This window comes from Nocardioides euryhalodurans (assembly GCF_004564375.1).
In the GTDB taxonomy this organism is placed as follows: Bacteria; Actinomycetota; Actinomycetes; order Propionibacteriales; family Nocardioidaceae; genus Nocardioides; species Nocardioides euryhalodurans.
This window is the reverse complement of sequence record NZ_CP038267.1, coordinates 1,387,075-1,442,782: the sequence shown is the minus strand read 5'-3', so window position 1 is coordinate 1,442,782 and position 55,708 is coordinate 1,387,075. Positions and strand designations below refer to the sequence as shown.

58 protein-coding genes (2 of these 58 running past the window's edge) are annotated in these 55,708 nt (G+C 72.5%); 40 read left to right on the top strand and 18 right to left on the bottom strand.

The window, feature by feature from the left end:
* From EXE57_RS06775 to EXE57_RS06765, 3 genes are all read left to right on the top strand, one after another.
* On the top strand, positions 1 to 596 hold the 3' portion of the coding sequence (locus EXE57_RS06775) for an MBL fold metallo-hydrolase (RefSeq protein WP_135075441.1). It extends 163 nt beyond the left edge of the window; only the last 596 of its 759 coding nucleotides appear in the window; its start codon lies beyond the left edge, outside the window; the stop codon is at positions 594 to 596.
* A 94-nt stretch (positions 597 to 690) separates the two neighbouring features.
* On the top strand, positions 691 to 1,104 hold the full coding sequence (locus EXE57_RS06770) for a YciI family protein (RefSeq protein WP_135075438.1): 414 nt from the start codon (positions 691 to 693) through the stop codon (positions 1,102 to 1,104).
* Positions 1,101 to 2,240 carry an RNA polymerase sigma factor gene (locus EXE57_RS06765; RefSeq protein WP_135075435.1) on the top strand — a complete coding sequence of 380 codons (1,140 nt, stop codon included), beginning with the start codon at positions 1,101 to 1,103 and terminating at the stop codon, positions 2,238 to 2,240. Before EXE57_RS06770 ends, EXE57_RS06765 begins: the two co-directional genes overlap by 4 nt.
* Before the next feature lie 4 nt (positions 2,241 to 2,244).
* Here the strand turns inward: EXE57_RS06765 and EXE57_RS06760 are convergent, their stop codons facing one another.
* From EXE57_RS06760 to EXE57_RS06750, 3 genes are all read right to left on the bottom strand, one after another.
* The gene (locus EXE57_RS06760) at positions 2,245 to 3,255 is read right to left on the bottom strand and encodes a P1 family peptidase (RefSeq protein WP_208542991.1); all 1,011 of its coding nucleotides are present in this window, start codon (positions 3,253 to 3,255) and stop codon (positions 2,245 to 2,247) included.
* A gap of 80 nt (positions 3,256 to 3,335) precedes the next feature.
* Positions 3,336 to 3,554 carry an acyl-CoA carboxylase subunit epsilon gene (locus EXE57_RS06755; protein WP_135075429.1) on the bottom strand — a complete coding sequence of 73 codons (219 nt, stop codon included), beginning with the start codon at positions 3,552 to 3,554 and terminating at the stop codon, positions 3,336 to 3,338.
* A gap of 91 nt (positions 3,555 to 3,645) precedes the next feature.
* Positions 3,646 to 5,271: an acyl-CoA carboxylase subunit beta gene (locus tag EXE57_RS06750; protein ID WP_167305843.1), complete on the bottom strand. Its 1,626-nt coding sequence runs from the start codon at positions 5,269 to 5,271 to the stop codon at positions 3,646 to 3,648.
* A 19-nt stretch (positions 5,272 to 5,290) separates the two neighbouring features.
* Between EXE57_RS06750 and EXE57_RS06745 the strand changes: the two genes are divergently transcribed.
* From EXE57_RS06745 to EXE57_RS19680, 9 genes are all read left to right on the top strand, one after another.
* Positions 5,291 to 6,061, top strand: coding sequence for a biotin--[acetyl-CoA-carboxylase] ligase (locus EXE57_RS06745; protein ID WP_244247033.1), 771 nt, complete (start codon positions 5,291 to 5,293; stop codon positions 6,059 to 6,061).
* Between the two features lie 12 nt (positions 6,062 to 6,073).
* Complete coding sequence (locus tag EXE57_RS06740) at positions 6,074 to 6,583, top strand: PH domain-containing protein (protein ID WP_135075426.1); 510 nt, start codon at positions 6,074 to 6,076, stop codon at positions 6,581 to 6,583.
* Complete coding sequence (locus EXE57_RS06735) at positions 6,573 to 7,562, top strand: adenylate/guanylate cyclase domain-containing protein (RefSeq protein WP_135075423.1); 990 nt, start codon at positions 6,573 to 6,575, stop codon at positions 7,560 to 7,562. Before EXE57_RS06740 ends, EXE57_RS06735 begins: the two co-directional genes overlap by 11 nt.
* A 72-nt stretch (positions 7,563 to 7,634) precedes the next feature.
* Entirely contained in the window at positions 7,635 to 7,934 is a 300-nt protein-coding gene (locus tag EXE57_RS06730) for a winged helix-turn-helix domain-containing protein (protein ID WP_135075421.1), read from the top strand.
* Positions 7,935 to 8,030: 96 nt separating this feature from the next.
* Positions 8,031 to 9,146, top strand: a complete 1,116-nt coding sequence (locus EXE57_RS06725; protein ID WP_244247076.1) for a 5-(carboxyamino)imidazole ribonucleotide synthase — start codon at positions 8,031 to 8,033, stop codon at positions 9,144 to 9,146.
* Positions 9,147 to 9,151: 5 nt separating this feature from the next.
* Complete coding sequence (gene purE, locus EXE57_RS06720) at positions 9,152 to 9,676, top strand: 5-(carboxyamino)imidazole ribonucleotide mutase (protein WP_135080682.1); 525 nt, start codon at positions 9,152 to 9,154, stop codon at positions 9,674 to 9,676.
* Between the two features lie 3 nt (positions 9,677 to 9,679).
* Positions 9,680 to 10,816 (top strand): heparan-alpha-glucosaminide N-acetyltransferase domain-containing protein, encoded by a 1,137-nt coding sequence (locus tag EXE57_RS06715; protein WP_135075415.1) that lies wholly within the window; start codon positions 9,680 to 9,682, stop codon positions 10,814 to 10,816.
* The gene (locus EXE57_RS06710; RefSeq protein ID WP_135075412.1) at positions 10,813 to 11,322 is read left to right on the top strand and encodes an META domain-containing protein; all 510 of its coding nucleotides are present in this window, start codon (positions 10,813 to 10,815) and stop codon (positions 11,320 to 11,322) included. The genes EXE57_RS06715 and EXE57_RS06710 overlap by 4 nt, the downstream gene beginning before the upstream one ends.
* A complete protein-coding gene (locus EXE57_RS19680; RefSeq protein ID WP_167305842.1) occupies positions 11,223 to 11,603 on the top strand; it encodes an META domain-containing protein in 381 nt (126 codons plus the stop codon). Before EXE57_RS06710 ends, EXE57_RS19680 begins: the two co-directional genes overlap by 100 nt.
* A 129-nt stretch (positions 11,604 to 11,732) precedes the next feature.
* On the opposite strand, the gene arfB is transcribed toward EXE57_RS19680, so the two are convergent.
* Positions 11,733 to 12,146, bottom strand: a complete 414-nt coding sequence (gene arfB, locus EXE57_RS06700; RefSeq protein ID WP_135075406.1) for an alternative ribosome rescue aminoacyl-tRNA hydrolase ArfB — start codon at positions 12,144 to 12,146, stop codon at positions 11,733 to 11,735.
* Positions 12,143 to 12,556, bottom strand: a complete 414-nt coding sequence (locus EXE57_RS06695) for a CoA-binding protein (RefSeq protein WP_135075403.1) — start codon at positions 12,554 to 12,556, stop codon at positions 12,143 to 12,145. Before EXE57_RS06695 ends, arfB begins: the two co-directional genes overlap by 4 nt.
* A 79-nt stretch (positions 12,557 to 12,635) precedes the next feature.
* On the opposite strand from EXE57_RS06695, the gene EXE57_RS06690 reads away from it, so the two are divergent.
* Positions 12,636 to 13,160, top strand: coding sequence for a type 1 glutamine amidotransferase domain-containing protein (locus EXE57_RS06690; protein ID WP_135075400.1), 525 nt, complete (start codon positions 12,636 to 12,638; stop codon positions 13,158 to 13,160).
* 54 nt (positions 13,161 to 13,214) lie between these two features.
* Positions 13,215 to 14,399 (top strand): acyl-CoA dehydrogenase family protein, encoded by a 1,185-nt coding sequence (locus tag EXE57_RS06685; protein ID WP_135075398.1) that lies wholly within the window; start codon positions 13,215 to 13,217, stop codon positions 14,397 to 14,399.
* A gap of 216 nt (positions 14,400 to 14,615) precedes the next feature.
* Here EXE57_RS06685 and EXE57_RS06680 read toward each other — a convergent pair whose 3' ends face one another.
* The 6 genes from EXE57_RS06680 to EXE57_RS06655 all read right to left on the bottom strand — a co-directional run bounded on the left by EXE57_RS06680 (position 14,616) and on the right by EXE57_RS06655 (position 21,469).
* Entirely contained in the window at positions 14,616 to 16,868 is a 2,253-nt protein-coding gene (locus EXE57_RS06680; protein ID WP_135075395.1) for an exonuclease/endonuclease/phosphatase family protein, read from the bottom strand.
* Entirely contained in the window at positions 16,865 to 17,701 is an 837-nt protein-coding gene (locus EXE57_RS06675) for an NHL repeat-containing protein (protein WP_135075392.1), read from the bottom strand. The genes EXE57_RS06680 and EXE57_RS06675 overlap by 4 nt, the downstream gene beginning before the upstream one ends.
* Before the next feature lie 31 nt (positions 17,702 to 17,732).
* Positions 17,733 to 18,221, bottom strand: coding sequence for a HEAT repeat domain-containing protein (locus EXE57_RS06670; protein WP_135075389.1), 489 nt, complete (start codon positions 18,219 to 18,221; stop codon positions 17,733 to 17,735).
* 17 nt (positions 18,222 to 18,238) lie between these two features.
* Positions 18,239 to 20,011 carry a hypothetical protein gene (locus EXE57_RS06665; RefSeq protein WP_135075386.1) on the bottom strand — a complete coding sequence of 591 codons (1,773 nt, stop codon included), beginning with the start codon at positions 20,009 to 20,011 and terminating at the stop codon, positions 18,239 to 18,241.
* 208 nt (positions 20,012 to 20,219) lie between these two features.
* The gene (gene wrbA / locus EXE57_RS06660) at positions 20,220 to 20,840 is read right to left on the bottom strand and encodes an NAD(P)H:quinone oxidoreductase type IV (RefSeq protein ID WP_135075383.1); all 621 of its coding nucleotides are present in this window, start codon (positions 20,838 to 20,840) and stop codon (positions 20,220 to 20,222) included.
* Between the two features lie 74 nt (positions 20,841 to 20,914).
* The gene (locus tag EXE57_RS06655; protein WP_135075380.1) at positions 20,915 to 21,469 is read right to left on the bottom strand and encodes a hypothetical protein; all 555 of its coding nucleotides are present in this window, start codon (positions 21,467 to 21,469) and stop codon (positions 20,915 to 20,917) included.
* A gap of 162 nt (positions 21,470 to 21,631) precedes the next feature.
* Here EXE57_RS06655 and EXE57_RS06650 point away from each other — a divergent pair, with 162 nt between their 5' ends.
* From EXE57_RS06650 to paaK, 4 genes are read left to right on the top strand one after another with little or no spacing between them, the layout of a single operon-like run.
* Entirely contained in the window at positions 21,632 to 22,411 is a 780-nt protein-coding gene (locus tag EXE57_RS06650) for a sigma-70 family RNA polymerase sigma factor (RefSeq protein WP_244247031.1), read from the top strand.
* Between the two features lie 31 nt (positions 22,412 to 22,442).
* Positions 22,443 to 22,769, top strand: a complete 327-nt coding sequence (locus EXE57_RS06645) for a plasmid stabilization protein (protein ID WP_135075374.1) — start codon at positions 22,443 to 22,445, stop codon at positions 22,767 to 22,769.
* A gap of 19 nt (positions 22,770 to 22,788) precedes the next feature.
* Entirely contained in the window at positions 22,789 to 23,229 is a 441-nt protein-coding gene (gene paaI, locus EXE57_RS06640; protein ID WP_244247030.1) for a hydroxyphenylacetyl-CoA thioesterase PaaI, read from the top strand.
* Positions 23,226 to 24,485, top strand: coding sequence for a phenylacetate--CoA ligase PaaK (gene paaK / locus EXE57_RS06635; protein ID WP_135075371.1), 1,260 nt, complete (start codon positions 23,226 to 23,228; stop codon positions 24,483 to 24,485). The genes paaI and paaK overlap by 4 nt, the downstream gene beginning before the upstream one ends.
* Before the next feature lie 123 nt (positions 24,486 to 24,608).
* On the opposite strand, the gene EXE57_RS06630 is transcribed toward paaK, so the two are convergent.
* Positions 24,609 to 25,814 (bottom strand): LCP family protein, encoded by a 1,206-nt coding sequence (locus EXE57_RS06630; RefSeq protein WP_135075368.1) that lies wholly within the window; start codon positions 25,812 to 25,814, stop codon positions 24,609 to 24,611.
* Positions 25,815 to 25,837: 23 nt separating this feature from the next.
* On the opposite strand from EXE57_RS06630, the gene EXE57_RS06625 reads away from it, so the two are divergent.
* The 10 genes from EXE57_RS06625 to EXE57_RS06580 all read left to right on the top strand — a co-directional run bounded on the left by EXE57_RS06625 (position 25,838) and on the right by EXE57_RS06580 (position 38,221).
* Positions 25,838 to 26,347: an acyl-CoA thioesterase gene (locus EXE57_RS06625; RefSeq protein WP_135075365.1), complete on the top strand. Its 510-nt coding sequence runs from the start codon at positions 25,838 to 25,840 to the stop codon at positions 26,345 to 26,347.
* Positions 26,344 to 26,904, top strand: coding sequence for a GNAT family N-acetyltransferase (locus EXE57_RS06620; RefSeq protein ID WP_135075362.1), 561 nt, complete (start codon positions 26,344 to 26,346; stop codon positions 26,902 to 26,904). Before EXE57_RS06625 ends, EXE57_RS06620 begins: the two co-directional genes overlap by 4 nt.
* A 96-nt stretch (positions 26,905 to 27,000) precedes the next feature.
* A complete protein-coding gene (locus EXE57_RS06615) occupies positions 27,001 to 28,449 on the top strand; it encodes an LCP family protein (protein ID WP_135075359.1) in 1,449 nt (482 codons plus the stop codon).
* Positions 28,450 to 28,480: 31 nt separating this feature from the next.
* Entirely contained in the window at positions 28,481 to 29,398 is a 918-nt protein-coding gene (locus EXE57_RS06610; protein WP_135075356.1) for a glycosyltransferase, read from the top strand.
* Positions 29,395 to 30,309, top strand: coding sequence for a glycosyltransferase family 2 protein (locus EXE57_RS06605; protein WP_135075353.1), 915 nt, complete (start codon positions 29,395 to 29,397; stop codon positions 30,307 to 30,309). The genes EXE57_RS06610 and EXE57_RS06605 overlap by 4 nt, the downstream gene beginning before the upstream one ends.
* A gap of 147 nt (positions 30,310 to 30,456) precedes the next feature.
* Entirely contained in the window at positions 30,457 to 31,638 is a 1,182-nt protein-coding gene (glf, locus tag EXE57_RS06600) for a UDP-galactopyranose mutase (RefSeq protein ID WP_135075350.1), read from the top strand.
* Positions 31,635 to 33,692 carry a glycosyltransferase gene (locus EXE57_RS06595; RefSeq protein ID WP_135075347.1) on the top strand — a complete coding sequence of 686 codons (2,058 nt, stop codon included), beginning with the start codon at positions 31,635 to 31,637 and terminating at the stop codon, positions 33,690 to 33,692. The genes glf and EXE57_RS06595 overlap by 4 nt, the downstream gene beginning before the upstream one ends.
* Entirely contained in the window at positions 33,682 to 34,578 is an 897-nt protein-coding gene (locus EXE57_RS06590; RefSeq protein ID WP_135075344.1) for an ABC transporter permease, read from the top strand. The genes EXE57_RS06595 and EXE57_RS06590 overlap by 11 nt, the downstream gene beginning before the upstream one ends.
* On the top strand, positions 34,578 to 35,345 hold the full coding sequence (locus tag EXE57_RS06585) for an ABC transporter ATP-binding protein (RefSeq protein ID WP_135075341.1): 768 nt from the start codon (positions 34,578 to 34,580) through the stop codon (positions 35,343 to 35,345). The genes EXE57_RS06590 and EXE57_RS06585 overlap by 1 nt, the downstream gene beginning before the upstream one ends.
* A gap of 173 nt (positions 35,346 to 35,518) precedes the next feature.
* Complete coding sequence (locus tag EXE57_RS06580) at positions 35,519 to 38,221, top strand: FG-GAP-like repeat-containing protein (RefSeq protein ID WP_135075338.1); 2,703 nt, start codon at positions 35,519 to 35,521, stop codon at positions 38,219 to 38,221.
* A 2-nt stretch (positions 38,222 to 38,223) separates the two neighbouring features.
* On the opposite strand, the gene EXE57_RS06575 is transcribed toward EXE57_RS06580, so the two are convergent.
* Positions 38,224 to 38,937: a TIGR03089 family protein gene (locus EXE57_RS06575; protein ID WP_135075335.1), complete on the bottom strand. Its 714-nt coding sequence runs from the start codon at positions 38,935 to 38,937 to the stop codon at positions 38,224 to 38,226.
* Between the two features lie 18 nt (positions 38,938 to 38,955).
* On the opposite strand from EXE57_RS06575, the gene EXE57_RS06570 reads away from it, so the two are divergent.
* Complete coding sequence (locus EXE57_RS06570; protein WP_135075332.1) at positions 38,956 to 40,029, top strand: mannose-1-phosphate guanylyltransferase; 1,074 nt, start codon at positions 38,956 to 38,958, stop codon at positions 40,027 to 40,029.
* A 15-nt stretch (positions 40,030 to 40,044) separates the two neighbouring features.
* Here the strand turns inward: EXE57_RS06570 and EXE57_RS06565 are convergent, their stop codons facing one another.
* The 3 genes from EXE57_RS06565 to cofD are packed head-to-tail and all read right to left on the bottom strand — an operon-like array spanning position 40,045 to position 42,816.
* Entirely contained in the window at positions 40,045 to 40,812 is a 768-nt protein-coding gene (locus tag EXE57_RS06565) for a DUF3105 domain-containing protein (RefSeq protein ID WP_244247029.1), read from the bottom strand.
* A 52-nt stretch (positions 40,813 to 40,864) separates the two neighbouring features.
* Positions 40,865 to 41,809, bottom strand: a complete 945-nt coding sequence (gene cofE, locus EXE57_RS06560; protein ID WP_135075329.1) for a coenzyme F420-0:L-glutamate ligase — start codon at positions 41,807 to 41,809, stop codon at positions 40,865 to 40,867.
* A complete protein-coding gene (gene cofD / locus EXE57_RS06555; RefSeq protein ID WP_135075326.1) occupies positions 41,806 to 42,816 on the bottom strand; it encodes a 2-phospho-L-lactate transferase in 1,011 nt (336 codons plus the stop codon). Before cofD ends, cofE begins: the two co-directional genes overlap by 4 nt.
* A 244-nt stretch (positions 42,817 to 43,060) precedes the next feature.
* Between cofD and EXE57_RS06550 the strand changes: the two genes are divergently transcribed.
* The 3 genes from EXE57_RS06550 to EXE57_RS06540 all read left to right on the top strand — a co-directional run bounded on the left by EXE57_RS06550 (position 43,061) and on the right by EXE57_RS06540 (position 47,635).
* Positions 43,061 to 43,315: a WhiB family transcriptional regulator gene (locus EXE57_RS06550; RefSeq protein WP_135075323.1), complete on the top strand. Its 255-nt coding sequence runs from the start codon at positions 43,061 to 43,063 to the stop codon at positions 43,313 to 43,315.
* 106 nt (positions 43,316 to 43,421) lie between these two features.
* On the top strand, positions 43,422 to 46,238 hold the full coding sequence (locus EXE57_RS06545) for a glycosyltransferase family 2 protein (RefSeq protein WP_167305841.1): 2,817 nt from the start codon (positions 43,422 to 43,424) through the stop codon (positions 46,236 to 46,238).
* On the top strand, positions 46,235 to 47,635 hold the full coding sequence (locus EXE57_RS06540) for a DUF5719 family protein (RefSeq protein ID WP_135075317.1): 1,401 nt from the start codon (positions 46,235 to 46,237) through the stop codon (positions 47,633 to 47,635). The genes EXE57_RS06545 and EXE57_RS06540 overlap by 4 nt, the downstream gene beginning before the upstream one ends.
* Positions 47,636 to 47,642: 7 nt before the next feature.
* Here the strand turns inward: EXE57_RS06540 and EXE57_RS06535 are convergent, their stop codons facing one another.
* Positions 47,643 to 48,095 carry a metallopeptidase family protein gene (locus EXE57_RS06535; protein ID WP_244247028.1) on the bottom strand — a complete coding sequence of 151 codons (453 nt, stop codon included), beginning with the start codon at positions 48,093 to 48,095 and terminating at the stop codon, positions 47,643 to 47,645.
* Positions 48,096 to 48,145: 50 nt separating this feature from the next.
* Here EXE57_RS06535 and EXE57_RS06530 point away from each other — a divergent pair, with 50 nt between their 5' ends.
* Genes EXE57_RS06530 through EXE57_RS06515 form a run of 4 tightly spaced genes read left to right on the top strand, consistent with a single transcriptional unit; the run spans position 48,146 to position 51,105 of the window.
* Positions 48,146 to 48,508, top strand: a complete 363-nt coding sequence (locus tag EXE57_RS06530; RefSeq protein WP_135075314.1) for a DUF3499 domain-containing protein — start codon at positions 48,146 to 48,148, stop codon at positions 48,506 to 48,508.
* Between the two features lie 22 nt (positions 48,509 to 48,530).
* A complete protein-coding gene (locus tag EXE57_RS06525) occupies positions 48,531 to 49,907 on the top strand; it encodes a phosphomannomutase/phosphoglucomutase (RefSeq protein WP_135075311.1) in 1,377 nt (458 codons plus the stop codon).
* Positions 49,904 to 50,068: a Trm112 family protein gene (locus tag EXE57_RS06520; protein WP_135075308.1), complete on the top strand. Its 165-nt coding sequence runs from the start codon at positions 49,904 to 49,906 to the stop codon at positions 50,066 to 50,068. Before EXE57_RS06525 ends, EXE57_RS06520 begins: the two co-directional genes overlap by 4 nt.
* Positions 50,069 to 50,076: 8 nt before the next feature.
* Complete coding sequence (locus tag EXE57_RS06515; RefSeq protein WP_135075305.1) at positions 50,077 to 51,105, top strand: SIS domain-containing protein; 1,029 nt, start codon at positions 50,077 to 50,079, stop codon at positions 51,103 to 51,105.
* A 16-nt stretch (positions 51,106 to 51,121) separates the two neighbouring features.
* Here the strand turns inward: EXE57_RS06515 and mmuM are convergent, their stop codons facing one another.
* Complete coding sequence (gene mmuM, locus EXE57_RS06510) at positions 51,122 to 52,009, bottom strand: homocysteine S-methyltransferase (protein WP_244247027.1); 888 nt, start codon at positions 52,007 to 52,009, stop codon at positions 51,122 to 51,124.
* Positions 52,010 to 52,072: 63 nt separating this feature from the next.
* Between mmuM and EXE57_RS06505 the strand changes: the two genes are divergently transcribed.
* From EXE57_RS06505 to mtrB, 4 genes are all read left to right on the top strand, one after another.
* Positions 52,073 to 53,053: a DUF808 domain-containing protein gene (locus EXE57_RS06505; RefSeq protein ID WP_135075302.1), complete on the top strand. Its 981-nt coding sequence runs from the start codon at positions 52,073 to 52,075 to the stop codon at positions 53,051 to 53,053.
* A gap of 98 nt (positions 53,054 to 53,151) precedes the next feature.
* Positions 53,152 to 54,582 (top strand): adenosylhomocysteinase, encoded by a 1,431-nt coding sequence (gene ahcY / locus EXE57_RS06500; RefSeq protein ID WP_135075299.1) that lies wholly within the window; start codon positions 53,152 to 53,154, stop codon positions 54,580 to 54,582.
* Between the two features lie 108 nt (positions 54,583 to 54,690).
* Positions 54,691 to 55,392, top strand: a complete 702-nt coding sequence (gene mtrA, locus EXE57_RS06495; protein ID WP_135075296.1) for an MtrAB system response regulator MtrA — start codon at positions 54,691 to 54,693, stop codon at positions 55,390 to 55,392.
* A 10-nt stretch (positions 55,393 to 55,402) separates the two neighbouring features.
* Positions 55,403 to 55,708 carry the start of an MtrAB system histidine kinase MtrB gene (mtrB, locus tag EXE57_RS06490; RefSeq protein ID WP_135075293.1) on the top strand. It continues 1,326 nt past the right edge of the window, so only the first 306 of its 1,632 coding nucleotides appear in the window; the start codon lies at positions 55,403 to 55,405; its stop codon lies beyond the right edge, outside the window.

The following is a 55,708-nucleotide window of genomic DNA, read 5'->3' as shown; positions in this document are numbered from 1 at the left end:
CGCACGCCCATGCCGACCACCTGCACCGCCGGTCGCTCCGCAGGCTGGCCGCCGTCTCGCCCGAGGCGGTCGTCGTGGTGCCCCGCGGCGCAGCCCCCTTCGTGGCCGGGACCGGGCTCGAGCACGTCGTGGAGGTGGAGGCGGGGCAGGTGCTCGAGGTCGCGGGCGTACGCCTGCAGGTGACGCACGCCGAGCACTCCGCCCGTCGCAGCCGGGTCGACTCCCGCGAGGCGCCACCGGTCGGTTTCGTGGTCGAGCACGGCGGTCGGCGGCTGTGGTTCGCCGGCGACACCGACCTCTACCCGGCGATGGCGGAGATCGGGCCGGTCGACCTCACCACGCTGCCGATCTCGGGCTGGTGGCGCACCCTCGGCCCCGGGCACCTCGACGAGGCCCGCGCCGCCGAGGCGGTCTCGCTGGTCCGGGCCGCCCGCGTGCTGCCGATCCACTGGGGCACCTTCAGCCCCGAGGACCTCCGCGGCGGGACGCCGCAGTGGCACGTCGACACCGGCCGGCGGTTCGAGCAGGAGCTGTCCGACCGGGGGCTGCTCGACCGGCTGGTGCGACTGGAGCCCGGCCAGACCACGACCTGGTGAGAAAGTGTCGGCAGCGATGTCGAGAACCCGGCCTCGGCTCCGTCCCCGGGGTGTGATCGCCGAGCTCGTCGGCGACGGACCGAAGGAGAGAACCATGGCCAAGTACCTGCTGCTCAAGCACTACCGCGGCGGTCCGCAGCGGATGCCCGACGGTGACGTGCCGATGGACCGGTGGACGCCCGAGGAGATCTCGGCGCACATGGGCTTCATGGACCACGTCGCCGACACCCTCCGCGAGCGCGGGGAGTTCGTGGAGGGCCAGGCGCTGTCGCCCGACGGCACGTTCGTCCGCTTCGACGGCGAGGGAAGGCCGCCGGTCACCGACGGTCCCTTCGCGGAGACGAAGGACCTCGTCGCCGGCTGGATGGTGATCGACGTCGACTCCGAGGAGCGGGCCCACGAGGCCGCGGCGTTCCTGTCCTCGGCCCCGGGCCCCGGAGGGCGTCCGATCCGGGAGTGGATCGAGGTGCGCGCGTTCCTCGAGGCGCCTCCGACCGTCACCGAGTGAACGAGCAGTTGCGGGAGCTCGGTCCCCTGGTCCTGGGTGTCCTCGTCCGCCGCGGAGCAGACTTCGCGGCGGCCGAGGACGCCGTCCAGGAGGCGCTCCTCGAGGCCGTACGCCGGTGGTCGGACGACCCGCCCGAGGACCCGTTCGGCTGGCTGGTGACGGTGGCGTGGCGCAAGTTCCTCGACACCGTCCGCTCCGACTCCGCCCGCCGGGCCCGCGAGGAACGGGTGGTGGAGGAGCCTGCTCCAGGGCCTTCCGAGCAGGGCGACGACACCCTGCTGCTGCTGTTCCTGTGCAGCCACCCCTCGCTCACCCCGGCCTCGGCGGTCGCGCTCACGCTGCGGGCGGTCGGGGGCCTCACGACCCGCCAGGTCGCCGAGGCGTACCTCGTGCCCGAGGCGACGATGGCGCAACGGATCAGCCGGGCGAAGCGGACCGTCGGCGAGCACCGGCTCGACCGGCCGGGCGACCTGCGCGACGTGCTGAAGGTGCTCTACCTGATCTTCAACGAGGGCTACGGCGGCGAGGTCGACCTGGCTGCGGAGGCGGTCCGGCTCACCCGGCAGCTCGCGGCCTCCTCCGACGAGCCCGAGGTGTCCGGGCTGCTCGCGCTGATGCTGCTCCACCACGCGCGGCGCGCGGCACGGTGGGCCGAGGACGGCTCGCTGGTGCCGCTGGCCGAGCAGGACCGGTCGCTGTGGGACACCGCCCTGGTGGCGGAGGGAGTCGAGGTGCTGCAGGCCGCACTGGCCCGCGACCGGCTGGGCGAGTACCAGGCCCAGGCCGCCATCGCCGCCCTCCACTGCGACGCCCCCTCGACCGGGGAGACCGACTGGACCCAGGTCCTCGAGTGGTACGACGAGCTGCTCCGCCTCACCGACAGCCCCGTGGTGGCCCTCAACCGTGCGGTCGCCGTGGGGGAGGCCGACGGGCCGCTCGCCGGGCTGCGCGCCCTCGAGCTGGTCCCAGCGTCGGTGCCGCGGCGGACGGCGGTGGCGGCCTGGCTGCACGAGCGCGCCGGGGACCTGGCGGTCGCCCGGACGCTCTACGCCGAGGCCGCGGGGCAGGCGACGTCGGAGGCCGAGCGGCACCACCTGACCCGGCAGGCCGCACGGCTGGCCGCGCACGCCCCCTGACCGGTCAGCCGAGCGCGGTCGGGAACACCTCGCGGTAGCTCCGCATCCCGCCGGCCGAGGCGGCGGCGAGCACCCCGCGGGCGACCGCCCGCGTGACGCAGTCGGCCGCGGCCACGAGGAGCAGGTGGAAGGCCGCCGGATCGGGGGTCGGCCCGGCCCCGGTCGCGAGCGTGAAGACGGTGTCGCCGTCGTACATCGTGTGGACGGGGTTGATCGCCCGCGAGAGACCGTCGTGCCCGATCCCGCTGACCTTCTGGCACTGCGCCTTGGTGAGGGTGGCGTCGGTGGCGACGACGGCCAGCGTGGTGGCCAGCGGCGGCTGCGGCTCGGGCTCCTCCGCGGCCCGTTGCCGGGCAGCGTCGAGGTCCCGGACGTCGGGGCGGCGCAGTCCGTCGGGGAGGTCGCCGGGGACGCAGTGCCGGGCCGCGAGCAGCTCACCGCTCGCGAGGTCCACCGCGGAGCCGACCGCGTTGACCACGGCGAGCGCCCCGACCGTCGTACCGTCGGGGAGCCTGGTCGACGCCGACCCCACCCCTCCCTTGAGCCCGCCGACGCGGGTGCCGGTGCCGGCGCCCACGGTGCCCTCACCGACCTCGAGGTCGGCCGCCGCCAGCGCCTCGCGACCCAGCGCAGCGTCCGGGAACGTCGAGAAGTCACCCCCCCGGCCGAGGTCGAACACCACGGCGGCCGGCACGATCGGCACGACCGCCCCGGGAGCGCGCGCCACCGGGTAGCCGACTCCCTGCGCGTGGAGCGCCCGGGCCACTCCGTCCGCGGCACCGAGCCCGAGCGCGGAGCCACCGGTCAGCACGATCGCGTGCACCCGCTCGACGAGGTTGCGCGGGTCGAGCAGGTCGGTCTCGCGGGTGCCGGGCCCGCCCCCGCGCACGTCCACCCCGCCGACCGCCCCCTCGGCCGGAGGCAGCACGACCGTCACGCCGCTCAGCCAGCCGGCCCCGACGCGCTGGGCGTGGCCGACCCGGATCCCCGGAACGTCCGTGATCGCGTTGCGCATGCGCCCCAGTATCGCCGCGTGTGCCTGAGACCGGCGCATGGACCGGTCTCAGGCACACGCGGCGACGGGGTGGGAGTGGTTCAGCGGGGCAGGCCGCTCGCCCGCCAGGCGCCCGCGCCGTGGCGGTGGGTGACCCGGGTCAGGCGACCGGGGCGGTTCCACTCCGGCGTACGCCGGGGGGCGGGCGGTTCGTCCGAGCCCAGTGAGGAGAGGACCGCGACGATGGCGGCCACCTCCTCCGGGGTGGTGTCGGGCGTGACGATCTTCAGGAAGGGATCACGTTCAACATTCGTCGACACGGCGCCAGCTCACCTCCTCCACTTCGTTCCCCCGATGACCTGCCGCCGGGTCGACGTGACCCCGCTGCTCGCGGGACCCTGCGGGCCCCGCTCACAGCGGGATGTTCCCGTGCTTCTTGGCGGGCAGCACCTCGCGCTTGGAGCGGAGCAACCGCAGCGCCTTGACGACCTCGAGCCGGGTCTCGTGGGGCGTGATCACCGCGTCGACGTAGCCGCGCTCGGCGGCGATGTAGGGGTTGGCGAGCGTCTGCTCGTAGGCGTCGATCAGCTCGGCGCGCTTGGCGTCGACGTCCTCGCCGGCCTCCTGCGCCGCCGCGATCGTCTTGCGGTGCAGGATGTTGACCGCGCCCTGCGCGCCCATCACGGCGATCTGCGCGGTCGGCCACGCGACGTTGATGTCGGCCCCGAGGTGCTTGGAGCCCATCACGTCGTAGGCGCCGCCGTAGGCCTTGCGGGTGATGATCGTGACCAGCGGGACGGTGGCCTCGGCGTAGGCGTAGATCAGCTTGGCGCCGCGGCGGATGATGCCGTCCCACTCCTGGTCGGTGCCGGGCAGGAAGCCGGGCACGTCGACGAAGGTCACCACCGGGATGTTGAAGGCGTCGCAGAAGCGGACGAACCGGGCGGCCTTCTCGGAGGCGTCGATGTCGAGGGTGCCGGCGAACTGCATCGGCTGGTTGGCCACGACGCCGACGCTCTGCCCCTCGACCCGGCCGAAGCCGATGAGGATGTTGGGCGCGAACATCGACTGCACCTCGAGGAACTCCTCGTCGTCCAGCGTCGCCGTGATCACGTCGTGCATGTCGTAGGGCTGGTTCGGCGAGTCCGGGATGATGGTGTCGAGCGCGCGGTCGGCGTCGGTCACGCCCATGTCGGGGACCTCGTCGTAGGCCGGAGCCGGGTCGAGGTTGTTCTGAGGCAGGTAGGACAGCATCGCCTTGAGGTAGTCGAGCGCGTCGTCCTCGTCGGAGGCCATGTAGTGGGCGTTGCCGGACTTGGTGTTGTGGGTCCGTGCGCCGCCGAGCTCCTCCATCGTCACGTCCTCGCCGGTGACGGTCTTGATCACGTCGGGCCCGGTGATGAACATGTTGGAGCTGCCGTCGACCATGATCGTGAAGTCGGTGACCGCGGGGGAGTAGACGTGCCCGCCGGCGCAGGAGCCCATGATCAGGCTGATCTGCGGGATCACGCCGGAGGCGTGGACGTTGCGGCGGAAGATCTCGCCGTAGAGGCCGAGCGAGACCACGCCCTCCTGGATCCGCGCGCCGGCTCCCTCGTTGATCCCGACGATCGGGCAGCCGGTCTTGATGGCGAGGTCCATCACCTTGCAGATCTTCTCGCCGTAGACCTCGCCCAGCGAGCCACCCATGACGGTGAAGTCCTGCGAGAAGACACACACCATCCGGCCGTCGACGGTGCCGTAGCCGGTGATGACGCCGTCGCCGTAGGGGCGGTTCTTCTCGAGCCCGAACGCGGTCGACCGGTGGCGCGCCAGCTCGTCGAGCTCGACGAAGCTGCCCTCGTCGAAGAGCAGCTCGATCCGCTCGCGGGCCGTCTTGCGGCCCTTGGCGTGCTGCCTCTCGACCGCCTTGGCCGACCCGGCGTGGATCGCTTCGTCGAGGCGACGCTCGAGGTCCTGCAGCTTGCCGGCGGTCGTGTGGGTGTCGATGTCGGTGGGGACGTCGGTGCCCTCTCCGGGGCTCGCCTGTGCGCTCACCCGTGTCAATGTAGTGCCCGTGCCGAGCGATGCCGACCCACGCCCACCTCTCGACGCCGAGCGACTCGCCGCACTGGGGGTGGAGGTGCTGCCGGAGGCGGGATCGACCAACGCGCTCGTCGCCGACCGCGCCCGGGAGGGAGCGCCGGCCTGGCTGGCCGTCGCGACCGAGCACCAGCAGGCCGGACGCGGCCGGCTCGACCGGGTCTGGGAGACCCCGCCCCGGGCAGCCCTGACCTTCTCCACCCTGCTGCGTCCGAACGCACCGGCGGCCGAGTGGCCCTGGCTCCCGCTGCTCGCCGGGATCGCCACCGTCAGGGCGTTGGGCGACCACGGTGTCCCGTCCGGCCTGAAGTGGCCCAACGACCTGATGCTGGGGGAGCGCAAGGCCGCCGGCATCCTCGTCGAGCGCGTCGACACCCCCACCGGACCCGCCGCCGTCCTGGGCATCGGCCTCAACGTCACCACGACCGAGGCCGAGCTGCCCGTGCCGACGGCCACGTCCGTCCTGCTCGCCGCCGGCTCCGCCCCCGACCGCACCGACCTGCTGGTGAGCCTGCTCGGACACCTCCGCGAGCAGTACGCCGCCTGGTCCTCCGGTGGCGGTCGCAGCCTCCGCCCGGCGTACGTCGAGGCCTGCGTGACGCTCGGCCGGGAGGTGCGGGTCGCCCTGCCCGGTGGCGGCGACCTCACCGGCCTCGCCACCGACGTCGACGCGGGGGGCCGACTGGTGGTCGCGGGGACCCCGGTCGCTGCCGGCGACGTGCTGCACGTGCGCCCCGCCGGGTGACATGATCGGGGGGTGGCCTACCCGAGCAAGCTCCTGAACGACGGCGAGCACGTCGTCGTACACACGCGCACGCACCCCAAGGCGCTGCTGATGGCGCTCCTCGTCCTGGTCGTGACGCTCGCGCTCGCGGTCTTCGTCCAGACCCTCGGCACCGGCGGCACCGCCGACGTCCTCCACTGGGTGGCGTGGATCGTCGCCGGCCTCGTGATCGTGTGGTTCGTGGTCAAGCCGGTGGTCGCGTGGCTCACCACGACCTACACCTTCACCAACCGGCGCTTCATCAAGCGGGCGGGCCTGATCGCCAAGGAGGGCCGCACCATCCCGCTCAACCGGATCAGCGGAGTCGACTTCGAGATCGGCATCATCGACCGGCTCTTCGGCTGCGGCACCCTGGTGGTCTCAGACGCGAGCGAGCAGGGCCGGGTCGAGATCCACGACATCCCCCGTGTCGAGCAGGTGCAGCTGCAGGTCGCCGAGGAGCTGCACCGGCTCTCGACCGGCCGCCAGGACGATGGCACCTGACGAGCAGCCCCCGCGCGACCCCCACGCCCTCGAGCGGGCGGTCCTCGGCGAGGACCCGACGCTGACGGCGCAGCAGGTGGCCGAGCTGACCGACGTCACCGTCGAGCAGCTGCGGCGGCTCTGGTGGGCGCTCGGCTTCCCCGAGCACGGCACCGAGATCGCCTTCACGCCGGCCGACGTCGAGGCGGTCTCGACGCTCACCGGGCTGGTCGACGACGGAGCCATCGACTTCGACATCGCGGTGCTGCTGACCCGCGCGCTCGGCCAGACCTCGGCACGGCTGGCCGACTGGGAGGTGGCGACGCTCGCGCACCGGGTCGAGGAGCTGGAGCGCTCGGAGGCCGCCACCGGCTCCCGCACGGCCGCGGCGCTGCGGCTGATCGAGGAGCTCAACCCGCCGTTCGAGCGGCTGCTGGCCTACGCCTGGCGGCGGCACCTCGCTGCCGCGGTCGCCCGGATCGAGGCGCTCGGCGCCGAGGCCGAGGACCTGCACACCACCCAGATCAGCGTCGGGTTCGCCGACATCGTCGGCTTCACGGCGCTGTCCAACGAGCTGGGCCGCCAGCAGATCGGTGACGTCGTCGAGATCTTCGAGTCGCGCTGCGCCGACGTCGTGGCCGGTCGTCGGGGGCGGATCATCAAGAGCCTCGGCGACTCGGTGCTGTTCGTGAACGTCGAGCCGATCGCGGCGTACGACACCGCGGAGGGGATCATCCAGGTCGTCGGCCGGGACCCGAAGATGCCGGAGGTCCGGGTCGGCCTGGCGACGGGAGACGTCGTGATGCGGCTCGGCGACGTCTTCGGCCCGCCGGTCAACCTCGCCTCACGACTGACAGCGGTGGCCCGCCGCAACCGGATCATCATCGACCAGGCGACCGCCGACCTGCTCCCCGAGGACCAGTTCGAGACCCGCCGCCTGCCACCCAGACCGGTGAGGGGGTTCGGACTGGTGGAGCCGCTCACCGTCCGAAGGCACTGAACCGACTGGCCGAACGGATGATTTCTCCGCATTCCCCGGCGAGGATGCCGGGGGATTCCTACGGTGTGCCTCGTGCTCACCGTCCAGGACGTCCGCGTCGACCCCGCCACGCGCCGAGCGTGGCGTGGCGAACGAGAGATCGGCTTCTCCCGCAAGGAGTTCGACCTCGTGCACGCCCTCATGTCCCGCGCCGGGAAGGTCGTCAGCCGCGAGGAGCTGATGCGCACGGTCTGGGACACGACGTTCTGGACGTCCTCCAAGACCATCGACGTCCACCTCGGCTGGGTGCGGCGCAAGCTCGGTGACGACTCCCGCCGCCCGCGACTGATCACCACCATCCGTGGGCAGGGGCTGCGCTTCGAGGTCGAGTAGGGGTGTCTCCCGGGGAGCCACCCCTTGGATACGCTCGTCCGCGTGTCCGAACCTGCACCCACGGTCGCCATCGTCGGAGGTGGCCAGCTCGCCCGGATGATGGCCGAGCCCGCTGCCGCCCTGGGACTCCCGCTGCGACTGCTGGCCGAGGCGGAGGGCGTGTCCGCCGCGCAGGTGATCCCCGACCACCTCGTCGGTGACTACCGCGACCTCCCGACGCTGCAGAAGGTGACCGACGGCTGTGCGGTGGTCACCTTCGACCACGAGCACGTCCCGACCGACCACCTGCACGCCCTCGAGGCCGACGGGGTCGCCTGTCGGCCCGGGCCCGAGGCGCTGGTCCACGCCCAGGACAAGGCCGTGATGCGGGAACGGCTGGGCGCCCTCGGCGTCCCGTGTCCGCGAAACAGGGTCGTCACCTCGCTGCAGGACGTCGAGGCGTTCGGCTTCCCCTGCGTGCTCAAGACGACGCGCGGCGGCTACGACGGCAAGGGCGTGTGGTTCGTCGACTCGGCGGAGGAGTGCGCGGACGCCTTCGCCGCCGCCGAGGCCTCCGGGGTCGGGCTGCTCGCCGAGGAGCGGGTCGCCTTCCGCCGCGAGCTGGCCGCGCTGGTCGCGCGCTCGCCGAGCGGGCAGGCCGCGGCGTACCCGATCGTCGCCTCGACCCAGCGCGACGGGATCTGCCACGAGGTCGTCGCGCCCGCGCCGGGCCTCGACGACGACCTCGCGGGCCAGGCGCAGCGGATCGCGCTCACCATCGCCGGCGAGCTCGGCGTCACCGGGATCCTCGCGGTCGAGCTGTTCGAGACCGAGGACGGGCGGGTGCTCGTCAACGAGCTGGCGATGCGCCCCCACAACACGGGCCACTGGAGTCAGGACGGCGCGGTGACGAGCCAGTTCGAGAACCACCTGCGGGCGGTCCTCGACCTGCCGCTCGGGTCGCCCGCACCGCGCGAGCGGTGGACCGTCATGGTCAACATCCTCGGCGGCGAGGGTCACGAAGGGGCCGGCTCTGCCCCGCTGTACCAGGGCTACCCCCACGCCCTGGCCCGGGACCCGCGACTGCGGGTGCACCTCTACGGCAAGGGGCTGCGGCCGGGCCGCAAGGTCGGCCACGTCAACGCCTACGGTGATGACCTCGACGACTGCCTCGAGCGCGCGCGGCACGCCGCTGCGTGGTTCCGCGGCGACCTGGGCAACGAGAGCGAGTGAGCGAGATGGCAGACCAGCAGGCCCGCGTGGGCATCGTGATGGGGTCGGACTCGGACTGGCCGGTGATGCAGGCCGCGGCCGAGGCGCTGGGCGAGTTCGACGTCGCCCACGAGGCAGACGTGGTCTCGGCGCACCGGATGCCCCAGGAGATGCTGGCCTACGGCGAGGAAGCGGCAGGTCGTGGGTTGCAGGTGATCATCGCCGGGGCGGGCGGCGCCGCACACCTGCCGGGCATGCTGGCCGCGGTCACGCCGCTGCCCGTCATCGGCGTGCCCGTGCCGCTGCGGCACCTCGACGGGCTCGACTCGCTGCTGTCGATCGTGCAGATGCCCGCCGGTGTGCCGGTCGCGACCGTGGCGGTCGGCAACGCCCGCAACGCCGGCCTGCTCGCCGTCCGGATCCTCGCGGCCGCCGACGAGGCGCTGCGGCAGAAGATGGTCGAGTTCCAGGCCGAGCTCAAGGCGTCGGCGACCGAGAAGGGCGAGGCCGTACGCCGCGCGGCCGGCGGCCCGCAGCGCGTGGGCTTCTGACCCGTGGCGAGCACGGGGCGGCTCGTCGGGCTCGACGTCGCACGCTGCCTCGCCCTGCTCGGGATGGTCGCGACGCACCTGCTGTCCTCGCGATCGCCGGCCGGTGAGGAGTCCCTCTCTCACCTGGTGGCGAGCGGTCGCGCCTCGGCGCTCTTCGCCGTGCTGGCGGGCGTCACGCTGGCGTTGCTCACCGGCGGCCGGACACCGCTCGTCGGCCGGGACCGCTGGGTCGCCGTCGGCGGGCTGGTGGCCCGGGCGCTGTTGATCGCGCTGCTGGGCCTGGCCCTGGGCGAGCTCGACACCGGGCTCGCGATCATCCTCACCTACTACGGCGTCCTGTTCCTGCTGGGCCTTCCCTTCGTGGCCCTCGGCGCGCGGGCGCTCGCGGTGCTGGCCGGGGTGTGGCTGGTGGTCGCGCCGGTGGTGTCGCACCTGGTCCGGCCCGAGCTGCCCGAGCCGCGCTACGCCAACCCCAGCTTCGAGCAGCTCTCCGAGCCGGTGCTGCTGCTCTCCGAGCTCACCTTCACCGGCTACTACCCGGTGGTGCCGTGGCTGGCCTACCTGCTGGCCGGGATGGCCGTGGGGCGCAGCGACCTCGCCCGGCGCACGGTCCAGGGCGCGCTGCTCGCCGGGGGGCTGCTGCTGGCGGCCGGCTCCGCGCTCGTCTCGGCCCGGCTGACCGAGGGACGCGTCCCTCCCGAGCTGCTCGACCAGGCGCGGACGGACTCCTACGGGACGACCCCGACGGGCGGGTCGCCGGAGTGGCTGCTCATCGCCGCACCCCACAGCGGGACCCCGTTCGACCTCGCGCAGACGATCGGCAGCTCGCTGGCGGTGATCGGCGGCTGCCTGCTCGTGGTCGGGCTGCTGCCGGCAGCGCTGCCGCGGGTCGCGGCGGTGGTCTTCGGGGCCGGCACGATGACGCTCACGCTCTACACGCTCCACGCCTGGTTGCGCAGCGACTGGATCCCGGCGGAGGAGCCCTCCGCGTTCCGCGACCACGTGATCATCCTGGGGCTGATCGGGGCCGTCTTCGTGCTGCTCCGGCGTCGGGGGCCGCTGGAGGCGCTGGTCGCCCTGCCGGGTCGTGGACTGCGCCGGTGGAACTCCGCCCGCCGGTCGAGCGTCCCAACACCATGAGTCTCCGGCTGCTCCTCCTCGCGCTGCTCGCGCTCTCCGCCTGCGGCGACGGCGGGTCGCAGGCCACCGAGGACCCCGACCCGCCGACGCCGCCGCCGGGCGACTACGTCGCCGTGACGCTCCCCGAGCCGTACGCCGCGGGCGACCTGCTCCAGCTGACCGTCCGCGAGGACGGGGTCTCGTTCCGGGCCACGTGCAACACGTTCTTCGGGTCGGCCGACTGGGGCGGCGGGGTGCTCGCCGTCGGGCAGGTCGGCGGTACCGAGATGGGCTGCCCCGGCGACGCCGCGGCCCAGGACGAGTGGTTGGTCGACTTCCTCACCTCGCGACCGACGTACGCCTTCGACGGGGAGGGGCTGGAGCGGGCGGCACCGACGCCGTGGTCAGCCTGCTGCCGGCCGACCAGGTGCCCCCGGACGCGGGCGCCCGCCCGGGCCTCACGCTCGAAGACACCCGCTGGCTGCTCACCGACATCGCGGAGAACACCGACCAGGCGTCGTCCGTGACGGCCGTCCCCGCCGGTGTCCGCTCGACGCTCGTCCTCACCGGCGGCCGGGTGGCGGCGTTCCTCGGCTGCAACCAGGCCCGCGGCGACGCCGAGGTCGTGCGCGACCGGATCGAGCTCGGCCCGCTGATGACCACCCGCATGGCCTGCCCGGGGCCGGAGGGCGAGGTCGAGCAGCAGGTGTCGACCGTCCTCGAGGGCTCCGTCCCGTGGTCGATCACCGGAGACCGGCTCACCCTCGGCGAGGGTGCGCTGCAGCTGATCTACACCGCCGGCTCCTGAGCCGGGCCGGCCGGGTGCCTTAGGTCACCGGGTCTCGAGGCTCAGGCCTGGCGGCCTTCGCACCTCGACCTCCGGCGAGCACACCGGAGGTCGAGCCTCGAGACCGCGTGGGAGTGCAGGTGGCACACCTCACTCGCCCCGGACTCGGCCCCGGAGCGCCTTGGTCTGCCCCCGCTTGCGCTTGGTCTCGACGCGGCGACGCCGCGAGGACTTCGACGGCTTGGTCGGGACGCGCGGCGGGGGAGGCGGGGCGAGCGCCGCGCGGAGGGCGGTCGCGAGCCGCTCGCGTGCGGCGACCCGGTTGCGATGCTGGGAGCGGTGCTCGGCGGCGACCACGCGGATCAGCCCGACCCGGCGCTTCTCGTCCTCGGTCAGCACCGAGGACGCGGCCGGGTCGAAGACCAGCTCGACGCGGCTGTCGGTGGTGTTCACCGACTGCCCGCCCGGCCCGGAGGAGCGCGAGAACCGCTCGACGAGCTCGTCGGCCGGGACCACCAGACCCTCGGGCAGTCCCGGTCCGGGAGGGACCCGGAGGTTGCTCACCGTCGCCGCCGCCACTCGATGGCGGGGCAGGCGTCCATCACCATCGGCACCCCCGCCGCCCGGGTCCGCTCGAACGCCTCGTGGTCGACCACACCGAGCTGCAACCACACCGCGCGCGCACCGATCGCCACGGCCTGGTCCGCGAACGCGCCGGCAGCCTCGGAGCGGCGGAAGACGTCGACCACGTCGACGGGGAAGGGGATGTCGGCGAGGGTCGCGTACCCCTGCTCGCCGAGGACCACCGGCGCCGTCGGGTGGACCGGCACGATCCGCTTCCCACGCTGCTGGAGCAGGTCCGCGATGGCGTACGCCGTCCGCGACGGGTTGCCGGACAGCCCCACGACCGCCCACGTCGCGCACTCGTCGAGCATCAGGTCGATCGCCGCCGGGTCCTGCCACGCCACACCCATGGCCCCCACAGTAGGTGGCTGCCGGAAGGCACCCGGAGGGGTGGTGGTGAAGCTTGGACGGCCTTCCTACGTTGGAGGCATGACCAAGAAGATCGCTTTCCTGACCGCGACCGAGGGCATCGAGCGGGTCGAGCTGACCGACCCGTGGCAGTCGGTCACCGACGCCGGCCACAGTGCCGAGCTGCTCAGCACGGAGGCCGGTGAGGTGCAGACCTTCGACCACCTCGACAAGGCCGAGACCCGCCCGGTCGACACCGTCGTCGGGGACGCGGACGTCGCCGACTACGACGCGCTGGTCCTCCCGGGCGGGGTCGCGAACCCCGACGCGCTCCGGCTCGACGAGGGCGCCGTCGCGTTCATCCGGGCCTTCGCCGCCTCGGGCAAGCCGGTCGCGGCCATCTGCCACGCGCCGTGGACCCTCGTCGAGGCCGGCGCGCTGCGCGGCAAGCGGCTGACGTCGTGGCCCAGCCTGCAGACCGACATCCGCAACGCCGGCGGTGAGTGGGTCGACGAGGAGGTCGTGGTCGACGGCAACCTGATCACCAGCCGCAACCCCGGGGACATCCCGGCCTTCACCAAGGCGCTGCTCGACGCCGTCGGGTGACCCGCGGGTAACCCAGCACGGGGAGCTCGTCCGTGCCCACCTAGAATCCGCAGCATGGACGAGTTCCCCCTCTACGGCCTCTCCGAGGAGCACCAGGCGATCCGGGAGGCCGTGCGCGCGGTGTGCGACGCGAAGGTCGCGCCCTTCGCCTCGGACGTCGACGAGTTCGCCCGCTATCCCCGGGAGGCGGCCGACGCCCTGCGCGCGGCCGACTTCCACGCGCCCCACGTCCCCGAGGCGTACGGCGGCGCCGGGGCGGACGCCCTCGCGACCTGCCTGGTCATCGAGGAGGTCGCCCGGGCCTGCGTGAGCTCCAGCCTGATCCCCGCCGTCAACAAGCTGGGGTCGCTGCCCGTGCAGATCGCCGGCTCCGAGGAGCTCAAGAAGCACTACCTCGGCAGGCTGGCCGCGGGCGAGGGCGGCTTCTCGTACTGCCTCTCCGAGCCGGACGCAGGCTCGGACGCAGGGGCGATGAAGACCCGGGCCAGCTTCGAACCGGGGGGCGACGGGGGCACTTGGATTCTCAACGGCGTCAAGCGCTGGATCACCAACGCGGAGGAGTCGGAGTTCTACACCGTCCTCGCGATCACCGACCCCGAGAAGAAGGCCCGTGGCGGGATCAGCGCCTTCGTCGTCGAGAAGTCCGACGAGGGTGTGTCCTTCGGCGCTCCCGAGAAGAAGCTCGGCATCAAGGGCAGCCCCACCCGCGAGGTCTACCTCGACAACGTACGCATCCCGGCCTCGCGGCTCATCGGCGAGGAGGGGGAGGGCTTCGCCATCGCGATGCAGACCCTCGACCACACCCGCGTCACGATCGCGGCGCAGGCCGTCGGGGTCGCCCAGGGAGCCCTCGACTACGCGCTCTCCTACGCGAAGGAGCGCCAGCAGTTCGGCAAGGCCATCGCGGAGTTCCAGGGCCTGCAGTTCCTGCTCGCCGACATGGGCATGAAGGTCGAGGCGGCACGCCAGATGACCTACGCCGCCGCCGGTCGCTCCGAGCGCGGCGACGCCGACCTCACCTTCTTCGGCGCCGCGGCGAAGTGCTTCGCCTCCGACGTCGCGATGGAGGTCACCACCAATGCGGTGCAGGTGCTCGGCGGCTACGGCTACACCCGCGAGTACCCCGTGGAGCGGATGATGCGCGACGCCAAGATCACCCAGATCTACGAGGGCACCAACCAGGTGCAGCGGATCGTGATGGCCCGCCAGCTCCTCGCCGGGGTCCAGTCCGAGCTCTGAGCCGCGCCCGTGACCGCAGGTCAAGCTGCGTGTTGGCTGGCTCCCGCAAGTCGGGAGGTGGCGCTCGATGAGTGACCGCGGCCGCGCGGGTGCGACGTGCAGCGGTACCGGTCCGGGTGTCCGGAGGTCACGGTAGGCTCCCGGCGCGGGTCGAGCAGCAGACCAGCGACCGTCGCTCGCCCTCGGCGAGGTCACCCACGAGGGCGAGGAGCGCGGCTAGGCCGACGGATGCCAGCGCGAGATGACGCAGCAGAGGGCGTAGGTCCCGTCGTCGACGCCGATCTCCAGGCTGCCCAGGATCCGGCCGTCCATGCCGGGGTGCAGGACGGTGAAGCCGGGTGCGTCCTCGACGTCGGCGACCAGCGGGATCGTGCCCACGCCGACGTCGTCGGGGTCGATGTCGTCCTCCTCGATGACCCTGACCTCGATACTCTGGGTGTACGGCGTGATGGGGGCCGGGATCTTGTCGCCGACGTGGCGGACGGCGTCGTCCTCGAAGTCGCCGATGACCGAGTTCGGGATGTCGGCGACCAGGTCTCCGTCGGCGCGGATCTCCAGGGCGATGTCGTCGGCACCCCAGCCGGAGGTCTCCTCCCGGCAGGTCAGCGACATCTCGATCGCGGGCCGGGCGATCAGCAGGCTCAGCGTCGTGCTCATCACGATGTCGAAGGACACCGCCGTCGCCGTCCCGGACTGGCGCTGCACCAGGACGAAGAAGTGCTCGTTGTCCCCAGCCTCCCAGGAGATGTTCTGGGGGCTGCTGCTGGGCCCCGACTGCGCGGCAAGTGACGCCGGCGGTGAGACCCCGTCCCACTGGCCGAGGGTCACCCGGACCGGCGTGGTCAGCGTCGCGCCGCCGATCTCCCGGACAGGGTCGAACACGCCGACACCGAGCTGGGCCGCGTGCGGCAGCGGGATGCGCGGGGTCTCGACGAGGAACCACTTGCTCTCCGCGTCGTCCCACTCGGCGTCGTTGGTGTCGACGTTGAACGGCTGCGCCGGGAAGCGCTCGTGGCGCAGCTGGTCGGGCACCAGCACGATCGCGTCTCGCCACGTCCGCCCCTCGTGACGGTGGGAGCGCAGCGTGTAGGAGCACTCGCTGCGGCGATCGACCAGGTGGACCTTGACGAAGAACGGCGCGGCGAGCACGAAGCGGGGACCGCGCTCGGGGTCGGTCACGTTGCGGTACGGGGGCTGGGGGGTGCTGAAGTCGTCGCCGAGATAGATCTCGTACGCCGTGTCCGCACCGTCGTGCTGCAGGTCGACGTCGTAGGTGCCAGGCACGTCGAAGCGGTACCACTTGACCCTTCCGTCGAAGAGCGAGTCGTCGTCGTCGAAGTCGACGACGTCGGGCGTGACCAGCGCGGTGGCAGGCGTGCCGTGAGGCGTGACGACGTTGATGTCGGCCAGCAGCGGCTGGTGGTCGCTGAGGAACGGCAGCACACCCTTCGGGTCGGCCAGCTCGCGGTGGATCCTCAGGTGCTGCACCGCGAGCTGGGACGAGGCCGAGGTGAGCAGGTAGTCGAGCCGCTGCCGCGCCGGGGGGTAGACGACGTCGGCGGTGAAGCCGGGGTCGGTGCGACCCGTCGCGCCGCCGGGGCACTGGTCGCGGCCCCACCGGTCGACGAGCTGGTCGAACATCGGGGCATTCGGCGTCCCGAAGAGGTTCGTCCACTCGGGCAGGTCCCCGTCCGGCGGGTGCGCCTTCGGGTCCTTGGCGCCGTGGCCGACGACGTTGAGGTCGCCGAGGAAGAACACCTCCTCGGCGAAGGGCGGCGTCTCCTCGATGCAGTGCTCGATGAACCCGGCCACGGCCTCGATCTGCTTCTGTCGGTCGTCGGCGTTCTCCTCTATGGCCTCGGAGTCGGCCTGGCTGTGGCTGATGAACACGTGCCGGACGCCGGCTCCCGGCGGATCGAGGCGCGCGTAGAGCACGCCCTTCGCGGCGAACTTGTCGGCGTCGGAGGAGTCGGCGTACATCTGGAAGCGCACGACCGGGACGCCGTTCGGGAACGCGAGCGGGCCCAGCAACGCGACGACCTCGGGCGGCGTCGGCACGGTGGCGAACGGGTACCTGCTCGCCAGGAACAGGCCGCTGTCCTCGAGCTTGAGCATCGCCAGCCCGGTCAGGTCGCCCACCGGCCCGAAGGTCAGCTCCCAGACCAGCTCCTGGATGTCGTCCGCGATCCCCGGCGTCACGATGCGCGAGTGGAAGGTGTCGACCTTCGAGACCTGGAACGGGAACTCGTCTTCCAGCTCCTGGCTGAGGATCGCTCGTGACGGCTCGTCGAAGATCTCGTTGAGGCAGACCACGTCGATCTCCTCGGCGCTGTCGAGGATCGCCCGGGAGACCAGCTTGGCCCGCTGGGGCGCGGTGTAGACCGGCGGGATCGACGGCGGGAAGCCCATCTCCATCAGCGCGGACCGCATCTGTGTGTTGTAGGTCAGGATGCGCATCGAGCTGCTCATGAGCCGACACCTCCCAGCGAGTCGAAGAGCGGCTGGAGGACGTCGGGTGGGCTGCCCCGCAGCACCGCGACGGTGACGAAGCTCCCCGCGACGGGCTCGAGGAGCCGCAGCTCGTTGGCCACCGCGTCGCCGACCACGAGGTTGCCGCCGACCGAGGCGACGAAGCTCGGGGAGACCCAGGTGCCGTCGGCGAGGTCGACGCTGGCCGACGTCGTCCCGTCGCCCTCGAGGACCAGCAGCCGGGCGTTGCCGGCGTCGACGAGCACCACGCCGTCACCGCGGGCGCCCAGGCCGTAGGGGATCGGCGGGTGGGCGGCCGCGGGCAGGCCGATCTCGACCCAGCCGTCACCGGCCGGTGAGTTCACGCGCGTCAGCCGGTGGGCGCCCGGGTCGCTCACCCACATCCGGCCGGACGCGTCCACCGCCAGCCCGCGAGGGTCGACGAAGCCGCCCTCCGAGGGACTCAGCCCCGGGTGCCCGTACGTCGTCCAGCCCGCGCCGCTCACGTCGTCCACCACGACCAGGCGACGGTTGCCCGAGTCGAGCACGACCAGCCGGCCGGCCGGGAGGAAGGCCGCGGCGGTCGGCCGGTGGAGCTCGCCCACGCCGACCCCGGGCGTGCCGAAGTGCTGCCACCCCCCACCGTGCTCGGCGAGCGCGACGGCGTCGCCCTCCAGGTCGGCCACCAGCACCGCCCCGGTCACGTCGACGGCAGGTCCGCTGGGGCCGCCCAGCCGGCCGTTGCCGACCGGCTCGAGCGAGGACGGGTCGAGGTCGTCGCCGACGGTGAAGACCCCTCCCCCGAGCAGCTCGGTGAACACCACGCGTGTCATCTCCCGCTCCCCCCTCACGCGCCAGGACCCCTCAGTCCGCCGACCTCTCGTCGAGCACCAGGTCCACCTGACGTCGTACGTCGTCCGTGGAGATCGACGCCCGGACGCGCCCGAGGGCCTCGGCTGCGCCCGGCCTGTCGATCCGTGCGAGCGACCGGGCGATCGCCGCGAGCTCGGCGCCGTCGTCGCACCGCTCGGCTCGATCGGCCAGCACGGAGACGGCCCGGTCGGTGGCGACCTCGCCGAGCGCGGTCGCCGCGCGCATCCGGGTCTCCACACGCCGGTCGCCGATCGCGTCCGCCAGCGCGTCCACGGCCTGCTCGGCTGGCCAGTCGCCGAGCGCGACGATGGCCCGGGCCTTCAGCACGGCCGCCTCACCACGGTCGGGACCGTGCGCGCAGGCGCGCAGCCCCTCGAGCGCGACGTCGCCGAGGTCGCGCAGCCGCTGCCGGGACCGGTCGTCGAAGTGCTCGGCCAGCAGCAGCCGCCGCACCCGGGGGTCGAGCGTCGTGTCGGGCATGGTGGTCTCCGGTCTCCTCACTCCGCGAGCGCCCGGGCGCCGGCGTACGCGGTGGTGATCTCCGCCGTAGACAGCTGCACGGAGGTCTGGTTGGTGCCGTCGCCCATCATCAGGTCGACCTGCTCGGCGGTGGTGCAAGGGTCGTTGACGGCGTTGTCGCAGCTGTGTGGAAGCCCGAGGAAGTGGCCGAGCTCGTGGGCGAGCGACACCGCCACCCGCTCGAAGTTGGCCCCGGTGTTGACAGTCAGGCCGCCGCGGGTGTCCTGCACCCACACCGCCGGGTCGTCGCCGCCCACCTGCCAGTTGCTGCCAGTGCCGGTGGCGCGGACGAAGTACGCGTTGACCACGTCGGCGACGTTGTTGTCCTCCGCGACCGCCCGCATCGTGACGAAGCCGTCGGTCGAGTCGGGCATCATCTGTGCGTCGGCGTCGGCGACCGCCACCTCCTCGAAGCTCACCACCCGGAAGCGCACCCGTGCCTGTGTCCAGATCGCGTTCGCCGAGCCGCGCCGCGTCCGGTACGCCGCGGTGTTGAAGTTGTCGAACAGCGCCGACGACGCCGTGGCGGAGCTCCCGGGCCGGATCGTGTCGTCGACGGTGCCGACGACCAGGTGGCACGCGACGGGGACCTCGAGGTCGAACCCTCGGGCCGTCCACCGCAGCCCGTACTTCTGCGACGCGTCGTCCCCGCTGTCGAGGAACAGGTCGGCGTCACCGTCGAACACCGGGGTCGTGTCGGCGTTGACGAACAGCTTCACGGCCCGTGGTTGCCACCCGTTCGTCCCGGTCTTGCGCAGCGTGAGCCGGCGGATGTCGGAGCGCTGCATCCCGGCGTGCGGCTCGAGCTCGAAGACATCGGTGCTCCCGGACTCGAAGTCGTTCTTCGCAGGGTTGTCGAGCAGCCACTCCCTGGTGCCGACGTCGAGGTAGACCTGGTCGTTCGTTGACGCGTTCCGCCGGGTCCCGGTGCGCACCTCGAGCCGCAGCGCCGTGACGGGGGCGTCGGGCTCGTCGGAGATCGGCACCGGCTGGGGGTAGTCCGGGGCGGTCCACGTGAGGCCGTGCCGCAGCTGCGCGCCCGGCCCGCCGTCGAGCCAGTGCGAGACGGTGCCCTCGTACAACGGCCCGGCCACCTGGTGGACGTCGTTGACCCAGACCCGGATCTCCTCCGGCCGCCACCCGTCCCGGCCGGTCTTGCGCAGGCCCATCTCGCGGATGCCGTCCATCCGCAGGTTCTCGATGTCGCGGATCACGTAGGTCTCGAGGTCGCCCGGCTCGCGATCGTCCCGGGTGCGGTCGTCGAGCTGCCACTCGCGCGTGCCCACGGTGAAGAACACCCGGTCGTCGGTGCCGGCGGCGCCGCCGGCCGCCGTCCTCGTCGCCACTACGATGTCCCGCACGGTCACCGCCCGGTCCGGGAACCGGCGCGGGAAGTCGGCGGCCTGCCACATCACCCCGGCGGTCTGGTGGGAGTCGCTGCCCTGGTCCAACCAGATGCCGATGGCCCCCCGGTAGAGCACCTCCCCGTTGACGGTCACCGTGATCCGGGTCGGCCGCCAGCCGTTCCAGCCGAGCTTGCTGAGCCCGATCCTGCGGATGTCCGCCGTGTCGAGCGCCGAGTTGAGCTCCAGGTCGAAGGTGTCCGTGGCTCCCGGCCGGAAGTCGCGGTGCCCGACCCGGTCCAGGCGCCACTGGCGCGTCCCGATGTCGAAGAACACCTGGTCGTCGGTCCCGGCCGCCGGATCGGCGTCGGTGCGGACCTCGACGACGAGCGAATCGATGGTCGCCATGGGCCCCCTCCCTCACGAGCCGGCGTCCGAGAGCGCGCAGGAACTCCAGCGTCCCACCGGTGTCGACGTGTGACCAGAGCCCGACGGCGGCAGGTTCGGGTGGGGGCGTTCCCGCTCGGCGGCTGAGACGAGATCGGCACCACAGTGATGGCCCGCCAGCTCCTCGCCGGCGTCCAGTCCGAGCTCTGAGCACCGGGCAGCGCCGCTGCTAGGCCTCCCGGCCGCGCTTGAGCTGGCCGGTGACCGTGACGATCCGCTCCGCCAGGTGTGCGAGCGCGTCGTCCTCGGCGTCGCCGAGCGGCTCGTCGTTGTCGGCGCCGGTGGCGTGGGAGACGCCGTAGGGGTTGCCGTCGACGAACTTCACCGGGTCGGTGTATCCGGGGGCGACCAGGATGCCGCCGAAGTGGTGCAGCGTGTTGTAGAGCGCCAGCAGCGTGCTCTCGTGACCGCCGTGGGCGGTCTGGGCCGAGGTGAAGCCGGCGTACGTCTTGTCGGCGAGCAGGCCCTCGCCCCACTGCGGGCCGAGCGCGTCGAGGAACTGCTTGAGCTGGCTGGAGACGTTGCCGAACCGGGTGGGGGAGCCGAAGATCACGGCATCGGCCCACACGACGTCCTCGGGCTCGGCCGTGGGCTCCTCGGCCAGCCGGTCGACGTGCTCCCGCCACGCGTCCTGGCTCTCGACGGCCTCGCGGGGGGCGGTCTCGGCCACGTGGCGCAGGCGTACGTCGGCTCCGGCCTTCTCGGCCGCGGCCGCCGCCTGGCGTGCCATCGCATCGGTGGTGCCGGTCGACGAGTAGTAGATGATCGCAAGCTTCACCGGATCGGACATGAGGTCTCCTCTCGGACTGGTTCACGTGCTGTCCACCCTGTCAGGTGGGTCCTGACGTCCACGTCCGTCACGGGTCAGGCACCCACAGGCTTGGTGGCCAGCGGGTGGAGCAGCTGGTCTCGCACAGCTGCTGCCATCCCGCGGTAGCCCTGGCCGAGATGGACCTCGCCCTCGCCCTCCCAGAGCTGTTCGGCCGCCAGGACGGCGGCCTGCTCGTCGTCGGTGAGCGCCTGTCCGTCGAGCGGGGCGTCGAGGCGGTGCCACGCGTCGGCGTGGCGTCCCAGGGCGGCGGCCAGGCGCGACAGGGCGACGTCGAAGGACGGGCCGTCGACCGGGACCGCCTCGGCCGCCTCGACCTCGTCGAGGAATCCGCGATTCTCGGGGGCGACGCCCCGAGCAGCGGCCAGACGGGGCGAGACCACCAGCTCGTCGAGCAGCTCGTGGACCGCCAGCCGCCTCCGGAGCAGCAGGAAGACGTCGGCCCGCGCCGCGCCGCCGAGCCCGGGGAGCTGTGCCGTCAGCTCGCGAAGCTCCGCGTGCTGGTGGTCGAGCAGGGCCAGCAGATCGGCCCCGTCCCGGGTCGTCTCGTCGGTCAGCGGTCGGTGTGCTGGGGGGTGCGTCCACGCCATGGGGGGCTCGTACCCCCACCGCCGCGGGGCATGCGGAAGGAGGCGGCTTCCACCCTTTCGGGCTCACCCGGTCGAGTGATTGTGGCGTCGACGGCCACGCTGCTTGAGTGGCAGGGCGGCCCGGGACGGGCTGCGTGGACGACCTTCCGGGGGGTGCCGGTCGTGGCGAAGCCACCACTGCAGGACACGGTGCGGGAGCGACGGCGGCGGGCCGCCGCCGCGCTGCTGGCGGAGATCGCGATCGTGCCGGCCGAGCGCCGGCGGCCGCTCGAGGACGAGCTGATCGCCCTCCACCTGGGCGTCGCCCGCGAGGTCGCCCGTCGTTACCGCGGCCGCGGCCTCCCCCTGGAGGACCTCGAGCAGGTGGCCTCGCTCGGCCTGGTCAAGGCCGTCCGTGCCTACGACCCGGCCAAGGCCACCGACTTCCTGGGCTTCGCCGTCCCGACCATCCGGGGCGAGCTGCGACGCCACTTCCGTGACCACGGCTGGACCATCCGTCCGCCCCGTCCGGTGCAGGAGGCGCAGGGCTCGGTCACCCGGGCGCGGGCCGAGCTGTGGCAGCGGCTGGGTCGTGATCCGAGGCCGTACGAGATCGCCTCGCACCTCGGTGTCGACGAGGCCCTGGTCGACGAGGCCTCGCGGGTCGACGGTTGCTTCACGCCGGCGTCGCTCGACGCCGCCCCCGAGGACGGGAGCGCCGTCGCGGACCGGCTCGGGGGACCCGAGCCCGGCTACGCCCTGGTCGAGGCGCGGGTGGCCCTGCGGCCGCTCATGCGCAGGCTGTCCCCCCGCGAGCGGAAGATCCTGGAGCTCCGGTTCTGCGACGACCGCACCCAGGCCGAGATCGGCCGCGAGGTCGGCGTCACCCAGATGCAGGTGTCCCGGGTGCTCAGTGCGCTCTTCGCGCGGCTCCGCGGAGAGCTCGCGGGCGAGGCGGCCTGACCCCGGGGAGCACCCGAGACGAGGAGGGACGATGCCCCAGCAGGCATGGAGCCGGAAGCGTGAGCGCCAGTACGAGCACGTCAAGGACGGGCTCGAGGAGCGCGGCCGGTCCGAGGAGGAGGCTGCGGAGATCGCGGCGCGCACGGTCAACAAGGAGCGGGCCCGTGCGGGTGAGGCGGAGCAGAGCAGCCGGACGTCGACCGAGGACCTCTCGTCCTCCCGCCGGGGCGGCCTGCGCTCCCACTCCGGCGCGGCCGGACGGACCCGGGACCAGCTCTACGAGGAGGCCCGCCGCAAGAACGTCAGGGGCCGTTCGAGGATGAACAAGGCCGAGCTGGAGGAAGCCGTCGGGCGCTAGGTCCTCGTAGGGTGCGGGGGTGACACCCGAGCAGGTCGCCGTCCGCAGCGCCGCCGTGATGTGGGCCGACGACAGGGCCAGCCAGGCGATGGGGATGGCGCTGCGCGAGGTCGGCCCCGGTCGGGCGGTGATCGCGATGACGGTCCGTGACGACATGGTCAACGGTCACGGGATCGGCCACGGCGGGACGACCTTCACCCTGGCCGACAGTGCGTTCGCCTTCGCCTGCAACTCCGGCAACCGACGGACCGTCGCGGCGGGTGCCGAGATCAGGTTCCGGGCGCCGACCAGGCTGGGCGACGAGCTCGTCGCCACGGCGACCGAGCGCTCACGCGACGGACGGGACGGCGTCTACGACGTCGTCGTCCGTGCCGGTGAGGCGGTCGTGGCGGAGTTCGTCGGTCGGTCCCGGGAGATCGGTGGCGCCCTGTGGGACGACGCCGGGGAGGAGCAGCCATGACCGGCGAGGTGCCCGACCTGACCCGGGAGGAGCTGGAGGCCCTGCAGCTCGAGCGGCTGCGCTCGAGCCTGGAGCGCGCCGCGCGCGTGCCCCACTACGCCCGCGCGTTCCGGGAGGCGGGCGTCGCCCCCGGCGACGTCGGGACGCTGGCCGACCTGGCCCGCTTCCCGTTCACGACCAAGGCCGACCTGCGCGCCAACTACCCGTTCGGGATGTTCGCCGTGCCGCGGGAGGAGGTGGCGCGGATCCACGCCTCCAGCGGCACGACCGGCAAGCCGACGGTCGTGGGCTACACCCGAGAGGACGTCGACACCTGGGCCGAGCTGATGGCGCGGTCGATCCGGGCCGCGGGTGGCCGGCCGGGCGACCTGGTCCACGTCGCGTACGGCTACGGCCTGTTCACGGGCGGGCTGGGCGCCCACTACGGCGCCGAGCGGCTCGGCTGCACGGTGGTGCCGGTCAGCGGCGGCATGACCGAGCGGCAGGTGCAGCTGATCGCGGACTTCCGGCCGCGGGTGGTGATGATGACCCCGTCGTACTTCCTGGCCGTGCTCGACGAGATGGAGGCGCAGGGAGTCGACCCCCGGGCGGTCGGGCTGGAGGTCGGCATCTTCGGTGCCGAGCCGTGGACCGACCGGATGCGGCAGGCGGTCGAGGAGCGGTCGGGCATCCGGGCCGTCGACGTGTACGGCCTCTCGGAGGTGATGGGCCCCGGCGTCAGCCAGGAGGCCGGGGAGACCCAGGACGGGCTCCACGTGTGGGAGGACCACTTCCTGCCCGAGGTCGTCGACCCGGTGACGCTCGAGGTGCTGCCCGACGGGGAGGAGGGGGAGCTGGTCTTCACCAGCCTCACCAAGCAGGCGATGCCGGTCGTCCGCTACCGGACCCGGGACCTGACCCGGCTGAGCCCCGGGTCGGCGTACCCCGCCTTCCGCCGGATGGCGAAGGTGACCGGGCGGACCGACGACCTGATGATCGTCCGCGGCGTGAACGTCTTCCCCAGCCAGGTCGAGGAGCAGATCCTCACGGTGGAGGGGCTGGCGCCGCACTACCTGTGCGTGCTGACCCGTCCGGGTCGCCTCGACGAGCTCACGGTGCGGGTCGAGGCGGCCGCCGTCCCCGACCAGGAGCTCGGTCGGCGGCTGGCCGAGCGGATCAAGAACCGGATCGGTGTCAGCGCCCGCGTCGAGGTGCTGGCCCCGGGTGCGCTGGAGCGTTCGCTGGGCAAGGCGAGGCGGATCAGCGACGAGCGGTGAGGCTGCCGTCTCCAGCCGGACGACGGGGGGTACGCCGGTGGGTGGGTCTGTCGCCTGGCGGCCGATGCTTCCCCCTCCAGGCGTCGGTCTTCCCCGCTCAGCCGGGGGAACCGACACGGGCCCTCAGCGCGGGAAGCCCGTCGGCGTGCACAGCTTGTTGGGGATGCTCCCGGTGTCGTCCTCGCGGATGTACTGGAACATCTGCTCGGAGCGCTCCTGGTCCCAGTTGACGGCGAAGTCGGCGACCGGGACGCCGCAGGTGAGGCCGTCCTCGCCGTTGACGCGCGTCATGGCGAGCGCCCACTGCGCCATCGCGAAGGGCGAGGTCCCCTCGCTGACCCGGACGGCGCGGGCGCCGGCCATGTTGAGGTTGTAGTAGCGGACCGGGTTGAGGACCGACCACGGCGAGACCGCCTCGCTGCCGATCGCCGAGACGACCTCGCGCTGGCGGGCCGCACGGCCGAGGTCGCCGTACTGCTGGTCGGTCTTGCGGGAGCGGGCGTAGCCGAGCGCGGTCGGGCCGTCGACCTCCTGGCAGCCCTTCTTCAGGTTGATGTTGGCCTGCGGGTCGTCCATCGGGAACGGCGGGCACACCTCGATCCCGCCGACGGCGTCGACGAGGTCGACGAAGCCGCCGAAGCCGATCTCCACGAAGTGGTCGACCCGGATCCCGGTCTCGGCCTCGAGGGTCCGGACCAGGAGCTTGGGGCCGCCGTACGCGTAGGCGGCGTTGACCTTCTCGCTGCCGTAGCCGGGGATGTCGACCACGGAGTCGCGGGGGATCGACATCAGCAGGTTCGGGCCGTCACCCGTGTGGAGCATCATGATCGTGTCGGTGCGGTTGCCGGAGGCGTCGCCGGTGCCGAGCTCCTTGCGCTCGGCGGCGGTCAGGTCGCCGCGCGAGTCCGAGCCCACCATCAGGTACGTCGTGCCGCCCTGCTCGTCGGGCCGGTCGGCCTGCGGGAACGCGTCGACCTTGTCGACCTTCGACCAGGCCCACAGCGGGATCGTGACCAGGAAGACCAGCCACAGCGCCAGCACCGCCCAGAGCCACTTCGCGCGGAAGCGGAACCGCCGGCCACCCGAGGCCCTGGCCGGCTTGGCGGGCTTCGGCGGCGTGGAGGGGGGAGCGGCGGGCGGCGGGGTCTGTCGTCCCGACGTACGGGCCTCGCGCTGCGCCGCGGGCATCACCCGGGTCTCGTCGGGCCTCGGCTGCTGGGGGATCGCCCGGGTCTCGTCACCGGCCGGCTGCTTGCCCTTCTTGCCGTAGAGCCAGTGGTACTCGGGGGACCCGTCCTCGGGTCCACCCCCCTGCGGACGATCTGCCATGGCGGAGAAACTACCGTGCCGCCATGACCGCGGAGCACCACTCCCTGCCGTGCAGCCACGCGCGTGTGTCGCTGGCGATGATGATGCACAGCAGCGAGGCCAACCTGCTGGGCAACGTCCACGGCGGCGAGATCATGAAGCTGGCCGACTCCACGGCGGGCGCCGTCGCCCACCGGCACAGCGGGGGGCCAGCGGTCACGGCCGCGATGGACGAGATGGCGTTCCTCGAGCCGGTCCGGGTCGGCGACATCGTCCGGACCTTCGCCCAGGTCAACTGGGCCGGCCGGTCGTCCATGGAGATCGGGGTCCGGGTGGAGGCACAGCCGTGGGGGAGCGCGGCGGACGCACCGCTCCACGTGGCCTCGGCGTACTTCGTCTTCGTGGCGATCGACGAGGAGGGTCACCCGCGCCCCGTCCCCGGGCTCGAGGTGGTCGGCCCCGACGAGGTCCGCCGGCAGCGTGAGGCCGAGATCCGCCGCGCCCACCGCCTCTCGCGCAAGGCCGAGATCACCGCGGGCCGCGAGCAGTCGTGACCGGCTGGCGCCACCAGCGCACCGGGCGGCTGTGGCTCGACGCGCCGCAGGACGAGGATCTCGCCGACCTGCACTCGATCCACGCGGACCCGGCCTCGTGGATCCACCTCCCCCAGGGTCGCCACGTCCACCTCGCCACGACGAGGGAGCTGCTGGACCGCCAGCAGGGACGGTGGGACGAACGGGGGCTCGGCTACTGGGTCGTGCGTGAGCACGACGGCGGGCCGGTCGTGGGCCTGGGGGGATGTGCCTGGCGGCAGGGTTGGCCGGGCTGGAACCTCGCCTACCGGCTCGCCCACCACGTGCAAGGTCGTGGGTACGCCGGCGAGCTCGGTCGAGCGGCGCTCGCGGCCGCGGCCGCCGTGGCGCCGGACCGGCCCGTCGTGGCGTACCTGCTCGAGCACAACCACGCCTCCCGCCGTACGACGGAGCGGCTCGGCCTCACCCGGCAGTGGCGCGGTCCCGACGCCGGCAACGAGGACCCCCGTGCGGTCCGGCTGGTGTACGCCGACCGCCCGCTCGCCGAGGACCTGCTCGCCCGCGTGGTCGCCGGCTGAGGGACCGGTCGGCGCGTCGCCCCGCTGTGACGGGTGTGACTGGTGATACTTGGCCCACGCTGCTTCCTTCCCCGAGCATCGAGAGGCACCTTCCCCATGCCCGATCCTTCCCCCGGGCCCACCGGTCGGCGCGACCCCGACGAGCGCGCGGCACGTGTGCGCTTCCGCCGGGCCGTCGCCCTGATGGTGATGACCCTGGTGGTCCCCGGTTCCGCCCAGCTGGTGGCCGGCAACCGCGACGTCGGCCGCATCGCGATGCGGATCTGGATGGTGCTCGTCGTCACCGGGGTGGTCGGCGTGGTCACCGCAGCGCTCTGGCACCCCTTCGCCTTCTGGGCGGCCTCCAACACGCTGCTCCTGGGCGTGCTGCGTGCCGTGCTGATGGCACTCGCCGTCGGGTGGGCGTTCCTGTTCGTCGACGCCTGGCGGATCGGTCAGCCGCTCACGCTCAGCCAGCAGCACCGCCGCGCGATCGTCGGCGTCAACGGCCTGCTGTGCCTCTCGGTCGCCGGGACCCTGCTCTTCGGCGCCCACGTCGTCGGGGTCCAGCGCGACCTGATGGTGACGATGTTCGGCGACGGCGCGGCCTCCGACGCCAGCGACGGCCGCTATAACGTGCTCCTCCTCGGCGGCGACGCCGGCGCGGGTCGGGTGGGGCTGCGTCCCGACTCGCTCACCGTGGCCAGCATCGACGCCGAGACCGGCAAGACCGTGCTGATCTCGTTGCCCCGCAACATGGCCGGCTTCCCGTTCCGGGAGGACTCGGTCATGGACAAGCAGTTCCCGGACGGGTTCGACTGCGAGGGCTGCTACCTCAACGGCGTCAGCACCTGGGCCGGCGACCACACCGAGCTCTTCCGCAAGTCCAAGCACCCGGGGATCGACGCCACGATCATGGCGGTCGAGGGCATCACCGACCTCGAGGTCAACTACTGGGCGATGGTCAACCTCGAGGGCTTCAAGGGTCTCGTCGACGCCGTGGGCGGAGTCACGCTCAACGTCCGTGACGAGATCCCGGTCGGCCTGCCCACCGACTCCTACTTCCGCTACATCCAGCCCGGTGTCCAGGAGCTCGACGGCCTCGAGACGCTGTGGTTCGCCCGGGCGCGCTACGGCTCCGACGACTACTCGCGGATGGCGCGCCAGAAGTGCGTCATGAACGCGATGCTCCACCAGATCAGCCCGCAGTCGGCCCTCACCAACTTCTCCGACATCGCCCAGGCGAGCTCCGACATGGTCTCGACGTCGGTGCCGCGGAGCGAGGTCGGCCGGTTCGTCGAGCTCGCCCTCAAGGCCAGGTCGCAGAAGATGTCGTCGCTGTCGCTGGTCCCGCCGCTGGTCAACACGGCCGACCCCGACATCGACCTCATCCACGACAAGGTCGCCGAGACGATCGACCGGGCCGAGGGCGACGTACCTCCTGCGGAGCCGAAGGCCGGCAAGAAGCGGAACAAGCAGCCGCAGTCGATGACCGGTGGGTCGTACGGCAGCCTCGCCGAGGGGTACGCCGCCAACCAGGCCGCCGACCTCGGCGCCGCCTGCTGAGTCCGTACCACCTCGTGGGAGGGTGTGGGCCGTGACCGAGCAGCCTCGTGACCCCCGCCCGCGGGTCGTCGCCGTGGTGGTCACCTTCAACCGGCTCCCGCTGCTGCAGCGGCTCGTGACCCGGCTCGGCGAGGTCGACCGCGTCGACGAGGTGCTCGTCGTCGACAACGCCTCGACCGACGGCACCGCCGACTGGCTGGCCGGCACCGACGTCGTGGTGCACGCCCTGGACCGCAACCGGGGCGGAGCTGGTGGCTTCCACGAGGGGCTGCGGCTGGCCGTGGAGCGCGGTGCCGACCTGGCGTGGCTGATGGACGACGACGGGCTGCCCGACCACGACTGCCTCGACCTGCTGCTGGAGCGGCGCGACCTCGACTTCTGGGGCCCGGTCGTCGTCGACGAGGCCGACCCCGACCGGCTCGTGTTCCCGATCCGGGTGCCGGGCGGGACGCGGGTCGTCCACGACACCGCCGCGGTCGAGCGGGCCGCGAGCGACGGGCTGCTCCACGACGTCGTGATCCCGTTCAACGGGGTGCTGGTGACCCGGGAGCTGGCGGGTCGGATCGGCTACCCCCGCGAGGAGTTCTTCATCTGGGGCGACGACCACGAGTACCGGCTGCGGGCCGAGCGGGCCGGCGCGCGGATCGCGACGGTCGCCGCCGCCCGGGTGCGGCACCCGGCCGTCGGCGAGCTCGGCACGCCGCTGATGTGGGGGAGGACGACGTACAACCACAGCCCCAGCGACCTCAAGCACTACTGCATGGCACGCAACAACACCCTCAACCTGCGCGACTACCGCGGCTGGCCCCACGTCCTGCTCTTCTGGGCCAAGACGGTGTGGTTCTACACCCTGACCAGGCCGGACCGGTCCCGGCTGGCGCTGAGCGCGCGGGCCGTCCGTGACGGGCTGCGCGGCGACTTCACGGGCCATGAGAGGTTCCTCCGGTGAGCGCCGAGACCGTCGCCGTGGTCGTCGTGACCTTCAACCGCGCCGACCTGCTCGGGCGGATGCTGGACGGCCTGGCCGCCCAGACCACGCCCCCCGACGCCGTCTACGTCGTCGACAACGCCAGCTCCGACCACACCCGCGAGGTGCTCGCGCACCACCACGGCAAGGGGCTGCCGCTCCGGGTCACCCACAGCCCCGACAACCTCGGGGGCGCCGGCGGCTTCCACCTGGGGCTCCGGGAGGCGTACGCCGGCGGCTTCGACCGGATCTGGCTGATGGACGACGACGTGGTCCCCGCCCCCGACTGCCTCGAGGTGCTCCTCGGCCAGGACGAGGCGTGCCTGATGGCCGTGCGCGAGGACACGTCGGGCCGGCTGGTCGAGAAGTCCGCGACGCGCTTCGACCTCGACAACCCGCTCGCGATCAAGCCCAAGACGGGGATGGTCGAGACCGAGTACGGCACCCGCACCGCGATGCCCGCGCGCGTCGCGCTGGAGAACGTCGCCTTCGAGGGGTTCATGCTGCGGCGCGAGGTCGTCACCGCGGTCGGGCTGCCCGACGCGAGGTTCTTCATCTTCTACGACGACGTGGACTTCGCGCTCCGCGCGCGGCGGGCCGGCTACCGCATCTGGGGCGTCCGCGACGCCGTCCTCGTGCGGCAGCTGGACTTCGACCAGCAGCACGACCTCGGCTCGTGGAAGGGGTTCTACATGTACCGGAACCTCTTCGTCGTCCACTTCCGCTACGGCAGCAACCCCGCTGTCCGGCTCAAGCCGTGGCTGATCGCGCTGCTGGTGGTGCTGCTCAGCCCGGTGCGCGGAGGCCGGGGCGAGGCCCGCAACGTGCTCCGGGCGCTGCGCTCGGCGCGCACGCTCCGTGAGCTCCCGGAGAGCTCGGCGCCGCCTTCGTGACCCAGGCCGACCCGGGCCGGCTCCGGGCGGATCCCGGAGCCGGCCCGGCGAACAGCACTCCCGGGGCCACCGCCCGGGATCACGGGATGGGGCCGTCCACCGTCTAGACTCTCAGCGCCCCGAGACCCCCGTCCCAGGAGATCCTCTGTGTCGCAACCTGACCTCGTCGTCGTCGGCTCCGGCTTCTTCGGCCTCACCATCGCCGAGCGCTGCGCGAACGAGCTCGACCTCAACGTGCTCGTGCTCGACCGGCGGCACCACCTCGGTGGCAACGCCTACAGCGAGCCCGACGCCGAGACCGGCATCGAGGTGCACGTCTACGGCGCACACCTCTTCCACACCTCCAACGACCGCGTGTGGGAGTACGTCAACCGCTTCACGTCGTTCACGAACTACCAGCACCGCGTGTTCGCGAAGTACCAGGGGCAGGTCTACTCCTTCCCGATGAACCTCGGGCTGATCAACCAGTTCTTCGGCAAGGACCACACCCCCGACGAGGCGCGCGAGCTCATCAAGGAGCAGGCGAGCGAGATCGCCACCGAGGACGCGACCAACCTCGAGGAGAAGGCGATCAGCCTGATCGGGCGTCCGCTCTACGAGGCGTTCGTCAAGGGCTACACCGCCAAGCAGTGGCAGACCGACCCAACCGAGCTGAGCGCCGACATCATCACGCGGCTGCCGGTCCGCTACACCTTCAACAACCGCTACTTCAACGACAAGTACGAAGGCCTCCCGGTCGACGGCTACACCGCGTGGCTGACCCGGATGGCCGACCACCCCAACATCGAGGTGCGGCTGGACACCGACTTCTTCGACGTGGCCGACGAGTTCAAGGGCAAGGTCCCGATCGTCTACACCGGCCCCGTCGACGAGTACTTCGGCAACTCCGAGGGCAGGCTGTCCTGGCGCACCGTCGACCTGGAGCCGGAGGTCATGCAGGTCGACGACTTCCAGGGCACCTCGGTCATGAACTACAACGACGGCGACGTCCCCTTCACCCGGATCCACGAGTTCAAGCACTTCCACCCCGAGCGCGACTACGCCGAGGCGAAGGGGCGTACCGTCATCGTGCGGGAGTACTCCCGGGCCGCCGAGATCGACGACGAGCCGTACTACCCGATCAACACCGCCGAGGACCGCGAGAAGCTGCTCAAGTACCGCGACCTGGCCCGCAAGGAGCCGATGGTGCTCTTCGGCGGCCGTCTCGGCACCTACAAGTACCTCGACATGCACATGGCCATCGGCTCGGCGCTGTCCATGTTCGACAACAAGCTGCGGCCCCACTTCGCCGAGGGCGCCGAGCTGACCAGCGGAGGAGTTGACGAATGAGCGTCACCCACACCCAGACCCAGGCGGCGGCCGACAGCACCAGCAAGCCGGGGACCGCCCGCCGCCTGCTGCAGCGGCAGATCATGCCCGCCGAGCGCGACACCGACGTCATCAAGCTGTACGTCGACCCCGACCCGGCCGCGCTCGACGCGGACAAGTTCGAGATCGGCCACACCCGCGCGGCCCACGAGGCCAACGCGATCGCCACCCGGATCCAGAACGCCGCCAAGGGCGTCTCGCAGATCCACCCCGACCAGATCGAGTCCCGGACCGCCTACCGCGTCGAGCACGGCGAGACGGTCTCGTTCGGCACCTACTTCAACGCCTTCCCGGCCTCCTACTGGCGCCGGCACACCATCGTCAGCGAGGTCCGGCTCACCGTCCGGGTCCGCGGCGAGGGCGCTGCCGTGACCGTCTACCGGTCGCTGGCCAACGGCCGCTCCCAGCGGGTCGACTCCGCGACGGTCGAGGGGTCGAGCGGCGAGTTCTCCTTCGACCTGCCGCTGAAGCCGTTCGTCGACGGCGGCTGGTACTGGTACGACGTGGTCGCCGCCGACGAGGACGTCGTCGTGGAGTCCGCCGAGTGGACCGCGGAGGTCCCCGAGGACAAGGCCCAGCACGGCACCGTCACCATCGGCATCACGACCATGAACCGCCAGGACTTCTGCGCCAAGCTGCTCGTCCAGCTGGGGGAGTCCGGCCACCTCGAGGACTACCTCGACGAGGTCGTCGTCATGGAGCAGGGCAAGGACAAGGTCGTCGGCTCCGAGTTCTTCCCCGAGGCCGAGAAGGCGCTCGGCGGCAAGCTGCGGATCATCGAGCAGGGCAACATCGGCGGCTCCGGCGGCTTCGCCCGGGCCCAGTACGAGGGCCTGAAGGCGGGCCGCTCGACGTACGTGATGATGCTCGACGACGACGTCGAGTGCGAGACCGAGGGCATCGTCCGCGCGGTCACCTTCGGCGACCTGTGCCGGACGACGACCATCGTCGGCGGCCACATGTTCAGCATCTTCCAGAAGACCCAGCTGCACAGCTTCGGCGAGAAGGTCGAGCCGTACACCTTCTGGTGGGGCTCGGCCCCCGGCGTCTTCGCCGGCTGGGACTTCGGCGACCGCAACCTGCGGTCGACGCGGTGGCTCCACGCGCGCATCGACGTCGACTACAACGGCTGGTTCATGTGCCTGATCCCCGCCGAGGTGATCTCCGACATCGGTCTCTCGCTGCCGATCTTCATCAAGTGGGACGACTCCGAGTACGGCCTGCGGGCCAAGGCCGCGGGCTACCCCACGGTCACCTTCCCGGGGGCGGCGGTCTGGCACGTGCCGTGGACCGACAAGAACGACGCCCTGGACTGGCAGTCCTACTTCCACGTCCGCAACCGCGTCATCGCGGCGCTGCTGCACTCGCCGTACCCGCGGGGCGGCCGGCTGCTCCGCGAGAGCTTCAACCACCAGGTCAAGCACCTGGTGTCGATGCAGTACTCCACCGTGGAGCTGCGCCACCGGGCGCTCGAGGACGTGCTGGCCGGTCCGCACAAGCTCCACGAGGTGCTGCCCACGACGCTCCCGACGATCAAGGAGATCGTGAAGGGGTACGACGACGCGACGCTGGTCTCCGACCCGAGCGCGTTCCCCGAGGTCAAGCGCCACAAGCTGCCCCGCAAGGGCAAGGAGGCCTCCCCGGTGATCTCCGGGCGGGCCGCGACGGTCCAGGCGCTGCTGCAGCCGCTGCGCCAGCTGCGCAAGCCCCGCGAGCTCTCGGTGGAGCACCCCGAGGCCGAGGTGATGGCCCAGGACGCCCGCTGGCACAAGATCGCCCGCTACGACTCCGCGGTCGTCTCGATGCCCGACGGCACCGCGGCGGCGTTCTACCGCCGCGACCGCGAGAAGTTCTTCGACCTGCTCAAGCGCACCGTCGCGATCCACCGCCGACTGGCGGCGGACTGGGACGACCTGGCCGAGCAGTACCGCACCGCGCTGCCGGAGATCACCTCCCCGGAGGCGTGGGAGCGGACGTTCGCGCCCTGGATGGACGGCGACGGGCATGACGACTAGCACCGAGGCCGCGAAGCCGCTGCCGCCGCTGGCTGCGCCCAGCGGCAACAACGGGCTGCTCGAGGTCTTCCGCAGGCGCTACCTGCTGAAGCTGCTGGTCCACAGCACCGTCCAGTCCCGCTACCAGGGCACGTTCCTGGGCTGGTTCTGGAGCTACCTGCAGCCGTTCGTCCGGTTCCTGATGTTCTACTTCGTGTTCCAGGTGCTCATCGGGCGCGGTGGCAACATGGAGAACTTCGCCATCCACCTGGTCTGCGGGATGGTCGTCGTCCACTTCTTCACCGAGACCTTCAACGGCGGCACGAAGTCGCTGGTGAGCAACCGCGGGCTGATCATCAAGCTGCCGATGCCGCGCGAGCTCTTCCCGGTCGCCACGATGCTGGTCGCCTTCTGGCACACCATCCCGATGCTCGTGATCACGCTGGTGGCCAGCATGCTCCTGGGCTGGAGCCCCGATCCCATGGGCCTGGTCGCCGGGTTCCTGGCGCTGGCGATCATCGCCGTGCTCGGGCTGGCGCTGGCGCTGCTCTTCAGCGTGGCCAACGTGTTCTTCCGAGACTTCGGCAAGGTGGTGCAGACGCTCACCCAGTTCGTGACCTTCAGCGTGCCGATGATCTACCCGTTCTCGATGGTGGAGGACCGCTTCTCGTCGATCCCGTGGGTCGCGGACGTCTACCTCCTCAACCCCATCGCCGAGGCCGTGCTGCTGATGCAGCGCTGCTTCTGGGTCGGGACCACCAGCGACCCGGAGGCGACCGTCCTCACCGACCTGCCGGCGGACCTGTTCCCGCGCGGCTGGATCATGCTGGCGCTCTCGTTCGTCTTCCTCGGGCTCGCGCAGGTGTGGTTCAGCAGGCTCGAGCGCCGGGTACCGGAGCGCCTCTGATGGCGACGTACATCGAGGTGGAGAACGCCACCAAGACCTTCACCATGCAGTACCACCGGTCCATCAAGCAGATCGCGCTCGCGAGAGCGCGCGGCCAGAAGACCCACGACCGGTTCAACGCCGTCGAGGACGTGTCCTTCACCGTCGGCCGGGGCGAGTCGGTGGGCGTGATGGGCCTGAACGGCTCCGGGAAGTCGACGCTGCTGAAGATGATCAGCGGCGTGATGCAGCCCGACAGCGGCAGCGTCCTGACCCGCGGCCGGATCGCCGGCCTGATCGCCACCGGTGCCGGCTTCCAGCCGCAGATGAGCGGTCGTGACAACCTCTGGCTCAACGCGGCCATCCTCGGGATGAGCGAGGCCGAGACGCGTCGCAAGCTCGACGACATCATCGAGTTCGCCGACCTCGGCAAGTTCATCGACACGCCCGTCGTCTACTACAGCTCCGGCATGAAGTCGCGCCTGGGCTTCGCGGTGGCGATCCACGTCGAGTCCGACATCTTCATCGCCGACGAGGCGCTGGCGGTCGGGGACCGGCCGTTCAAGCGCAAGTGCAAGCAGCGGATGCGTGAGATCCGCGAGAACGGAACGACGATCTTCTTCGTCAGCCACTCCCCGGGTGCGGTGCGCCAGCTCTGCGACCGGGTCCTCGTGCTCGAGAAGGGCAAGCTGACCTTCGACGGCGGCGTCGACCAGGGGATCAAGGTCCTCCACTACGACGAGGGCGAGGACGGCGACGACGACGAGGGCCTCGGCAGCGAGGACTGAACGCGGACTCGTCGCCCGAGCCCAGCAGTCGTCCGGCGGATTTCTCGAACACCCCGGCGTGTCGACTGGAAATTACACATTTGTAGTTACTCAGTTTCGCTTGCGGAGCCGTGTGACTGTTGTGAAAGTTGCTACTCGTGTGAATCTTCCCCCGCACACTGGAGTAGCCCACGATGCGTCCTTGCAAGGCCCACTTCGTCACCTCGTGCCAGCAGCTGCTGGCCCTGGGTGCCGTCCTGGCCGTCCTGAGTCCGGCGGCCTCGGTCGTCTCCCTCGACGTCGTCCACACCCCCGAGCCGTCGGCCGTGGGGCCACGGCTGCTCGACCGGCCGGTGACGGTCGAGCACGCTCCGCGGGCGCCGAAGCCGTCCAGGGTCCCCATCGGCAGCGTGGAGCCGGAGGTGAGGGAGGTGCCGCTGACGGCCGAGGCCGACGCGGCGCCCGGGGCCTCCCCACGGACGGCGACGGCCGGGCGTACGGAGGTGCTGAGCCGGCCGCAGCCGCTCGAGGGCTACGGCGCGGTGGGCGTCACCTGGTCGCACGACGACCAGGTTGAGGACGACCGGATCGAGCTGCAGGTGCGGACGTCGACCGGTGGCCGCTGGGGAGGGTGGACCGACCTGGAGTACCACTACGACCACGCTCCCGACCCCGGGAGCGACGAGGGCCGGGAGGCACGCCCCGGTACCGACCCGCTTCTCGTCGGCGAGGTCGACCTGGTCCAGACCCGTGTGGTCGCGGACGAGGAGCTGCCGCACGACATGTCGCTGGCCGTGGTGTCCCCGGGAGACGCCGACCGCGTGGCGACGGAGGAGCCGGCCCTGGCCCCCGAGCTCGACGCCGCGGAGGCACCGGCGACGGCGGCCGGCGACCCCGACGCGATCTCGCTGCAGGCAGCGACGACCTCCGCGCCCCGGCCCACCATCTACTCGCGCGAGCAGTGGGGCGCCGACGAGCGGATGCGGGACGGCTCACCGAGCTACGGGACGATCAGCGCCGGTTTCGTCCACCACACCGTCAACGGCAACGACTACACCCGGGACGAGGTCCCGGGCATCATCCGCAGCATCTACGCGTACCACACCCGCTCGCGGGGCTGGAGCGACATCGGCTACAACTTCCTGGTCGACAAGTTCGGCCGAATCTGGGAGGGCCGCCACGGGGGCGTGGCCCGGGCCGTGGTCGGTGCCCACACCTACGGCTACAACGGCGACTCGTTCGCCATGTCGGCGATCGGCAACTTCGAGACGGCCCAGGCGCCCGAGGTGATGCTCGAGGCGTACGGGAGCCTCTTCGCCTGGAAGCTGGGTCTCCACGGCATCGACCCGCTGGACACCTCGCAGAACGTGAACGGCACGACGTTCAAGGCGATCAACGGGCACCGCGACGCCGACTCGACCGCCTGCCCGGGGCGCAACCTGTACGCGAAGCTGCCCGCCATCCGCACCTACGCCGCGGCCGCGTCCGAGCCGGAGGCCCCGGGGATCGAGCTCGGGCAGGTCGACTCCGACCTCGCGGGCGCCCCCTACCCGGACCTGGTCGTCCGCCGCGCCTCGGACGGTCGCGGCATGATCCTGCCGACCGGTGGGCTCGCGTCCTTCCTGGCCCCCACGGTGCTCGACGAGTCGGGCTGGGCGACGCGGACGGTGCTCGCCGCACCGGACCTGACCGGGGACGGTCGGGTCGACCTGGTCACCTTCGACGACTCCGGCAGCCTCGAGGTGCGCCCCGCCCTCGCGTCCGGCGGCTTCGGTGACGTGAGCGCCCGGTTCCCGCGGTTCCGCGGACACGACCTGGTCGCCGCGACCGGGGACCTGGACGGCGACGGCTCCCCGGACTTCGTCGGTCGGTCCGCGGGCAGGCTGGTGACCTTCCTGGGGACGTCCCGCGGAACCGTCACGGCCGTCGCCGGCGACACCGGCCTGCGGGGGCTGCAGCAGCTCGTCGCGGCCGGCGACGTCACCGGTGACGGGCTCACGGACCTGTGGGGTCGCGACCGTCGCGACCGGCTGTCGCTCCTCCGCGGGCAGGGGGGTGGCGACTTCGCCGCACGCGTCCGGGTGGCCGGCGACTGGTCCGGCTACGACTGGTTCTCCGGCGGCACCGACTACACCGGCGACGCGGTGCCCGACCTGGTCGCGCGACGGACCGACCAGGCCCTGGTGGTCCTCCCGGGCAGGGGGGACGGCACCCTCGGCCCGGCGCTCGGGCCGGTGCGTGGCCCCTCCGACGTGGCCATGGTCAGCGGCGCCGGTCAGGTGACCGGTGACGAGGCGCCGGACCTGGTGGCGACCCGGCCCGACGGCTCGCTGGTGGTGCTCCAAAACAAGGGCACCTTCCACACCGGCCGGCCCCTCGACACCGGCCAGGGCTTCGGACGGAGCAACCTGCTCCTCCACGCCGGGGACTTCGACGGCGACGGGGACGGCGACGTCATCGAGCGCCGCAGGATCGGGTCGCTGTGGCTCTACCGCGGCAACGGTGCGGGCCGGCTGGCGGACCCGGTCTGGATCGGCGGCAAGCGACCCTTCCGGACGGTCACGGACCTCCGGGTCGTCCCGGACGTGACGGGCGACAAGCGCCACGACCTCGTGGGCCGGACCGCCGCGGGCCAGACCACGGTCTGGCCGGGCAACGGCACCGAGCGGCTCGCCGCGGGGGAGCCCGTCGAGGTCGCGGAGGGTGCGCTCTCCCGTCCGAGGCTGGGAACGAGCTACACCTGGGTCGTGGGGGTGGACGACCTGCGCGGACGCGGTGCTGCCGACCTGGTGGCCCGCGACAGGAGCGGCCACCTCTACCGGCTCGACGGCGCCAAGCGGGGCTACGGCGAGCCGCAGTACCTCGGGGAGGGCGTCGCCTACGACCTCGGGGGCTGAGGTCAGGCCCGGGCGGTCGCGCGCTCGGCGTCGTAGGTCGCCCCGACCCTGTCCGGGTCGGGGTGGGCCACCAGGACCACCGACCCGTCTCGGACGAGCGGCTCGGTGAGGCAGGGGAACCCGGAAGGGGAAGCCGGGTTCGCACTGCTGAGGAGGCGGCCGCCGTCGGTGAGGAGACTCCCGCCGGCGGCCGTCTCCCACACCTGCTGCTGCGTGAGGTCGCCGAGCGCGGCGTCGTCCGGGCCGGGCGGGTCGTAGGGGACGAAGGCGTCCGGCTGGCTCCACACGTCGGCACCGAAGTCGTGCACGCCCACGGGCAGCGGGTCGGTGAAGCGCAGGCCCAGTGGGTGCAGGGCGGAGGCGATCACCACGGCGTCCCCGGCGAGCGGCGCCCACCGCGGCAGGCCCTCGGGGCCGGTCAGCACCAGGTCGGGCTCCGGTCCCTCGTCGTCGAGGACGACCCGCAGGCCCACGGTCCACGCGGCCCCCAGCCAGACCGGGCCCAGCCAGTGGGTGGGCAGGTCGATCCGGGCCACCTGACCGCGCTCGAGGTCGTGCTCCTCGACGAGCAGCGAGGCCGTCTTGGCCACCCAGTTGGCGTACGTCGCCACCGACAGCTCGGTCCGCTCTCCCGAGGCGTGGTCGTAGAAGGTGACCAACGGCCGGCCGGGATCCGCACGCAGCAGCCGGGACAGGATCGTGGCGAAGGTGGTCATCCCCCTAGGGTTCCACCCATGCCGACGCTCGAGCACTTCTGGTCCGTGATCCCGGCAGGCGGCGCCGGCACCCGGCTGTGGCCGCTCTCGCGCAGCGGCTCGCCGAAGTTCCTCCACGACCTCACCGGCACCGGCCGGTCGCTGCTGCAGGGGACCGTCGACCGGCTCGCGCCGCTGTCGGGCGACCGGGTGCTGGTGGTGACGGGGGAGGTGCACCGCGAGGCGGTCCGGGAGCAGCTCACCGGCCTCGGGGTCGGGTCGGTGCTCGCCGAGCCGTCGCCCCGCGACTCGATGGCCGCGATCGGCCTGGCCGCCGCGGTGGTCGAGCGGCGCGATCCCCAGGCGGTCATGGGCTCGTTCGCCGCCGACCACGTCATCGCCGACACCGGCGCCTTCGAGGCCGCCGTGCGGCAGGCCGTCGCCGCGGCGTACGACGGGTGGCTGGTGACGCTGGGCATCACGCCGACCTCTGCGGCGACCGGGTTCGGCTACATCAGGCTGGGGGACGCGCTGCCCGGCCACGACGGCGTCCACCGGGTGGCGTCGTTCGTGGAGAAGCCGACCGCCGAGGTGGCCGAGGGCCTCCTCACCGGCGGCGACCACCGGTGGAACGCCGGCATGTTCGTCGCCCGGCCGACCGTGCTGCTGGACCTGCTCGCCGAGCAGGACCCCGACTTCGCCGGGCGGCTCCGGACGATCGCCGCGTCGCCGGAGCGGCTGGCCGAGCTGTGGCCGCTGCTGCCCAGGATCGCGGTGGACCACGCGGTGGCCGAGCCGGCGGCCGCGGCGGGGCGCGTGGCGGTGGTCCCGGCCGACCTCGGCTGGGACGACATCGGTGACTTCGACTCCCTCGCGTCGCTGCTGGACACCGGGGCGCTCACGGTGCTCGGCGACGCCGACCTGGTGCGCGCACATGGGGCCACGGGCCTGGTCGTGCCCGGGTCCGGGAGGGTGGTGGCCGTGGTCGGCCTCGACGACGTGGTCGTCGTGGACACCCCCGACGCGCTGCTGGTCACGACCCGCGAGCACGCCCAGCAGGTGAAGGACGTCGTGGCCGGACTCCGCGAGTCCGGCCACGACGGTCTGCTCTGAGCGGTCCGCCCTTGGTCAGATGGCGTCCGGCTCCGGGGAGTCGGTGTAGGGGTACTCGGTCATGAAGTCCTCGAGCGCCGCGCCGCTGGGCTCGGAGCAGTACTGCCAGACGCCCGTCTGCTCGCCCGACGGGTCACCGTCGCCGCCGACCGACCAGTGGGTCATCGCGATGTGCTGGCCCTCGGGGAAGGCGCCGCCGTCCTCGGACGTCCACGGGACGACCTTGAACTTGTTGCGGAAGTTGTCGTCGTCGGTGAACTTCGAGGACAGGCCACGCAGGGTGTCGAGGGCCTCGTCGTCGTCGGCGATGGTCTCGTCGTACCAGAGCAGCGTGTAGCCGTGCTCGAGGTTGTGGACCAGCTCGCCCACGTCGGGCCGGTCACCGGCGGCGTAGAACTTGCGCTCGATCCCGTCCCAGACGTCGTAGTGGGTGCCGTAGGCCGGCGGCGCGTCCTCGTAGGGGATGTCGGTGCCGGGCGAGACGTGGTCCTGGCTGCCCGTGGCGGTCTTGGTCTCGACGTCCTGGCACGCCGACGCGGGGGCGCCGATCGACTGGAGGTTCATGTCCTCGAACTCCGTGAGGGCCTGCCGGTCGGAGATGATCCCGTAGATCGGGTAGGCGACGATCAGCAGCGCGATCACGGCGCACACGCCGACGATCATGAAGCCACGACGACGCTCCGAGCCCTTCTGCTGGCTGCGGATCGCGTCGATCTTGGCCTGGCGCTCGGACTTCTCGGCCTTGGTCGACTTCGTGGACTTGGACTTGGCGGGCTTGGCCACGGTGCGGCTACCTCGTCTGGGACTCGTGTGATCGGGGGACGTCGGGCAGAGTCTACGGACCGGAGGGGAGCAGCACGGTCATGCCTCCGGATTCGGTCGGGCCGACCTCCCAGCCGTGGGCGAACGCCAGTGCTCGCAGCACCTCCGCGGCTCCGGCGCACGCGAGGCCGTCGCCCTCCTCCGTCGGGCGTACGCCGGTCACGAGCCCGACCGCCTCGGCGAGGTCGTCACGCGGTGCCGGGGCGCCGAACCCGCCCCGGTCCGCGGGGTCGGCGGTGAGCGCCCGGACCACGGCCTCCCGCGCCCCGAAGCCGAACATGTCCTGGTCCTCCTCGCGCACCAGCGCGACCGCCCCCGGCCCGTGGTCCTCGGCCGGCAGCACCAGGTCGGCCCGGCCACGCACGACGGCGAACGGCCGGCCGCCGAGCTTGCCCTGGACGAGCTCGGCGGCACCCGCGAGCTCGTCGGCGACGGCCGGGGCGGTGACGACGAGGTCGTTGCCGTGGTGGTCGCGACGGCCGGCGTACTCCTCCATGACCTGCAGGCCCGCGGCGCCGACGGCCAGGTCGGTCTGGCCGTGGCGCCAGGCCCGGCCGGCGGTGTCGGTGACGACCACGGCGACGGTCCGGCCGGTCAGCGCGGCGAGGCGTTCGCGGAGCCGGCGGGCCGAGGCGTCGGGGTCCTCCGGGAGCAGCACGACGTGGCCGGCCGCGACGTTGGAGGCGTCGATCCCGGCGGCGGCCAGGGTCAGCCCGTGGTGCGTCCGCACGATCGTGGTGGGTCCGCGGCGGGCGACCACCCGCGCCGTCTCGCCGGCCAGGGCGTCCTCGCGGGTCCCGGGCACCACCCGACCCTCGGCCTTGGCCACGACCTTGCTCGTCACGAGCACGACGTCGCCGTCCTCGAGCGTGGTCAGCGCGGTGAGCAGGGCGGCGAGGTCGTCGCCGGCGCGGACCTCGCCGATCCCGTCGGGGGCGAGGACCTCCAGCCGGGTCACCGGACGAGCTCGACGGCCGCCGCCGCCATCGCGGCCGTGGCGTCGTCGTCGGTCATCATCAGCGGTACGGCGGCCGCGCGCAGCCCGGCCTGCTGCAGCCCGGCCACGGCGCCGGCGTCGGCCTCGTCGACCAGCCAGCCGTCGAGCACGCCCTCGGCGCGGCGGGACCCGTAGTGGCGTCCGACGGCCTCGGCGCTGACCTCGACCCCGATCGCCGCGAGCATCTGCTGCGCCATGCCGCGCACGTGGCGGCCGCCGACGATGGGGGAGACGCCGACCACGGGGGCGGTGGTGGCCGCCACGGCGTCACGGATGCCCGGCACCCCGAGGATGGTGCCGACGGAGACCACCGGGTTGGACGGCGGCAGCACGACCAGGTCGGCGCCGGTGATCGCCTCGACCACGCCGGGGGCGGGGGAGCAGTCGTCCTGGCCGACGACCACGACCGTCTCGGCCGGGACCTCGCCGCGCAGCCGGACCCAGTACTCCTGCAGGTGCACCACCCGGCGACCGCTCGGGGCCTCCGGGTCGGGCACGGCGACGTGGGTCTCGACCCGGTCGTCGGTCATCGGCAGCAGCCGGACGCGTCCGGCTGCGTCGTCGGGGAGCCAGCGTCGGCACAGCGCCTCGGTGACCTGGGAGAGCGGGTAGCCCGCCTCCAGCATCTCGGTGCGGACCAGGTGGGTGGCCAGGTCGCGGTCGCCCAGCCCGAACCAGGTGCGGTCGACGCCGTACGCCGCCAGCTCCTCGTTGAGGTGCCAGGTCTCCCCACGGCGACCCCAGCCGCGGTCGGTGTCGAGGCCGTCGCCGAGGGTGTACATCACGGTGTCGAGGTCGGGGCAGACCTTCAGGCCGTGGATCCACCAGTCGTCGGCGGTGTTGCCGACGACCGTCACCTCGGCGTCCGTGGGCACCCCCGGTAGGGTGCCGGAGACGATCCCGTGACGGAGCCCGCGGATGAACTTCGCGCCGCCTGTGCCTCCGGAGAGCACTGTGATCTGCCGCATGGCATCAGCCTGCCGTACACCGTCAATAGTCCGTTCGGGTGGTTGTGCGGCCATACCAGATGCAGGGTTGACTTTCGGTGTACGACAGGCGTGTAATTCCCACAGTGTTCTTCAGCTGTTCTGGAACAGGCTCCGTCAGGGGTCCAGGACACGGGGGGATGGCAAGGGAACAGTGGTCACACTCCCGCTCGACGGGTCGCAGGATCCGACGAACGGGGGTGTCCGGGTCGAAAGGGCGAGTGCCGTGAGAGAACTACTTCTCCTCGACGGGGACGCCGAAGAAGCGGGTTGGCAGGAGCGTGCACTGTGCGCGCAGACCGACCCCGAGGCGTTCTTCCCCGAGAAGGGCGGATCCACCAGGGAGGCCAAGAAGGTCTGCCTGACGTGCGAGGTTCGGGGCGACTGCCTCGAGTACGCACTGATGAACGACGAGCGCTTCGGCATCTGGGGCGGTCTGTCCGAGCGGGAGCGTCGCAAGCTGAAGAAGCGCGCGGTCTGATCCGAGGTCGTCAGGGACCGCATCCCACCAGCCCGGACGACCTCCCGGGAGCACGCCGGACCCGCGCATTCGGTGACCGGGGCCTTCCCCGTTAGTGTCATCTGCCGTGTCAGCCACGGTCGTCGCCCTCGTCGTCAGTCATGACGGCTCTCGCTGGCTGCCGACCGTCATCGACGGGATCCGCTCCCAGCGGGTGCCCGTCGACCGCGTCGTCGCCGTCGACACCGGCAGCAAGGACGACAGCGCAGCGCTGCTCGACGCGGCGTTCGGCGAGGTGGTCACCACCTCCGGCGCGACCGGCTACCCGCAGGCCGTCCGGCTCGGGCTCGAACAGGCCTCCGACGCCGACTGGGTCTGGCTGCTCCACGACGACTCCACGCCGGACCCCGGCGCCCTCGAGGCGCTCCTGGCCGCCGCGGCCGACGACCCCGGCGCCGACATCCTCGGCCCCAAGCTGCGTGAGTGGCCCTCGCTGCGGCGGCTGCTCGAGCTGGGGGTCACCATCTCCGGCACCGGCCGGCGCGAGACCGGGCTCGAGCGCGGTGAGTACGACCAGGGCCAGCACGACGACACGCTGCCCGTGCTGGCGGTCAACACCGCGGGCATGCTGGTGCGACGCACGGTGCTGGAGGAGCTCGGCGGCTTCGACGAGCAGATGCCGGTGTTCGGCAACGACATCGACTTCGGCTGGCGCGCAGCCGCTGCCGGGCACCGCACCCTGATCGTCCCGGAGGCCGTCGTCTTCCACGCCGAGGCGGCCCACCGCGGCGTCCGGCGCACCCCCCTGACCGGGCGCCACATCCACTACCAGGAGCGTCGGGCCGCGCTCTACACGCTGCTGGCGAACTCGTCGGGCCGTGCGCTCCCGTGGCGCGTGGTGCGACTGGCGCTCGGCACGTTCGTGCGGATGATCGGGTTCCTCCTGGTCCGCCAGGTCGGGCAGGCGCTCGACGAGCTGGCGGCGCTGGTCTCGCTCTACGGCAGCCCCCGCGTCGTGCGTCGGGCACGCCGGGACCGGGCCGCGCGGCAGCCGGACCAGGCCGTCGACGTACGCCCGCTGCTGTCGCCGTGGTGGGTGCCCTACCGGCACGGCCTCGACTTCGTCAGCGACCTCGCTGCCGCACTGACCAACCAGGCGGCCGACGTGGCCGAACGGCGGCGGATGGCCAGCGGCCGGCCGCTGCCCGTCGCCTCGGAGGACGACCCGTTCGCCGCCGACCAGGGCGTGCTCGCCCGGTTCTTCACCAACCCCGTCGCCCTGGGCGGGGTGCTCTTCGTGCTGCTCGCGCTGGTCGGGGCCCGGGAGGCCTTCGGCACCGTCGTCGGCGGCGCGCTCGCCCCGGCTCCCGAGTCGGCCTCCCAGTGGTGGCAGCTGTACGTCGACGCCCGCCACCCGCTGGGCCAGGGAACCGACGTGCCCGCCCCGGCGTACGTCCTTCCGCTGGCGCTGCTCGGCTCGCTCGTGGGCCCCACCGCCACCATCAGCCTGCTGCTGGTGCTCGCCGTGCCGCTGTCGTTCTGGGGGGCCTGGCGCTTCCTGCGCGTGGTCGGGCGGCTGCTCGACCCGCAGGGTCCGCCCGCCTGGCTGCTGTTCCTCGGCGCGGTCACCTACGCGCTCGTCTCGGCGGCCAGCGGCGCGTGGGGGCTCGGCCGGCTCGGCGTGGTCGTGCTGGTCACGCTGCTGCCCTGGCTCGCCCACGCCGCCCTCGGCTTCGCCGACCCCGACGCCGACCGACGCTGGCGCGCCGCGTGGCGCACCGGCCTGCTGCTGACCCTCGGCGCCGCCTTCGCGCCGCTGGCCTACTGGTTCTCGCTGGTGCTCGCCGTGCTCGTGATGGGCGCGGGCTTCTGGATCAGCCGTGGCATGCGTCACCGCTCGGCCTGGGGCCCGCCTGCGGTCGCGCTCGTCTGCCCGCCCGTGCTGCTGGCGCCCTGGTGGCTGCCGGCCCTGACCAGCGGCTCGGCCGCCGCGCTGGCGCTCGACACCGGACGGCTGCCGATGGCGACCGTGACCTTCAGCGACCTCGTCACCGGACACCTCGGCGACGCCGGGGCACCGGCCTGGCTCGGGCTGCTGCTGCTCGCGGTGGCGGTGCTCGCCCTCGTGCCCGTCCGAACCCGTGTGCCGGTGCTCGTCTGCTGGGTCGTGGCCCTCGCGGCAGCGCTGGTCGCCGCCGGGCTGGGCCTGCTGACCTTCGAGCGCGACGCCGTCACCACGGCGGCCGGGCTCGGCTTCCTGGTGGTGGTCATCCAGGCGGCCTTCGTGGTCGGTGCGGTGATCGCCGCCCAGGGTGCGGTCCGCGCGAGCTCCGACCACACCTGGCGACGCCGCGCGGTCGCCGCGGTGGTGGCGGTGGCCGCGGTCGTGCCGGTGGTCGGGCTCGGGTGGTTCGTGGTCTACGGCCCCGGAGAGCTCGACGACACCCGTGACACCGGCATCCCGGCGTACATGATGCAGAGCGCGGCCCTCGGCCCCTCCCACGGCATCCTCGTCGTCCGCGGCGACGTGCAGTCCGGGCTCACCTGGTCGGTGCTGCGCGAGGACGGCCTCACCGTGGGCGAGGACGAGATCGACGGCCTGATGCAGGCCGACCAGGACCTGAACGACGCGGTGGGTGAGATGGTGTCCTCCCCGGCGTCCGGCGCCGTCGACACCATGCCCGGCCACGGCATCGAGTACGTCGTCCTGCCGGAGCCCGCCGACGGCAACGTCGCCGCGGTGCTCGACGCGACGACCGGGCTCGAGCAGGCCAGTGCCGAGAACCGCGAGACCCGCGCCTGGCGCGTGTCCGAGCCGGTCGAGGAGGCCGCGGTCGAGGGCGGGACGTCGTGGACACGGACCGCGCTGCTGGTCCTGCAGGGACTGGCGATCGTCGCCGTCCTGGTCCTCTGCGCGCCGAGCCAGGGACAGGAGCGCCGATGACCGACCAGACACCTACGCCCGAGCCGGCCGGCCGCCGTACCGCCGCCCGGCGGAGGTTCAGCCCCACCGCGCTGCTGGCCGTGCTGCTGCCGCTGCTCACGGTGGGGGCGCTCGCGCTGGTGCAGCCCGAGGCCGAGGTGGCCGTCGGGCAGGCGGCCGAGGAGGTGCCGGTGGTCCAGGCCGACCTGGTCTGCCCGCCCGCCCTCGCCGCCGACGCCGAGCTCGCCGTGGCGCCCGCCGGTGAGCTGGACGACGGCACGGCCGAGATCGACGACGGCAACGGCGAGCCGAGCGACGTCGAGCTGCGCTCCGACGCAGTGACCCCGCTGACCGGCCGGGACGACGCGGCCTTCGTCCGCGCGCAGGGTGCGGTCGCGGCCCAGCTGCTGGCCTCCCGCTTCCAGCCCGAGGGGCTCGCGGCCACCGAGTGCCCGGTGCCGCGACCGACCTCGTGGTTCACCGGCGTCGGCGCGGACGCCGACCACGCCTCGGTCCTGGAGCTCGCCAACCCCGACGCGGGCCCGGCCGTCGCCGACGTCACGGTCCTCGGCCGCAACGGTCCGATCGACGTCCCCGAGCTGCGCGGTCTCACGGTCCAGGGCGGACGGACGGTCTCGGTCGACCTGGCCCAGGCGGTGCCGACCCGTAGCGAGCTGACGATCCAGGTCGTCGTCTCCCGGGGCCGGCTCGGCGCCACGATGGCCGACGAGGTCCCGGAGCTCGGCACCCGCGAGGCCACCCGCGACTGGTTGCCGTCGACCGTGGAGCCGGTGACCGAGCAGCTGCTGCTCGGCCTCGTCGGTGGCGAGGGGGAGGACACCCTCACGCTCGCCAACCCCGGTGAGGACGAGGCCCGGGTCGAGGTACGCATCGTCACCGCGGACGCGTCGTTCGTCCCGGAGGGCCAGGAGGAGATCGCGGTCGCCCCCGGCACGGTCGAGACCGTGACCCTCACCGACCAGCTGCGCCGCCAGATCCCCGACGGCGCGCTCGGGCTCCAGGTGACCAGCTCCACGCCGGTGACCTCCGGGCTGTCGTCGGTCGTCGAGGACGACCTCGTGCACGCCGCACCCGTGGTCGCCGTCGGTGCGCCGATGACCGCGCTGGTGCCGCCGGGGGAGTCCTCGGTGAGGCTCGCCGGTGCTGCCGGGGCCGGGGTCGTGGTGGTGGAGTCCTTCGACGACGGCCGGTCGCTCGGCGAGGAGCGCCTCGAGCTGACGGAGGGCTCCGGCGGGGCGATCGACCTCCCGGAGGGCACCAGCCTGGTCCGGATCACGCCCCGGCGTACGTCGGTGGCGGCGTCGGTCGTCACGACCGGCAACGGCGCGACGGTGGTGCCCGTGGGTGACCTCGTCCGCACCGCGCTGGTCCCCAGCGTGCGCCCCGGCCTGGGCTGAGCCGGCCTCAGCCCTCGCCGCCGCCGTAGCGGGGGTCGACCACCTCGGGCTCCACGCCCAGCAACTCGGCCACCTGCTCGACGACGACGGTCAGCACGAGCGCCTCGAGCTCGCCGCGCGAGCCCGCCCGGTGCTCGATCGGCCGGCGGAAGAGCACGAGCCGGGTGGGTGCGCCCTTGGCGCCGCGGACCAGCGAGGACAGCGGCACCGTCTCGGGGTGCCAGTCGTCGGGGATCTGGGGCGCGTCCTCGACGGCGTACTCCAGCACGCCGAGGCGGGTCGACCAGCGCTCGTCGATGTCGGAGACGACGCCGATGACCAGCTCGTCGAACCGCTCGCCGCCGGTGCGTCGCTCCGGCACCCCGAGCACACGGGGCAGCACGCCCGGTCCGCGCATGCCGCGCCCGCGACGGTCCCGCGACCGACGCCGCCGGGGTGCCCCGTCGACTGCCTCCTCCACGGCCGCGAGCCTAATCGGCATCGGGTGGATCAGTGGGTACCGTCTGCGTCGTGAGTCCTGTCCGGCGGTGTTCGCGCACGGCGTGTGGCCGCTCGGCGGTCATGACGCTGACCTACGTCTACTCCGACCAGACCGCCGTGCTCGGTCCGCTGGCCACCTTCGCCGAGCCCCACGCCTACGACCTGTGCGAGGCGCACAGCGAGCGGCTCTCCGCCCCGCGGGGCTGGGAGGTGATGCGGCTCCAGCCCGACCCGGCGGCCCAGGGACCGAGTGGTGACGACCTGCTGGCGCTCGCTGACGCCGTCCGCGAGGCGGCGCGCCCGGCGGCGCCGCCGCCCGGACCGACCCTCGCGGAGGAGTCCGGCCGCGAGGTGACCCGTCGTGGGCACCTGCGGGTGCTCACCTCCGACTGAGCCGCGACTAGTCTCGGCTCCCATGGACCCCGTTGCCGACGGTGCGGCGCTCGACCGCGTCTTCAAGGCCTATGACGTCCGGGGCACCGTCCCCGACCAGGTCCACCCCGCCCTGGCGCGGGCCACGGGCGGCGCCTTCGTGGCCGAGACCGCCGCCGACCGGGTCGTCGTCGGGCACGACATGCGTCCCAGCTCGCCGGACCTGGCCGCCGCCTTCGCCGACGGTGCCGCGGCCGCCGGCGCGGACGTGGTCATGATCGGGCTGGCGGCGACCGACCAGCTCTACTTCGCCTCGGGCAGCCTCGACGTGCCCGGCGCGATGTTCACGGCCAGCCACAACCCGGCCGCCTACAACGGCATCAAGCTGTGCCGCGCCGGCGCCCGGCCGGTCGGTCATGACACCGGACTGCGCGCGATCCGCGACCGGCTCGCCCGAGGGGAGTCCCACGACGCCTCGCGGCGCGGGACGGTCTCCGAGCAGGACGTGCTCGCCGACTACGTCGACCACCTGCTGCGCCTCGCTCCCGTCGACGGACGGCGGCTGAGGGTCGTCGCCGACGCCGGCAACGGCATGGCCGGCCACACGGCGCCCGCCGTCTTCGACAGGCTCGGCGGGGCGGGGGTCGAGCTGGTGCCGATGTACTTCGAGCTCGACGGCACCTTCCCGCACCACGAGGCCAACCCCATCGACCCCACCACCCTGGTCGACCTGCAGCGCCGGGTCGTCGAGGAGGGCGCCGACGTCGGCCTCGCCTTCGACGGCGACGCCGACCGGTGCTTCCTGGTCGACGAGCGCGGCGAGCTGGTCTCGCCCTCGGCGCTGACCTCCCTGATCGCGAGCCGGGAGCTGGCCCGCGAGCCCGGCGCGACCGTGATCCACAACCTGATCACCAGCCGCGGGGTTCCCGAGCTCGTGACCGAGCTCGGCGGCACGCCCGTCCGGACCCGGGTCGGCCACAGCTTCATCAAGGCGACGATGGCGGAGTCGGGCGCGGTCTTCGGCGGGGAGCACAGCGGGCACTTCTACTTCCGCGACTTCTGGCGGGCCGACTCGGGGATGCTGGCCGCCCTGCACGCCCTGGCCGCGCTGGCGGAGTCGTCGGGCACCCTGTCGGAGCTGCTGGCCGACCACGAGCGCTACCGGCTGAGCGGCGAGATCAACACCACCGTCGCCGACCCGCGCCGGGTGATCACCGAGGTGAGGTCGACGTACGACGGGCGCGACGGCGTCGTCCTCGACGAGCTCGACGGGCTGACCGTCAGCCACGACGACTGGTGGTTCAACGTCCGCCCGTCCAACACCGAACCCCTCCTCCGGCTCAACGCCGAGGGGAAGGACACCGCCACCATGGAACGCGTCCGTGACGACGCGCTCGACCTGATCAGGAGCCACGCATGAACCTCGACCCCGCCCTGCTGGAGATCATCGTCTGCCCCGCCTGCCACGGCGACCTCGTCGTGACGGGGGAGGAGCTCGTGTGCCAGGGATGCGGCCTCGCCTACCCGGTCCGCGACGACATCCCCGTCCTGCTGGTCGATGAGGCACGTCGGCCCGGGTGACGCGGACCATGGCGACCTGGTTCGACGAGTCCCGCCTCGACGACGAGGCGGTGTGGCAGCGCGTCGACGGTCCGCTGCGGGCGCTGGCGGAGTCCGGCGCCCGGGTGCGCCGCGAGGTCGGTGAGGCCGCCGGGGCGATCGCCGACGCGGTCTCCCGGTCCGAGGAGCAGCAGCGACCGCGTGCCGTGATCGCGGCGGGGCCCGACTCCCGGCTGCTGCGCGCGGTCCTCGAGCCGTGGTGCCCGGTGCCGTTCGTCGCCTGGCCAGGGCCGTCGCTGCCCGGCTGGGCCGGCGGTCTCGACCTCGTCGTCGTGCTCGCCCCCGACGGCGGCCCGAGCTCGGCCTCCGCGGTCGCCGAGGCCGTACGCCGCGGCTGCCAGCTGGTCGTCGCCTGCCCACCGTCGTCCATGGTCGCCGAGCACGCCGCCGGACGGTGGAGCAGCGTGCTGCCCACCACGAGCGGCGACCAGCTCGCCACCGCCGTCGTGATGCTGGAGTACCTCGAGCAGGTGCGGCTCGGTCCCCGCGTCGACGCGGACCGGGTCGCCTCCGCCCTCGACGAGGTGGCCATCGCCTGCTCGCCGCACCGCGACCTGGCCGTCAACCCGGCCAAGATGCTGGCCATCGCGCTCGCCGACACGACCCCGGTCGTGTGGGGCGGCGGTGTCCTGGCGGCCCGGGCGGCTCGACGGATCGCCGAGCAGCTGCGGCGGGCCAGCGGCCGGACCGCGCTCGCCGGCGACGCCGAGCACCTGCTGCCCGTCCTGGAGGCGACCCCCCAGCGCGACGTCTTCGATGACCCCTTCGCCGACGAGCCGCGTGAGCTGCGCCCCATGCTGCTGGTGCTCGACGACGGCAGCGAGGAGCCGCTCGTCCGGGAGGAGCGGGGACAGCTGCGCGCCGCGGCCGCGAGCCGCGGCATCCGGGTCGAGACGCTGACCACCGACGCACCCACCGAGGTGGCGCGGTACGCCTCGCTGCTGCTCAGCGGCAGCTACGCCGCGGCGTACCTCCGGCTGGGACTGGTGGAGGACTGAGGCCCCGCCGCCGGCGTCAGGTGGTCCGCAGCCGGTCGGCGATCTCGCCGATGTCGGCCGGGCCCGCGCCGCAGCAGCCGCCGACGTAGCGTGCCCCGGCTGCGACCCACGCCTCGACGAGGTCGAGGTCGAGCGGGCCGCCGTACGCCCACTGCTTGGTCGTGCTGTCCCAGGTGCCGCCCCGGTTGGGGTAGGCCACCGCGGGCAGCCCCGTCACCGTCACGGCCGTCCCGATCGCCCCCAGGACGTCGGCCGGCTCGGAGCAGTTGACGCCGGCCGCGAGGACCGACCGGCTGCCGGCCACGACGGCGTACGCGTCCGCCAGCGGCTGACCGGCACCGGTCGTGTCGCCGCGCACGGAGTAGCTGAACCACGCGGGCACGGCGAGCTCGTCCAGCAGGGCCACCAGCACCTCGGCCTCGTCGGCGTCCGGGACCGTCTCGACGGCGAGCAGGTCGGGCCCGGCCTCGGCCAGCAGCTCGAGGCGGGGGCCGTGGAAGTCGCGCAGCCGGCTCGCGGGCACGCCGTAGCGGCCGCGGTACTCGGACCCGTCGGCGAGGAAGGCGCCGTACGGCCCGACGGACGCCGCGACCAGCAGTCCCGGACGTGTCGCCGAGAGCTCGTCGCGGACCTCCTGCGCCAGCGTCACGCTCCGGGTGACCAGCCGAGCCGCGACGGTGCTGTCGTGACCGGCGGCGACGAGGCCCTCGACGCTGACCTGGTAGCTCGCCGTCGTGGCCACCGTGGCGCCCGCGGCGTAGAACGCGCGGTGGGCGGCCGCCAGCCGCTCGGGCTCGTCGGCCAGGAGACGGGCGGTCCACAGCGGGCCGGCCAGGTCGGCTCCCTGCTCCTCCAGGGCGGTGGAGAGCCCGCCGTCCAGCACGATCGTCCCGTCGTCCGCCACGGGGCCATCGTGCCCCCGCCGATAGGCTGGGGCCCACCCCACCCGCACGATCCGGAGGAACCGATGGCCGGCGGACTCTTCGCCCTGCTCGACGACGTGGCCGCCCTGGCCAGGATCGCTGCCGCGTCCGTCGACGACGTCGGCGCCGCGGCGGGGCGCGCCAGCGCCAAGGCCGCGGGAGTGGTCGTGGACGACACGGCCGTGACGCCGCAGTTCCTCGAGGGATCGGCCGCCGAGCGGGAGCTGCCGATCATCAAGAAGATCGCGATCGGCTCGCTCCGCAACAAGCTCCTCTTCATCCTGCCGGCCGCGCTGCTGCTCAGCGAGTTCCTGCCCCAGGCGCTGCCCGTGCTGCTGATCATCGGCGGTACCTACCTCGCCTACGAGGGTGCGGAGAAGGTCTGGGAGCGGGTCAGCGGCCACCACGCCGACGAGGCCGAGCAGGAGCTGGCCGAGCAGGGGGAGTTCACCGCCGAGCACGAGGCGAAGACGGTCTCCGGGGCGATCCGGACCGACTTCATCCTCTCCGCCGAGATCATGGTGATCGCCCTCAACGAGGTCGTCGGCTCCGACCCCGACGCCGGCTTCGTCATGAAGGCCGCGATCCTCACGGTGGTCGCGATCTTCATCACCGCCCTCGTCTACGGCGTGGTCGCGCTGATCGTGAAGATGGACGACGTCGGCCTGAAGCTCACGCTGCGCCCCTCGGAGCGGTCCCAGCGGGTCGGGCACGCGCTCGTCGGCGCGATGCCCAGGCTGCTCGCGGCGATCTCCCTGATCGGCACCCTCGCCATGCTGTGGGTCGGCGGCCACATCCTGCTGACCAGCCTCGACGAGCTGGGCTGGCACGCGCCGTACGACCTCGTCCACCACTGGGAGGAGGCCGTCCACGACGCCGTCGACGGCATCGGCGCGCTCCTCGGCTGGCTGGTCAACACCCTGGCCTCGGCCGTCGTCGGCCTCGTGGTCGGCGCGGTCGCCGTCGCGGTCATGCACGTCCTGCCGTTCGGGCACGGGAAGGGCGGCGAGAAGGCCGCATCGTAGGGCGTCGGGGATTCTGCGATCCCCGCACCCCCGGCCTACCCTCGAACCACGAGCACGCGCGGGGGGTCACCCCGCTTGGACCCGAGGGGAAGACGTTCGTGGACTTCAAGGTTGCCGACCTGGACCTGGCCGAGTTCGGCCGCAAGGAGATCTCCCTCGCCGAGCACGAGATGCCCGGCCTGATGGCGATGCGCGAGCGCTACGGCGCCGACAAGCCGCTCGCCGGCGCGCGGATCGCCGGCTCGCTGCACATGACGGTCCAGACCGCCGTGCTCATCGAGACCCTCGTGGCGCTCGGTGCCGAGGTCCGCTGGGCCTCGTGCAACATCTTCTCCACCCAGGACCACGCTGCTGCCGCAGTCGCGGTCGGCCCCGAGGGCACCGTGGAACAGCCCTCCGGCGTGCCGGTCTTCGCCTGGAAGGCCGAGACCCTGGAGGAGTACTGGTGGTGCACCCAGCAGATCCTGAACTGGCCCGGTGACACCTTCGCGAACATGATTCTCGACGACGGGGGCGACGCCACCATGCTCGTCCACCTCGGCGTCGACGCGGAGAAGTCGGGCCAGGCGCCCGACCCCGCGACCGCCAAGAGCCACGAGCAGAAGATCGTCTTCGACGTGCTGAACGCCTCGCTGGCCGAGAGCAAGGACCGCTACACCAAGATCGCCGGCGAGATCATGGGCGTCACCGAGGAGACCACCACCGGTGTGCTGCGTCTCTACGACATGATGAAGGAGGGCTCGCTGCTCTTCCCGGCCATCAACGTCAACGACTCGGTGACCAAGTCGAAGTTCGACAACAAGTACGGCTGCCGCCACTCGCTCATCGACGGCATCAACCGTGCGACCGACGTCCTCATCGGCGGCAAGGTCGCGGTCGTCTGCGGCTACGGTGACGTCGGCAAGGGCTGCGCCGAGTCCCTCCGGGGCCAGGGCGCCCGGGTCATCGTCACCGAGATCGACCCGATCTGCGCGCTGCAGGCCGCCATGGACGGCTACCAGGTCGACACCCTCGACAACGTCCTCGACATCGCCGACATCATCATCACCGCGACCGGCAACAAGGACGTCGTGACCGTCGACCAGATGTCGCGCATGCGCCACAACGCGATCCTCGGCAACATCGGCCACTTCGACAACGAGATCGACATGGCCGGCCTCGAGAAGCCCGGCGTCGCGGAGCGCGACAACATCAAGCCGCAGGTCGACGTGTGGACCTTCCCGTCCGGCAACGCGATCATCGTGCTGTCCGAGGGCCGCCTGATGAACCTCGGCAACGCCACCGGCCACCCGAGCTTCGTGATGTCGAACTCCTTCACCAACCAGGTGCTGGCCCAGATCGAGCTCTACACCAAGCCCGAGGAGTACCCCGTCGGCGTCTACGTGCTGCCCAAGCACCTCGACGAGGAGGTCGCCCGCCTCCACCTCGGTGCCCTCGGTGCCCGGCTGACCACGCTCTCCGACGACCAGGCCGGCTACCTCGGCGTCCCGGTCGAGGGCCCCTACAAGACCGACGCCTACCGCTACTGAGCACTGCCCGCGACCCCGGCCCTGCGGCCGGGGCCACGGGTGGTCGCGGCCCGCGGGAAATCCGGGGTTGGCCGGGGCCGTGCACGACCGTGCGGCAGTATTGACAGCATGAGCCAGGCACCCGACGCCGCGACGCGCGGCCGGATCCTCGTCGTCGACGACGACGCCTCCCTCGCGGAGATGCTCACGATCGTCCTGCGCCAAGAGGGCTTCGAGAGCCACATGTGCGGTCGCGGCGACGACGCGCTGCAGGCCTTCCGGGACTCCAAGCCCGACCTGGTGCTGCTCGACCTGATGCTCCCCGGCAAGGACGGCATCGACGTCTGCAAGGAGATCCGGGCCGAGTCCGGGGTGCCGATCGTGATGCTGACCGCCAAGGGCGACACGATCGACGTGGTGCTGGGGCTGGAGTCGGGGGCCGACGACTACATCGTCAAGCCCTTCAAGCCCAAGGAGCTCATCGCGCGGATCCGCGCCCGCGTACGCCGCTTCGACGCGCCGTCGCCGGAGGGACTGTCCATCGGCGACCTCGAGATCGACGTCGCCGGGCACTCCGTGACCCGGGGCGGTCGGACCATCGGCCTGACGCCGTTGGAGTTCGACCTGCTGGTCTGCCTGGCGCGCAAGCCGTGGCAGGTCTTCACCCGCGAGGTGCTGCTGGAGGAGGTCTGGGGCTACCGCCACGCGGCCGACACCCGGTTGGTCAACGTCCACGTCCAGCGGCTGCGGTCCAAGGTGGAGCACGACCCCGAGAACCCCGAGATCGTCGTCACCGTCCGAGGCGTCGGCTACAAGGCCGGGTCCGCGTAGGTCCCTGGCCATGGCTCTCGACCCCTCGACAGGCTCAGGACTCCGCCGGCTGGGCGTGCAGCGTGCGACCACCGTGCTCCGTCACGGCCTGACCTTCTGGCGACGGTCGATCCAGGCCCGCGTCGTGGCCAGCACGGTGCTGCTGTCCGCGCTGGTCATCGGCATCGTGGGCGTCTTCCTCCTGCAGCAGACCCGCGACGGGCTCCTGGAGCAGCGCGAGGCGGCCGCCGTCGGGGAGGCGACCAGGGTCACCGAGGAGGCCCAGGACAGCCTCGACGGGGTCCCGGCGACGGAGACCGACGTCGCGCTCCAGCTC

Coding starts and splice junctions, on each gene's coding strand:
- mtrA (WP_135075296.1), top strand. CDS start 54,691: ATGAGCCAGGCACCCGACGCCGCGACGCGCGGCCGGATCCTCGTCGTC.
- EXE57_RS06695 (WP_135075403.1), bottom strand. CDS start 12,556: ATGGGTGTGGCGTGGCAGGACCCGGCGGCGATCGACCTGATGCTCGAC.
- EXE57_RS06580 (WP_135075338.1), top strand. CDS start 35,519: ATGCGTCCTTGCAAGGCCCACTTCGTCACCTCGTGCCAGCAGCTGCTG.
- EXE57_RS06710 (WP_135075412.1), top strand. CDS start 10,813: ATGAGTCTCCGGCTGCTCCTCCTCGCGCTGCTCGCGCTCTCCGCCTGC.
- EXE57_RS06735 (WP_135075423.1), top strand. CDS start 6,573: ATGGCACCTGACGAGCAGCCCCCGCGCGACCCCCACGCCCTCGAGCGG.
- EXE57_RS06590 (WP_135075344.1), top strand. CDS start 33,682: ATGACGACTAGCACCGAGGCCGCGAAGCCGCTGCCGCCGCTGGCTGCG.
- EXE57_RS06585 (WP_135075341.1), top strand. CDS start 34,578: ATGGCGACGTACATCGAGGTGGAGAACGCCACCAAGACCTTCACCATG.
- EXE57_RS06665 (WP_135075386.1), bottom strand. CDS start 20,011: ATGGCGACCATCGATTCGCTCGTCGTCGAGGTCCGCACCGACGCCGAT.
- paaK (WP_135075371.1), top strand. CDS start 23,226: ATGACCGGCGAGGTGCCCGACCTGACCCGGGAGGAGCTGGAGGCCCTG.
- EXE57_RS06690 (WP_135075400.1), top strand. CDS start 12,636: ATGACCAAGAAGATCGCTTTCCTGACCGCGACCGAGGGCATCGAGCGG.
- wrbA (WP_135075383.1), bottom strand. CDS start 20,840: ATGTCCGATCCGGTGAAGCTTGCGATCATCTACTACTCGTCGACCGGC.
- EXE57_RS06575 (WP_135075335.1), bottom strand. CDS start 38,937: ATGACCACCTTCGCCACGATCCTGTCCCGGCTGCTGCGTGCGGATCCC.
- EXE57_RS06685 (WP_135075398.1), top strand. CDS start 13,215: ATGGACGAGTTCCCCCTCTACGGCCTCTCCGAGGAGCACCAGGCGATC.
- EXE57_RS06760 (WP_208542991.1), bottom strand. CDS start 3,255: ATGCGCAACGCGATCACGGACGTTCCGGGGATCCGGGTCGGCCACGCC.
- EXE57_RS06725 (WP_244247076.1), top strand. CDS start 8,031: ATGATGGCCGAGCCCGCTGCCGCCCTGGGACTCCCGCTGCGACTGCTG.
- purE (WP_135080682.1), top strand. CDS start 9,152: ATGGCAGACCAGCAGGCCCGCGTGGGCATCGTGATGGGGTCGGACTCG.
- cofD (WP_135075326.1), bottom strand. CDS start 42,816: ATGCGGCAGATCACAGTGCTCTCCGGAGGCACAGGCGGCGCGAAGTTC.
- EXE57_RS06615 (WP_135075359.1), top strand. CDS start 27,001: ATGCCCGATCCTTCCCCCGGGCCCACCGGTCGGCGCGACCCCGACGAG.
- EXE57_RS06595 (WP_135075347.1), top strand. CDS start 31,635: ATGAGCGTCACCCACACCCAGACCCAGGCGGCGGCCGACAGCACCAGC.
- EXE57_RS06625 (WP_135075365.1), top strand. CDS start 25,838: ATGACCGCGGAGCACCACTCCCTGCCGTGCAGCCACGCGCGTGTGTCG.
- EXE57_RS06675 (WP_135075392.1), bottom strand. CDS start 17,701: ATGACACGCGTGGTGTTCACCGAGCTGCTCGGGGGAGGGGTCTTCACC.
- EXE57_RS06505 (WP_135075302.1), top strand. CDS start 52,073: ATGGCCGGCGGACTCTTCGCCCTGCTCGACGACGTGGCCGCCCTGGCC.
- EXE57_RS06540 (WP_135075317.1), top strand. CDS start 46,235: ATGACCGACCAGACACCTACGCCCGAGCCGGCCGGCCGCCGTACCGCC.
- EXE57_RS06655 (WP_135075380.1), bottom strand. CDS start 21,469: ATGGCGTGGACGCACCCCCCAGCACACCGACCGCTGACCGACGAGACG.
- EXE57_RS06670 (WP_135075389.1), bottom strand. CDS start 18,221: ATGCCCGACACGACGCTCGACCCCCGGGTGCGGCGGCTGCTGCTGGCC.
- EXE57_RS06520 (WP_135075308.1), top strand. CDS start 49,904: ATGAACCTCGACCCCGCCCTGCTGGAGATCATCGTCTGCCCCGCCTGC.
- EXE57_RS06645 (WP_135075374.1), top strand. CDS start 22,443: ATGCCCCAGCAGGCATGGAGCCGGAAGCGTGAGCGCCAGTACGAGCAC.
- EXE57_RS06570 (WP_135075332.1), top strand. CDS start 38,956: ATGCCGACGCTCGAGCACTTCTGGTCCGTGATCCCGGCAGGCGGCGCC.
- EXE57_RS06515 (WP_135075305.1), top strand. CDS start 50,077: ATGGCGACCTGGTTCGACGAGTCCCGCCTCGACGACGAGGCGGTGTGG.
- EXE57_RS06525 (WP_135075311.1), top strand. CDS start 48,531: ATGGACCCCGTTGCCGACGGTGCGGCGCTCGACCGCGTCTTCAAGGCC.
- EXE57_RS06630 (WP_135075368.1), bottom strand. CDS start 25,814: ATGGCAGATCGTCCGCAGGGGGGTGGACCCGAGGACGGGTCCCCCGAG.
- EXE57_RS06680 (WP_135075395.1), bottom strand. CDS start 16,868: ATGAGCAGCTCGATGCGCATCCTGACCTACAACACACAGATGCGGTCC.
- EXE57_RS06770 (WP_135075438.1), top strand. CDS start 691: ATGGCCAAGTACCTGCTGCTCAAGCACTACCGCGGCGGTCCGCAGCGG.